Genomic DNA, 57,262 nt, shown 5'->3' on the forward strand with positions numbered 1-57,262 from the left:
GGTCCCTCTCGCGGAGAGGGACCGGGCCTTCGGGTCGTTCAGTACCGCTGTGCTGGACCGTCAGCCGGTCACGGGGACGAACGCCGAGAGGTCCGAGGCCAGTTGCGCATGCACCCGCGCCTTGAGCAGCGTGCCCTCCGGGGTGTGCTCCTCGGAAAGGACCTCACCCTCGGCGTGCACCCGGGACACAAGACCGCCCTGGGTGTAGGGCACGAGTGCCTCGATCTCGACGGACGGCCGCGGCAGTTCCGAATCGATCAGCGCGAGCAGTTCGTCAATACCGGCGCCGGTCCGCGCCGAGACGGCGATCGCGTGCTTCTCGATGCGCAGCAGCCGCTGCAGCACGACCGGGTCGGCCGCATCCGCCTTGTTGATCACCACGATCTCGGGTACGTCGAGCGCACCCACTTCGCGGATCACCTCACGCACCGCGGCGAGCTGCTCCTCCGGCACCGGGTGGGAGCCGTCCACCACATGCACGATCAGGTCGGATTCGCCGACCTCCTCCATGGTGGAGCGGAACGCCTCCACGAGGTGGTGCGGCAGATGCCGTACGAACCCGACGGTGTCGGCCAGGGTGTAGATCCGGCCGCTCGGCGTCTCGGCCCGGCGCACGGTCGGGTCGAGGGTGGCGAACAGCGAGTTCTCCACGAGGACGCCCGCACCGGTCAGCCGGTTGAGCAGGGAGGACTTGCCCGCGTTGGTGTATCCGGCGATGGCGACGGAGGGCACCTTGTTGCGCTTGCGTTCCTGCCGCTTGATCTCGCGGCCGGTCTTCATCTCCGCGATCTCCCGGCGCATCTTCGCCATCTTCTCGCGAATCCGGCGCCGGTCCGTCTCGATCTTGGTCTCACCGGGACCACGCGTGGCCATTCCGCCACCGCCGCTGGACCCGCCGCCACCCATCTGCCGGGAGAGCGACTGACCCCAGCCGCGCAGTCGCGGCAGCATGTACTGCATCTGTGCCAGCGACACCTGCGCCTTGCCCTCCCGGGACTTGGCGTGCTGGGCAAAGATGTCCAGGATCAGGGCGGTGCGGTCGACCACCTTGACCTTGACGACGTCTTCCAGGTGGATCAGCTGGCCGGGGCTGAGCTCACCGTCGCAGACGACGGTGTCGGCCCCTGTTTCGAGAACGATGTCGCGCAGCTCGAGCGCCTTGCCGGAACCGATGTAGGTCGCCGGGTCGGGCTTGTCGCGACGCTGGAACACGGCGTCGAGCACCTGGGCACCGGCCGTCTCGGCCAGCGCCGCAAGCTCCGCGAGTGAGATCTCCGCGTCGTGGACGGTGCCGGAAGTCCAGACACCGACCAGCACAACACGCTCAAGGCGCAGCTGGCGGTACTCGACCTCGGTGACGTCCTCCAGCTCGGTGGAGAGACCTGCCACACGCCGAAGCGCGGCGCGCTCCGAGCGGTCGAGCTGATCGCCGTCCCGCTCTCCGTCGATCTCGTGGCTCCAGGCGACGTCCTCTTCCATCAGGGCGTCGGCCCGAAGGCCCTCGGTGAGGCTTTCGGTGACATTCTCCGTAGCGCTCTGCGCGTCCTGCGCGTCCTGGGGAAAGGAAGAAGAGGAGGTCATTGGATCCTTACGTCGATGAAATTCGCTTACGTCAGTCACAACGCGTGACCTCGCCGGATGATTCCCTTACCGGAATTCCCGGACCGGCCGCCGCGCGACCCGTTGATAGTGGCATGGTGCTGCCTGGCCCGTCACCCGGGTTTACCGGTGTTCCCACCGTTCTCTCCCCGGCCCGTACGCGGCTCACGGAGCCTTGGGCTTCTCGCTGCGCCAGTCCGGGTGCCCGGGCATCGGCGGTGTCTTCTCCCCGTACAGCCATGCCTGGAAGAACGCCGTCAGGTCGCGTCCGGCAATCTGCGAGGCGAGCCCGGTGAAGTCCGCCGTGGTCGCGGATTCGTCCTTGTGGCGCCGCACCCAGGCCCGCTCCAGCCGGTCGAACGCGGCCATGCCGATCTCCTGCCGCAGGGCGAAGAGGACGAGCGCGCTTCCGTCGTACACCACCGGCCTGAAGAGGCTGATCTTCCGGCCCGGCTCCGGGTCGTCGGGGTGGGCCGGCGGGCCTCCGGCGGCCCGCCAGGCGTCGGACCGGGTGTATGCCTGGCGCATCCGGCGTTCGAGCGGCTGCTTGGCGTGCTCCTCGGCGTACCGGGCCTCGTACCAGCTGGCGTGTCCTTCGTTGAGCCACAGGTCGGACCACGACTTCGGGGAGACGCTGTTGCCGAACCACTGGTGGGCCAGCTCGTGCACCATGATCGAGTCGACGTACCACTCGGGATAGCCGGGCTCGGTGAACAAGGACCGTTCGAAGAGCGAGAGCGTCTGGGTCTCCAGCTCGAAGCCGGTCTCCGTGTCGGCCACCAGCAGTCCGTACGTCTCGAACGGATACCGGCCGACCTGCCGCTCCATCCAGGCCATCTGGTCCGGAGTCTTCTTCAGCCAGGGCTCCAGTCTCTCGCGGTCCGCGGCCGGCACCACATCGCGCAGGGGCAGTCCGTCGGGTCCGGCGCGGTGCAGGACCGCGGAGCTGCCGATGGACACCTGGGCGAGCTCGGTGGCCATCGGGTGCTCGGTGCGGTAGGTCCACGTGGTCGCGGCGCCCCGGCGCTCCGCGCCGATGGGCAGACCGTTGGCCACGGCTGTCAGCTTCTCGGGGGCGGTGATCCGGAAGGTGAAGTACGCCTTGTCCGCCGGGTGGTCGTTGCCCGGGAAGACGCGGTGCGCGGCGTCAGCCTGGTTGGCCATGGCCAGGCCGTCGGCGGTGCGCAGCCAACCACCGTCGGTGCGGCTGCCGTTCGGATCGCTGGTGTGCCGGACGGTGATGTTCAGGGGCACTCCGGCGGGGAGCGCGGCGGGTGCCTGGACGACCAGGTCCTCGCCCTTCGTTCCGAAGTCGGAGGCCAGACCGTTCACTTCGACGGCGCTGACCTTGCCTCGTGCGAAGTCGAGGTTGATGCGTTCCAGTGGCTCGGTGGTCCGGGCTTCGATTTTGGTGACGGCATCCAGGGGCTTGGTGTTGCTGCCGTGGTACGTAAACGCGATGTCGTACGAGAGGACGTCGTATCCGGGGTTGCCGAGCTGGGGGAAGAGTCGGTCTCCGATGCCGAGCGGCTCGGGGGCGGGGAGGGTGGCGGCGACGAGGGTGGCCGAGGCGGTGGCCAGCAGGGCGGCGCGCAGTCGACGGGAGGTGAGCGGCATGGACTACGGCTACCAGCGACTGTCCGCTCCGTCGGGGTGCCGCGCGCCGCACCACCCGAACGAGATCTTCCGGGGGTCGGAGGGCGTCAGGTGGTGGACGTCTGGTGCTGGGCGCGGCTCACGTCGTACACGCCGGGCACGTCCCGCATGGCCCGCATGAGTGCGGGCAGCCCGGCGGCGTCGGGGATGTGCAGGGTGTAGGTATGCCGGACCCGCTGCTCGCTGGGGGGTTCCACGGTGGCGGAGACGATCGCGGCGTCGGCCGTGGCGATGGCTTCGGTGAGGTCGGCGAGGAGCCTGGGCCGTCCGAAGGACTCGGCGACCAGGGTGACCCGGCACTCGCCCGCGTCCCGCCAGTCCCCGTCGTCGTTCCAGCGGGCCCCGACCGGTGGCCGTCCGGCGGCCTGCATACGGGCCACCGCCGGACACTCCTGGCGGTGCACGGTGACGGCACCGCCGCGCACGGTGAAGCCGGTGACCTCGTCGGGGGGTACGGGCGTGCAGCAGCCCGCGAGACGTACCGCTGTTCCCGGTCCGTCCACGGCGACACTCGCGACGCGCGCCCCCTGCTTGCTCCGGCCGCTCGACGCCTCGTCCGTGGGCTGCTGGGGCTGCGACTGCTGGGGCTGCGACTGCGGCCTGGGGGGATCAGGCTGGCCGACGAGCGCCTGCGCGTCCTCCGGATGGGCGTCGAGCCAGCCGGTGATGGCGATCCGGGCGGCGGCGGTGCGCGCGTGATCGAGCCAGTCGGGTGAGGGTCCGGATGCCGCGTCCTGGCTGAGCAGCGGCTGCACGGTGTCGCCGTCGCTCAGGACGGTGCTGAGCGTCGCGAGCCGGCCGTTGACCCGCGCCCCGATGCAGCCGTGCGCCTCGTCGCCGTACTGCGCGTACGCGGCATCGACGCAACTGGCGCCCGCGGGCAGGCCGAGCGTCCCGCCGTCGGTGGAGAAGACGGTGATCTCCCGGTCCTGGGCGAGGTCGGCGTGGAGTGTGGTCCAGAAGGTGTCCGGGTCGGGGGCGGACTCCTGCCAGTCGAGAAGCCGGGAGAGCCAGCCGGGCCGGGTCGGGTCGGCGCGTTCCCCGTCCGCCGGTTCGGACTGCTGGGCCGCGGTGCTGTCCAGGGTGTACGGATTCCCGAGTGCGACGACGCCCGCTTCGGCGACCTTGTGCATCTGGTGCGTACGGATGAGGACTTCGGCGACGGCGCCGTCCCGGCCGACGACTGCGGTGTGCAGCGACTGGTACAGGTTGAACTTGGGGGCCGCGATGAAGTCCTTGAACTCGGAGATCACGGGCGTGAAGCAGGTGTGCAGTTCACCGAGGACCGCGTAGCAGTCGGCGTCCTCGGAGACCAGGACCAGCAGGCGTCCGAAGTCGGTGCCGCGTAGTTCGCCGCGTTTGATTCTGACGCGGTGCACGGACACGAAGTGGCGGGGCCTGATCAGGACCTCGGCGGAGATGTCGGCGTCCCGGAGCGTGGTCCTGACTCGCTCGGCGATCTCGGTCAGGGGGTCCTCGGTGCCACCGGAGCCGGCGATCAGAGCGCGGGTGTGTTCGTACTCCTCCGGGCGCAGGATCGCGAAGGCGAGGTCTTCCAGCTCCGTCTTGAGCGCCTGCACGCCGAGGCGTTCGGCGAGGGGGATGAGGACGTCACGGGTGACCTTGGCGATCCTGGCCTGTTTCTCGGGGCGCATCACCCCGAGTGTGCGCATGTTGTGCAGCCGGTCGGCGAGTTTGATCGACATCACCCGGACGTCGTTCCCAGTGGCGACGAGCATCTTGCGGAAGGTCTCGGGCTCGGCCGCCGCTCCGTAGTCGACCTTTTCGAGTTTGGTGACGCCGTCGACGAGGTAGCAGACCTCTTCGCCGAACTGCTCCCGTACCTGATCGAGCGTCACCTCGGTGTCCTCCACCGTGTCGTGGAGGAGAGAGGCCGTCAATGTCGTGGTCTCGGCGCCCAGTTCGGCAAGGATCAGGGTCACGGCGAGAGGGTGCGTGATGTACGGCTCGCCGCTCTTGCGCATCTGGCCGCGGTGCGAGGACTCCGCCAGGACGTATGCCTTGCGCAGGATGACGAGGTCGGCGTCCGGATGGTGGGCGCGGTGGGCGTCCGCGACATGGCCGATGGCATCGGGCAGGCGGTCGCGGGAGACCGGGCCGAGCAGCGCCACGCGGCCGATCCTGCGGAGATCGATCCGGGGACGGCCCCGCTTGCGAAGGGGAGCACCTGGGTTGGTGGCCTCTGCACTCATGGGGCACCTCCGGCAACGTCGACCGGCGGTGAGGAGGCGCGGATGCGTCCCCGGGCCGGTGCTTGATGCTACCGACCCCACCACGTGGCGCAGTCCGGCTCTCGCTCAGCGTGAAACGGATCACCCATTCGAGCGAAGCTCTAGCCGATCACGGTTTCGAGCCAGGCCGGGTCGATGAATCCTTCGGCGACGATCACGGCGGGTCCCGTCATCTCGATCGCGCCGTCCGGATGCTCGGTGATCACCAGCGTGCCGCCGGGCAGGTCCACCGCGTACGTCACGGGGCTGCCGGTGAGCGCGGGGTCCGCGCCGTCCCTGCGGGCCGCCGCGACGGCCACAGCGCAGGCTCCTGTACCGCAAGAGCGTGTCTCGCCGGAGCCGCGCTCATGCACGCGCATCGCGACATGGCGGGGTCCGCGGTCCACGACGAACTCGATGTTGACACCGTCCGGGTAGACGGCCGTGGGGGTGAACTCCGGCGCGGAGTACAGGTCACCGGCGTGTGCGAGGTCGTCGACGAACGCGACGGCGTGCGGGTTGCCCATGTTCACGTTGCGGGCGGGCCAGCTGCGGCCGTCCACCGTGACCGTGACGTGCTCCTGCGGGAGCAGGCCCTGCCCCATGGAGACGGTGATATCGCCGTCCTTGGCGATGTGGACCTGCTTGACGCCGGCCCTGGTGGCGACGGCCAGGTCGCCCTCCTCGACGAGACCGGCCTGCCTCAGGTGGTGGGCGAAGACCCGGACGCCGTTGCCGCACATCTCGGCGATCGAGCCGTCCGCGTTGCGGTAGTCCATGAACCACTCGGCCGCTGCCGCCATGGCCTGCGCCTCCGGGTGCGCGGCGGACCGTACGACATGCAGCAGACCGTCGCCGCCGATGCCGGCCCGGCGGTCGCACAGCCGGGCGACGACGGATGCGGGCAGGTCGATGCCGTTGTCCGGATCGGGAACGATCACGAAGTCGTTCTCGGTGCCGTGGCCCTTGAGGAAGGCGATCTGAGAAGTGCTCACAGAGCAACTGTACGAGGCCGCACCGACAGCCCGCGAAGGCGGACCGTGCGGAAGGGGCGTCGCGTCAGCGGAGCCGGGCGACGCGCCAGACGGCGAGCGCGACCAGTCCGGTGCACACGGCGACGTACAGGGCGATCACACGCCAGTCGGGACGCTCGCCGGAACCTCTGGCGGGCAGGCCGGGCCAGGTGTGACCGACGCGGCGGGCGGCCATCATGCCCCAGCCGGCGGCGCAACAACTGATCAGCAGGCCCAGCATCGCGACGATGGCACCGCCGTCGCCGAACTCGAAGGCGAGTGGGAAGGCGAACATCAGGGACCCGACCGCGGCAAGCATGACGATCGGTGCGAGCTGCCAGATACGCAGTCGGCGCGCGGGGCGCAGCTCGACCTCGACCTCGGGGGTCACGTCGAGCTCGTCGGGCCCGTCGGGGCTCAGGCGTCCCGCCTCGTGCTGCGTATCCGGTGCGTCTTGGTCTGTGTCGCGAGGGCCGGCTTCCATCGCCACGCGCCCTCCCAACTCGGACTCCACTGGTCGATCGATGCTCGATGATGGCACGCTCCCGGGCACCGAAATGACGGGCAGAGCGTCCCGATGCCATCACGTGATCAGGCTGTAACCGCTCGTTCGATCAACGCCAGAGCCAGGTGCGGGAGTTCCGCACGCCGATCGGCGGCACCACTCAGCCAGTGGACGCGCGGGTCGCGGCGGAACCAGGAGTCCTGGCGGCGCGCGAATCGCTTGGTGGCGCGCACGGTCTCGGCGCGCGCCTCGTCCTCGGTGCACTCGCCCGCGAGGGCCGCGAGCACCTGCTGGTAGCCGAGCGCACGGGAGGCGGTACGTCCCTCACGCAGCCCCTGGGCCTCCAGGGCGCGCACCTCGTCGACGAGCCCGGCTTCCCACATCCGGTCGACGCGGACGGTGATCCGCTCGTCGAGCTCGGGGCGGCCGACGTCCACACCGATCTGCACGGCGTCGTAGACCGCTTCGCTACCGGGGAGGTTGGCCGTGAAGGGCTTGCCCGTGATCTCGATTACTTCCAGGGCACGCACGATGCGGCGTCCGTTGCTAGGCAGGATGACGCGGGCGGCCTCCGGGTCCGCGACGGCGAGCCGGGCGTGCAGGGCGCCGGAGCCGCCCCGGTCCAGCTCCTGTTCCAGCCGGGCGCGCACCTCGGGGTCCGTACCGGGGAATTCCAGGGCGTCGATGGCGCCCTTCACATAGAGCCCGGAACCGCCGACCAGGACGGGGGTACGGCCTTCGGCCAGCAGCCGGTCGATTTCCTTACGGGCCAGCCGCTGGTACTCGGCGACGCTGGCCGCCTCGGTGACATCCCAGATGTCGAGGAGGCGGTGCGGGATGTCGCCGCGCTCGGGGAGCGTCAGCTTCGCCGTGCCGATGTCCATCCCGCGATAGAGCTGCATGGAGTCCGCGTTGACCACTTCGCCACCGAGCTGCTGGGCGAGATATACGCCCAGATCGGACTTTCCGGCTGCGGTGGGGCCTACAACGGTGATGACGCGGGGGGTCGGAGCTGGTCTTCTCACCGCCCCAGTCTCCCAAACCCCGGGACACTTCCCGAACGAGCCGAGTGTGCGGAGCTCCGCGCAGGGAAGCCGTCGGGAAGGCACTACTGGGCTCCGGCCGTCCCGCCGAGTTCGGCCACGCACGCGTGAGTAAAATGTTGTACAAATATGTAGTACACGTATTGCATCGAAGCCCTCACCCCCATTGGCCCGTCGACGAACCGGCGGATAATGGCGGTGCAGAACACGCCCGAGCACAGCTCCCACTGCACGGAAGGTGACCCATGGGTTTCCTGGACAACCTGAAGGCCAAACTTGCTCCGGCCAAGGACAAGGTCGGTGACCTCGCGCACCAGCACGGGGGCAAGATCGAGCAAGGTCTCGACAAGGCCGCGCGAACCGTCGATCAGAAGACCAAGGGCAAGTACAGCGACAAGATCGTGTCCGGCACCCAGAAGGCCAAGGACGCCGTGGACCGGCTGGGCCACAAGGACGAGGGTGGCACCAAGCCGCCGACTGTCTGACCCCGATGGACCCGAGCACGAAGGAGGGCCCGGAGCGTATGCGCTCCGGGCCCTCCTTCGTATGCCGGGTCAGTACGTCAGGACCAGGCGGCGACGGTGTAGCCGACGCCGTACGGGGCGTCCGCGTACAGCAGCTGTCCCGCCAGGCCCGCACCCTCCGCGGCCCCTGCGAGCACCTGCCAGGACGCCCGGCCGGCCACCTTGAGTGCGTACGCCAGTGAGGCGTCGAGCGAGTTCAGAGCGGCAAGGTCCGCGTCACCCAGCGCGCGGGTCACAGTGGTGTCGAAGTCCACGGCCCGCTCGTCCAGGTAACCGGGTGCCTTCACCGTGCGGCAGGCGCTTCCGTCGCCCATCACCAGCAGGGCGACGCGGTCGGCCCTGGCCGCCAGCTCCTTGCCGGCGAGAGCGCAGCTGTCGGCCGGCAGCCGCTCCCCCACCGCCAGACCCTCGACCACGGCGTCGGACCACCGCGCCCGGTCCAGCAGCCACGCTCCGACGGTCAGGGAGGCCGGCAGCCTGCGCCCCACCGGAGCGGTGTCGCCGGGCGGGCTCCCGAGCCGTACGGAGAGGCCCACGCCGAACCCTTCGAAGGAACCGGTCGCTCCGGCGGGATACGGCCCCTCCGCCTCGGCTTCGGCGGGCCCGACGACGATCAGCAGATCGGGGCGGGCCGCGGCGAGCACGCCCAGGGCGTCCCTGCACGCGGTCCGCGCGTCGTCGAGCTCGGACGCCGCTCCGGCGGCGACCTCGGGAACCAGGAGCGGCGGACAGGGGCAGACGGCGGCAGCGACAAGCATGCCGGTCAGCGTACTGCGAAGATCCCCGGGTACTGCGAGGCCTCCCGGTAACGCCGAAGGTCCCCGAAGTCAGTCGCAGCCGCAGCCGGGAGCCGACGCGGCCGGCAGCGGGGCCGGGGCGCCGATGCCGGGCAGGCCCAGCATCACACCGGCGGGCTTGGCGGCGGCAGCGGCGGTGCGCGCCTCCCAGGCGTCACCGGAACGCGTCCGGCGTATGCCGAGGGGGGCGCCCTCGGCAAGCAGGTGGTGCGGAGCCGCGTACGTGATGTCGACCGTCACCACGTCGCCGGGACGCACCTCCTGCGCGGGCTTGGTGAAGTGGACCAGACGGTTGTCGGGTGCGCGTCCGGAGAGGCGGTGCGTGGCACCGTCCTTACGGCCCTCGCCCTCCGCCACCATGACGTCCAGGGTGCGGCCGACCTGCTTCCTGTTCTCCTCCCAGGAGATCTCCTCCTGGAGGACCGACAGGCGCATGTACCGCTCCTGGACGACCTCCTTGGGGATCTGGCCCTCCATGTCGGCGGCGGGCGTCCCGGGGCGCTTGGAGTACTGGAAGGTGAAGGCGTTCGCGAAGCGCGCCTCGCGGACCGCGTGCATGGTCTGCTCGAAGTCCTCCTCGGTCTCGCCGGGGAAGCCCACGATGATGTCGGTCGAGATGGCGGCGTCCGGCATCGCGGCGCGCACCTTCTCGATGATCCCGAGGAAACGCTCCTGCCGGTACGAGCGCCGCATCGCCTTGAGGATGGTGTCCGAGCCCGACTGCATCGGCATGTGGAGCTGCGGCATCACGTTCGGGGTCTCGGCCATCGCGGCGATCACGTCGTCGGTGAAGTCACGCGGGTGCGGGGACGTGAAGCGGACGCGCTCCAGACCCTCGATGGCGCCGCAGGCGCGCAGCAGCTTGGAGAACGCTTCCCGGTCGCCGATGTCGGAGCCGTACGCGTTCACGTTCTGGCCGAGCAGGGTCACCTCGGAGACGCCCTCGGAGACGAGCGCCTCGATCTCGGCGAGGATGTCGCCGGTACGGCGGTCCTTCTCCTTCCCGCGCAGCGCCGGGACGATGCAGAAGGTGCATGTGTTGTTGCAGCCGACGGAGATCGACACCCACGCGGCGTAGGCGGACTCACGGCGGGTGGGAAGCGTGGAGGGGAAGGCTTCCAGGGACTCGGCGATCTCGATCTGCGCCTCCTCCTGGACGCGGGCGCGCTCCAGGAGCACCGGGAGCTTGCCGATGTTGTGCGTACCGAAGACGACGTCCACCCAGGGGGCCCGCTTGACGATGGTGTCGCGGTCCTTCTGCGCGAGGCAGCCGCCGACCGCGATCTGCATCCCGGGGCGCTTGGTCTTCATCGGCGCGAGCCGGCCGAGGTTGCCGTAGAGCTTGTTGTCGGCGTTCTCCCGCACCGCACAGGTGTTGAAGACGACGACATCGGCGTCACCGTCGGCGTCCGCGGGCGCACGGACGTATCCGGCGTCCTCCAGGAGCCCCGACAGCCGTTCCGAGTCGTGGACGTTCATCTGGCACCCGTAAGTGCGTACCTCGTAGCTTTTCTTGACGTCCACTGCTTCGCTCCGGTTGCCGCTGCTCATGCGACAAGGGTAGGCGGTACCGGGAATGCCCCTTGCCGCCGGAGCCCCGGCGCAGGGTCCCGGAGCCGACCCCGAAGCCTGGGCCTGGCCATTACGGGGAGTGGCTGGCAGGATCGCGCCATGCCTTCCGTACTGTCCCGATTCGACCGACGACGCACCCTTCAGGGGGGTGCGGCCGTAACGGTCGTCCTGGGGCTGCTCCTGTGGTGGGTGCTCCCCCTGGGGGAGTCCTCGCCCACCGGCTCGCTGACCTTCTCCACAGGAGTACGCAACGGGGTCTACCAGCGCTACGGCGAGCGGCTCGAAGGAGCGCTGGCCAAGGACATGCCCGAGGTGTCCATCCAGCTGCAGACCAGTGAGGGCTCCCAGCAGAACATCGAGCGGGTGGCGACGGGGAAGGCGGACTTCACCATCGCCACCGCCGACGCCGTCGCGACCTTCATGCAGAACGGCAGACCCGGTGCTCAGCGCCTGCGCGCCTGTGCCCGGCTGTACGACGACTACGTACAGCTGGTCGTCCCTCGCGACTCGGACGTGCAGACGGTCGCCGACCTGCGGGGGAAGCGGGTGGGTGTGGGACAGCCCGGATCAGGCGTGCGGCTCGTCGCGGACCGGCTGATGAGCGCCGCGGACCTCGATCCGGCGAAGAGCATCACACCGGTGCCGGTCGGCATCGATACGATGCCGACCCGGCTGGCGAACGGCACGCTGGACGCCTTCTTCTGGTCCGGCGGCCTGCCGACGAATGCCGTGCAGGAGCTGTCGGAGCGGTTGCCCATCCGGCTGGTGCCGCTGGAGGACCCGCTGATCGCCCGGCTCCAGGCAGTCGGCGGATCGACCCGGTACTACCGCTCGGCCGTCATGCCGGCCGACGCCTATCTCAACGCGCAGCAGGGGCAGGCCGTGCCGACGGTGGCGGTCGCCAATCTGCTGGTCACCACGGACCGTACGGACCCGGCGATGACCGAGGCGTTCACCCGGACCGTGATCGACAGCCGCGACCGCATCGGACGTGAGGTGCACTCGGCGCAGGTGGTGGATCTGCGGACGGCCATCTACACCGATCCGCTGCCGCTGCACGAAGGGGCCGCGCGCTACTACCGGTCGGTCAAGCCGTAGCTCGGTCGCGCCGCAGCTTCTTTCACGCGCAGCAAAGGGCCCCGCTGTTCCGCTCAGGCGTCTGGACAGTGGCGCGGCACGGTCACCGTCACCCTCAGCCCGTGCGGCTCGTTCCGGGCGTACGCGATCGAACCGCGGCCCGCGGTGAGCAGCGCACGGGAGATGGAGAGCCCCAGCCCGGAGCCCTTGACGTTCTGATGCCGGTTGCTGCGCCAGAAACGGTCACCGATGCGCTCCAGCTCCTGACCGGTCAGTCCGGGCCCGCGGTCGGCGACCCGCACGGTGACGCTGTCACCCGTGGACGCGACGGTGACCCGTACCTCCTCGTCCGGCGGCGTGAATTTGAGGGCGTTGTCGATGACGGCGTCGAGCGCGCTGGAGAGCGCGATCGGGTCCGCCCAGCCGGTGGCTGCCGACACCCCGTCCAGCAGGAGCCGCACCCCCTTCTCGTCGGCGAGCGGGCGCCATGAGGCGACGCGCTCGGCCGTGAGGGCGCCGATGTCCGTGAGCTGAAGATCGGCCGCGGCATGCTCGGCCAGCGCCAGGTCGAGCAGGTCGTCCAGGACCTGGGCGAGGCGCTTGCCCTCCGTACGCACCGCGGCGATCTCCTCGTTCCCCTCGGGGAGTTCGAGCGCGAGGAGCTCGATCCGCAGCAGCAGGGCGGCCAGCGGGTTGCGCAACTGGTGCGAGGCGTCGGCGACGAAGGCGCGCTGCTGCTCCAGAACGTCTTCGACGTTGTCTGCCATCTCGTTGAACGAACGGGCCAGGCGCCGGAGTTCCGGAGGCCCGCCGGAAGCGGCGACCCGGGACCTCATCCGGCCGCTGGCGATGTCGTGCGTGGCCGCGTCCAGGATGCGCACGGGCAGCAGTACCCAGCCCGTGAGCCGGAACGCGGCGCCGACCGCGACAAGCAGGGCCAGGGCCTCGCCGAGACCGATCAGCAGCCAGCCCCGCAGCGTCCGGGACCGCATCTCGCCGGTGGGCGAGTCGATGACGACGACGGCGACGACATCGCCGTCCCGCACGACGGGCGAGGCCACGACGACCCGGCCGGTCTGCCACGGCCAGACCTGGCCCGGATCGTGGGAGCGTCGCCCCAGAAGCGCCTCCCGGAACGCCTCGCGGCCCTCGCCCTCGGTCGGCACCATCCAGGAGGACGGGGCCTTCGCCAGCGACTGGTCGTCGCGGTAGAAGACGCCGGCCCTGATCCCGTACACCGAGTCGTACGCGTCGAGCTCGGCCTGGAGGATGCGCTGCCGCTCCTCGTTGCCCGGAAGGGAGACGCTGACGAACTGGGCGAGCGCGCCGAAGCGCGCCGTGTCGTCGATCCGGTCCACCACAAGGCGCTGCTGCTCGGCGGCGGCCACCCGGCCGGCGAGCGGGACGCCCAGGGCGAGCAGTACGGCCGCCATGAGGATGATGAGCAGGGGAAGCAAACGGGCATGCACGGGGTACGTACGCCTTACGCGGACGGCGAGACGAGCCGGTAACCGACGCCCCGCACGGTCTCGATCAGTGTGGGCAGCCTCAGCTTGGAACGCAGCGACGCCACATGCACCTCAAGCGTGCGGCCCGTCCCCTCCCAGCTCGTGCGCCACACCTCGCTGATGATCTGCTCGCGCCGGAAGACCACTCCGGGCCGCTGGGCGAGCAGAGCCAGAAGATCGAACTCCTTGCGGGTCAGCTGGACCTCCTCACCGTCGACGCTGACCCGGCGGGTCGGCAGCTCGATCCGGACAGGGCCCAGGCGCAGACCGTCGGCCGGCGTCGTGGCGGGCTCCTCGCCGGCCGTCTTGCGCCGCGCGACCGCGTGGATGCGGGCGAGCAGTTCGCCGGTGTCGTACGGCTTGACGACGTAGTCGTCCGCCCCGAGGTTGAGCCCGTGAATCCGCGACCGGACGTCGGCGCGCGCGGTCACCATGATCACCGGGATCGAGGAGCGCTTGCGGATCTTGCCGCACACCTCGTAACCGTCCTGGTCGGGCAGTCCGAGGTCGAGCAGCACGACGCCGAAGGGTTCCTTGTCGGCGGGCAGGAGGGCCCGCAGGGCCTCCTCGCCGTTGCGGGCGTGCACGACCTGGAAACCGTGCCGGGCGAGCACGGCGGACAGGGCCGCCGCGACATGGTCGTCGTCCTCGACGAGCAGCAGTCTCATTGACCCTCCTTCCGGCGCCCGGCATTCCGGGACGGCTTATCTGGTTTCGTCGGCGACGCTCAATGTTCCGCCCGACGAGATTCTCCCGTCCGGCGACGTTTCACGTCATCCCCTACCAGGGCATCCACGCCGATGAGCGGTGCGTCAGTCAAGGCCTTGCCGGTAACAGCAGGGTTTCCGTTACCCACCCGGTACGCCCCGGCAGCGTCAAGGACGTCCCGTTCACGCGGTGTGTCCGGTTGCGGCCGGATCGTTATGCTCAATTTCCGCTCAGATGTAATGACGCTGGTCGCACTGCGTCATTAGTGTCCTTGCCAACCGAGGAGGACGGAGCATTAAGCCGATGAGCGGAGTTTCAGTGACCAAGGCCGCCGAGGATGCCGCGACTGCGGCGAACGACCTTGTCGTACTGAGCAACGTCAACAAGCACTTCGGCGCGCTGCATGTGCTCCAGGACATCGACCTGACCATCGCCCGTGGCGAGGTCGTGGTCGTGATCGGGCCTTCGGGGTCCGGAAAGTCCACGCTGTGCCGCACCATCAACCGCTTGGAGACGATCGACTCGGGCGCGATATCGATCGACGGCAAGCCGCTGCCGCAGGAGGGCAAGGAGCTCGCCCGCCTGCGCGCCGACGTGGGCATGGTCTTCCAGTCGTTCAATCTCTTCGCGCACAAGACGGTGCTCGAGAACGTGATGCTGGGCCAGCTCAAGGTCCGCAAGGCGGACAAGAAGGCCGCCACGGAGAAGGCCCGCTCGCTGCTCGACCGGGTGGGCGTCGCCTCGCAGGCGGACAAGTACCCCTCACAGCTCTCGGGTGGTCAGCAGCAACGTGTGGCCATCGCACGGGCGTTGGCGATGGACCCGAAGGTCATGCTCTTCGACGAGCCCACATCTGCGCTCGACCCGGAGATGATCAACGAGGTGCTGGAAGTCATGCAGCAGCTCGCCCGGGACGGCATGACCATGGTCGTCGTCACCCACGAGATGGGCTTCGCACGGTCGGCGGCCAATCGCGTCGTCTTCATGGCGGACGGAAAGATCGTCGAAGAGGCAGCGCCCGACCAGTTCTTCAGCAACCCGCGCAGTGACCGGGCCAAGGACTTCCTTTCGAAGATCCTTCACCACTGAGTCCCGGATCAGCTGATCACTCACCTCGCGCACATCGCGTCAACCTAGGGAATTTCACCATGCAGCTTCGTAAGGTCACCGCCGCCTCGGCCGCCGTGCTCGCGCTCGCCCTCACCGCCACCGCCTGCGGTTCGAACGAGAAGGACGACGCCGCGGGCTCCGGCGGCGGCAAGAAGATCACCATCGGTATCAAGATCGACCAGCCCGGTCTCGGTCTGCAGACCCCCAATGGCAAGTTCGTGGGCTTCGACGTCGACGTCGCCACGTACGTCGCGAAGGAACTCGGTTTCGACGCCGAGAACATCAACTTCGTCGAGACGAAGAGCGCGGACCGCGAGACCGCCATCGAGCGCGGCGACGTGAAGTTCATCGCCGCGACGTACTCCATCAACGACGAGCGCCTGCAGAAGGTCGACTTCGCGGGCCCGTACCTCCTGGCGCACCAGGATGTCCTCATCCGGGCCGACGACAACTCCATCAAGGCGCCCGAGGACCTCAACAAGAAGAACCTCTGCTCCGTCACCGGCTCGACCTCCGCGAAGAACGTCAAGGAGAAGCTGGCTCCCGAGGCTGAGCTGCAGAACTACGGCGGCTACTCCGAGTGCCTCACCGGCCTGGAGAGCAAGGCCATCGACGCGCTGACCACGGACGACTCCATCCTCGCCGGATACGCGGCGCAGGAGGCCCACAAGGGCAAGTTCAAGCTCGCCGGCTTCAAGATGACCAACGAGAACTACGGCATCGGTCTGAAGAAGGGCGACGCCGACCTCAAGAAGAAGATCGACGCCGCGCTCACCAAGATGGTCTCGGACGGCTCGTGGGACAAGGCGGTCGAGACCAACTTCGGCCCGGCCAACTACAAGAACGAGAAGGCGCCGGAGATCGGCAACGTCGTCAAGTAAGACCCCATTGCTGGCGGTCCGAAGCCGGGCTGATGAGGTGCGCCGCCGTCGAGGCGGCGCACCGAGCCCTCCCCACACCTGGAAGCACGGGAGATCGTGTTCGACTTTCTTGAAGGTTACGACCTACTGGGGGCCTTCTGGGTGACGGTGAAACTCACCGTCTACTCCGCCCTCGGTTCCCTCATATGGGGAACGCTGCTGGCCGGTATGCGGGTCGGCCCGGTCCCTCTGATGCGCGGGTTCGGTACCGCTTATGTGAACGTTGTCCGTAACATCCCGCTGACCGTGATCATCGTCTTCGCGTCGCTGGGCCTTTTCCAGACCTTGCGGGTCACCCTCGGCGGCGGAGGCGACTTCGAGGTCATCAACTTCCGGCTCGCGGTACTCGCGCTTGCCCTCTACACGGCTGCCTTCGTCTGCGAGGCGCTGCGCTCGGGCATCAACACGGTGCCGGCGGGCCAGGCCGAGGCGGCACGGGCACTCGGGCTGAGTTTCACCCAGGTCCTGCGGCTGATCATCCTCCCGCAGGCCTTCCGCTCGGTCGTGAACCCGCTGGCCAACGTGCTGATCGCGCTGACCAAGAACACCACCGTCGCTGCGGCGATCGGCGTGGTCGAAGCGGCGTACCTGATGAAGGACATGATCGAAGCAGAGGCTCAACTGATTCTGATCTCCGCCATCTTTGCGTTCGGATTCATCTGCCTCACCCTTCCGACCGGGCTCCTCCTCGGCTGGGTGAGCAAGAAGGTGGCGGTGAAGCGATGACGACGTCTGTCCTCTTCGACGCACAGGGGCCCCGCGCCAAGCGGCGCAATATCCTGTACACGGCCATCTTCGTAGTGGCTCTCGCCGCGGTGGTCTGGTGGGTCTACGGCGCCCTCAACGAGAAGCACCAGCTCGACTGGGTCAAGTGGGAGCCGTTCTTCACGAGCTCCCAGCCGTGGGAGACCTACCTCTGGCCGGGGCTCCAGAACACGCTCAAGGCCGCGTTCTTCGCCCTGCTGATCGCTCTGCCGCTCGGGGCACTGTTCGGTATCGGCCGGCTCTCCGAGCACCGCTCGGTACGGATGCCGTCCGGCATCGTCGTGGAGTTCTTCCGCGCCATCCCCGTGCTGATCCTGATGATCACGGCGAACGCCGCGTACTCCGAGTTCACCGACATCGCCAGCGATGTGCGTCCGCTGTACGCCGTCGTCACGGGTCTGGTGCTGTACAACGCCTCGGTACTGGCCGAGATCGTGCGGGCCGGGATCCTGTCCCTCCCGCAGGGTCAGACCGACGCCGCGAAGGCGATCGGCATGCGCAAGGGCCAGACCATGCGGTACGTGCTGCTGCCGCAGTCGGTCACCGCCATGCTGCCCGCGATCGTCAGCCAGATCGTGGTCATCGTGAAGGACACCGCTCTCGGCGGTGCGGTCCTCACCTTCCCCGAGCTGCTCGCGTCGGTACGTCCGATGAGCGCGAACTACGGTGCGAACACCATCGCGTGCTTCACCGTCATCGCGCTGATCTTCATCGCGGTGAACTTCGCGCTGACCTCGTTCGCGAGCTGGCTCGAGCGCAGGCTGCGGCGGGCGAAGAAGACGACGGGCGCGGTGGTCGGCGCCGCCCCCGGCGGCGGCCTCGAGATCATCGATGCTCCCCCGCTCAAGGTTGCTGACAAGTCGGACTCCTGACCCTTCCGGCAATAATCCGACCGCGGGGGGACCGGCGCATCTGCCGTGCCCCCCGCCACGGGTCTCTGTCACTTGACGCAAGCACTGGCAATAGGTTGCATACGTTCTGTGATCGCGCCCCGAGCCTCCGTCGCCACTTCCCCTACGACCGTACGGGCCGGAGGGTGTGCGCCGTGGACCCGGTGATCGTCGTCGGCGCCGGGCCCGTCGGTCTGGTGCTGTCGCTCGCCCTCGCCGCACAGGGCGTCCCCTCGGTTGTTCTCGACGAAGGTCCCGGGAAGGACGAGCAGCGGCCCGCCCGCACCGTCGTCCTGCGCGAGGACACCGCCGCTCTGGTGGAGCGGCTCGGCTGCACGACCCTGCGCGACGAGGGCCTCCGGTGGTCCGGGTGGCGTTCGATGCGGCGCAAGCAGCTGGTACGCGAGCTGCCGCTCGGCGCGGCGTCGCAGACCGGTCCCCTGCCCGCCCCGGTCCATCTGCCGCAGCACGCCCTGACCCGCGGTCTGCGCGCTGCGGTCGCCGCGCAGAGCCTGGTGCGGATGGCACCGCTCAGCCGCATCGACACCCTGGAACAGGACCCCGACGGGGTCACCGTGCACACCAGGGAGCCCGATTCCACCTGGTGGCGGGGGAGCTATCTGGTCGGCTGCGACGGCGCCCGATCCACCGTACGCAAGCTCCTGGACATCAGGTTTCCTGGGCGCACGGCCGTGGAACGGCACGCTGTCGCCGCGCTGCGTGCCGAACTGCCGTGGCCGGGCGAAGCCGTACTGCACCGGGCACCGCCGTGGCGCAGCGCCGGCCCCGAGGTGACCGCACGCCCCCTGCCCGACGGGGTCTGGCGGCTGGACTGGCTGCTTCCGCCGCGCGGTGAGCTGGTCACTCCCGACGCGTTGATCACCCGGGTCCGGGACACGCTGGCGGGCTGGTGCGGGGAGACTCCGGCGTACGAACTGCTGGACACCGGGGTATACACGCTGCACCACAGGCTGGCACGGCGCTGGCGGTCGAAACGGGCGTTCCTGGCCGGTGACGCCGCCCATCTTCTGGGAGCGCTCGGCACCCAGGGCCTGGACGAAGGGGTACGGGACGCCGAGAACCTGGCCTGGAAGCTGGCGCAGAGCTGGCACCACGGTGCCTCCGAGCTGCTGCTCGACAGTTACCAGGCCGAGCGCAGGGCCGCGGTCGCCGCACGGCTCCGCGCCGCCGACCAGTCGCTGCCGATACTGCGCGGGGGTGGCGGCCTTCGGACCCTGGTGCCGGGCAGCGCTCGCGGGCACGACACGTTGCTCACCGATGGTCATCTGGGGTGCGGGCCGCTGGGTGCGCCCCCGTCGTACACGCATTCGCCCCTTTCGCCTCCGCGCGCCGAGGCGCACACCTCCGTGGGTACGCCCCCCGGTGCGCCGGTCGCCGACGTACGGGTGACCGCGCCCGACGGCAAGAGCGTCCGCCTGCGCGACCGGCTGGGGATGGGGCATCTGCTGGTGGTCCTGGTCGCTCCGGGTACCGGAGTGTGGGACCGCCGGCACTGGCTCACGGCGGGCGTCATGCCGCGGCTCATCGAGGCCGTGGCCGCGCTCCCGGTGAAGGGTGAGCTCCTGGTGGCGGAGAGCTACCCGGGTGCGTCGGCGCACACCGTGCTACTGATCCGGCCCGACGGGCACCTGGTGGCGGCCTTCGGCGGGGTCCGGCCCGCGGAGCTCTTCGCCGCAGCCGACGCGGCGCGCGGAGGTGCCATTGAGCAGGCTCGCGGGGGCGGTACGGGTGCGGCGAGCGAGGAGTCGCTGCACGAGTCTCTGCGCTCCGAGCGCGCCGCGAACATCAATTGACCCCCGCAGGCGCACATGGTGTACTCCAGACCATGACCGACACCGATGTGCGCCTGTGGCGGAGGGTCCATATGGACCTCGTCCGCTATGCGGGCTGCGTGTGTCGACCGTCCTGCTGAATCGCCTCTCACTGCCGCGCCGTGCTGTCTTCGTACGGCGGTGGCTTCAGCGCGAACTCTCAGGACGGTTCCTGTGTCTGCACTCCCCGTTTCACTCCCCTCTTCGTTTTCTGATCCCGTACGCGCTTCGGCGTCCGTGTCCGCGCCGGATGCCGCGGAACTGCTCGCCTTCGTCCGCCGTATCGCGAACGACGCGGCGCTCGTGGCCTCGCTCCCTCTGGATGCCGAGGGCCGCACCTGGCTCCGGCTCGACGGGCCGGGCGGCAGTGAAGCCTGGCTGATCGGCTGGCCGCCCGGCACGGGAACCGGCTGGCACGACCACGCCGACTCGATCGGCGCCTTCACCACGGCCGCGGGCACCCTCAAGGAACACTCGCTGGCCGCCCGGCTGCCCACCGACGGCTGGAAGACTCTGGAACTGAGCGAAGGGGTCGACCGCACACGGCAGTTGACCGCAGGTCAAGGCAGGGCTTTCGGCCGGCACCATGTGCACGAGGTGCTGAACGAATCCGCCGATGAGCATGCCGTCTCGGTGCACGCCTACTACCCCCCGCTGCCGCGTATCCGCCGCTACAGCCGTACGGGCGCGGTGCTCCGCCTGGAGCAGATCGAACGTCCGGAGGACTGGCAGTGAACGACAACCGCAAGGCCACCGCCCCCGGTGTCGCTACGGAACCGATGGGCATCGACGAACTGCTGGAGCGGGTCCGGGCCGGAATCGACCGGGTCGGCCCGCGGCAGGCCGCCGCGGCGGCCGCGGACGGCGCGCTGCTGGTGGACATCCGCTATGCGGCTCTGCGGGAACGGGACGGGCTGATTCCGGGTGCGCTGGTCGTCGAGCGCAACGAGCTGGAGTGGCGGCTCGATCCGTGGGGAAGCCATCGTGCCGCCGAGGCGGTGAGCCACGATCTCCAGGTGATGGTGATCTGCAACGAGGGGTACGCGTCGAGCCTCGCGGTCGCGTCCTTGCACCAGTTGGGACTGCACCGCGCGACCGACCTGATCGGCGGATTCCAGGCATGGCGTGCGGCGGGGCTCCCGGTCGAGGTGTGACCGAGAGCCCCTGCCGCCCACCGGGGGTGGTCACTGCCTGGCTGTGGCCACCTCCACCGGGCGGGGCCTGAGCGCCAGTCGGCCCGGGAGGGCGGTGGCCACCAGGGTGAGCAGTGCGGCGGCGCCCAGCACCGCCGCGTACACCGCCGGCACGATCGCGGGCTCCGCGCTCCCGGTCATTCCGATACTGAAGGCGGTCAGGACGGCCAGGGAGATGCCGCTTCCCAGGACGGCGGCGATCAGCAGGACCGCCAGCGCCTCGATCCGGAGCATCCGCAGCACCTGGCGGCGGGTGGCGCCGGCGAGCCGGAGGATGGCGAACTCCCGGATCCGCTCGGATACGGACATGGCGAGGGTGTTGACGACGGCGATGGCGGTGAAGGCCAGCACGAGCCCCATGGCCAGGTAGTTGACCTCGGCGTTCTGCTGCTGCCGGTCGGCCTCAAGTCGGTCGACATCGGCGGGCGCGAGTACGGCGACTCCCGGGAAGTCCTTCACTCGCCCGGCGATGTCGGCCCGGTCCCGGTCCCCGGCGATCAGGACGGTGGCGGCCAGGGGATTGTCCATGTGGCGGGCGACCAGGTCGTGGGGCAGCGTCAGATCGCCGAAGCCCAGTCCCCGGGCGTACACGGCGGCGACGGTGAGGCTCGCCGGGGTGCCGTCGCCGAGGTGGAACTCCAGCCGGTCTCCGTGGCGCAGGTCCAGCCGGTCGGCGGCGAGTTCGCTGATCGCGGCGGTACGGGAGCCGGCCGTGAAGTCGGCCAGCGAGCCGCTCGTGACCTCGGGGTCCCAGGTGCGGGCGAGTCCGGCCCCGGTGACGCCCTGGACCGCGTACTTCTCGAGTCCGACCCGCACGGTGGTCCGTACGACCTCGGTGGTGGCGGCGACTCCGTGCATCGCGCGCACCGCTTCGACTGCGGCGGGCGGAACGCCCTGCCCGTCGGCGGCCAGGACCGAGGTGGCTCGGGTGCCCTCACGCGCCTGGGTACGGGCGACATCGGAGAGGGTCGGCTGAACAAAGAGAACGGTGCAGGTCATGCCGATGAGCAGGGTCAGCGGGGTGACGACCGCGGCCATCCGGGTGGCATTTCCACGGACGTTGGAGGCGGCGAGGGAACCGCCGTGACCGGCGAGGCGCATGGGGCCGCCGAGCATCGCGACCGCTCCCTTGACGAGGGCCGGCCCCAGCAGGGACACGGCCGTGGCCAGCACCACCACGGCCAGGAAGGTGACGGGCGTCGCGGCCGCCTCCGTGCGCAGGGCAGCGAGTACGGCGACGAGGACGACGCCGCCCGCGAGCAGGACCAGACCGGCGACGAGGCGTCCCCGGGCGGGGCGGTCACGCTCGACAGCGGCCTCGGCCATCGCCTCGGCCGGCCTGATGCGGGAGATACGGTTGCCCGAGATACGGGCAGCGGCCCACGCCCCGACGAGAGTGACGGCGACGGCGGCAAGCATGGGCAAGATGCCGGACGTCCGTTCCAGAGTGGCGGGAACAGCGCCCATGTCGATGAATCGACTGTGGAGCCAGGCGGCGAGCGGTAGCCCTGCGAGCGAGCCCAGGACGCCCGCGGCGGCTCCGACCAGCAGGGCTTCCCGGCAGAGCAGGCGGCGGACCTGACGGGAGGTGGCGGCGATGGCGCGCAGCAGGGCCAGCTCGCGGTGCCGCTGCTGGATGGAGAGCGCGAAGGTGCCGACGACGACGAGCACCGCGACGAGGAGTGAGGTGCCGCCCATCGCCCCGCCCATGGAGACGAGCTTGATACGGGCGCCTGCGGCGTCCAGGAACTCGACCGGCCCGCGGGCTTCGCCGGTGGAGACCTGTGCGGTGGTGCCCTTGAGAGCCTGCTTCACCTGCCGTTCCAGGTCCGTGAGATCCGTTCCGGGCGCGGGGATCACGCCGAGGGCGGTGACCCGGCCGGGGCGGGCCGCGAGCCGCTCGGCCTCGGCGGTGGAAAAGAAGAGGGAGGTCTGCCGACGGAGACCGTCGCGGGCATCGGGGGCGACGGGAGCGGTGGAGGCGGAAGCGGTGGAGGCGGAAGCGGTGGAGGCGGAAGCGGTGGAGGCGGGAGCGGTGGAGGCGGCGGGGGCCGCTATGCCGCTCACGCGGTAGGAGCGCGGGTTGCTGGTGGACTGCACAGGGAGCCGGTCTCCGGGCTTCAGACCGGCCCGCCGGGCGAGCTCGCGGTCGATCACCACCTCGTCGGCCGATGCAGGGGCGCGGCCTGCGGTGAGAGCGAAGGGGGTGAGCGGCGCGGAGGTCCAGGCGTGACCGTACGAGGGCCGGCCTGAGGGCCCGCCGGCGGGGTCGTGGACCAAGGGCCGTGCGGGGAAGGTGAGTTCGGGGAATACCTTGCTGACGCCTTCGACGGCGCGGACCCGGTCGACGACGGCGGCGGACAGCCAGGCCCGCTCGGCGACGGGCTTCGCCTTGTGCTTGACCTTTGTCTTGCCGTTGCCCTTGTGCTTGACGGTGGTCCGGTGGACATTTTGGTCGGCCGAGACGACGAGGGGCGTGGCGGCATAGCGTTCGGTGGCGATCTTTCCGCGCAGACCGGTCTCCAGAAGCGTGCCGCAGGCCGTGATGAGAGCGGCGGCACACATGAGGGCCAGCAACGCACCCAGGAACCCGCCCTTCCGGTCCCGGATGGTGTGCAGGGCGTAGCGCAGCATCATGATGCGTCCGTCTCTGTTCGGTGGCCTGCGGGGCTGGCGGGCTGGGTGTTGCTGGAGGGGCTCGCGGGGGCCGGGAAGGCGAGCAGGCGCGTGTGGACCGTGCGCGCGCCGGGCGGTGTTGCGGCGTCCGGGCGCTTGTACCGGTTCATCAACGCGATGTACTCCTCGAAGAACGCGCGCAGTTCGGGGAGCGTGAGCCGGATGGAGCCGCGCGAATACGGGAAGGCATCGACCCACTCGTCACCCTGGTCGAGCTGTCCGCTGCTCAACCGTCCGCTGTCACACTGGAGCTGCTCGAAGAGGGCTAGGTCCGCGGCGTACGCGTGCCTGTTGAGCTCGTCCATGACGAGCCGCGTCTCGGATGTCTGACGGGACCGGGGCGGGAAGCGCCGGTCACCCGGTACGGCCTTCCACCAGCGTCGCCTCCTGCTTCCCGGGCCCTCGACGTCCTCCGGCGTGGTGTCCTCCACGAAGCCGTACCTGGCCAGTTCGCGCAGGTGGTAGCTGGTGGCCCCGGTGTTCAGCCCGAGAGCACGGGCGAGGATCGCGGACGTCGCCGGTCCGTTCACGGTGAGGTGCTGAAGGATCTGCTGGCGCCGCGGCTGGGCGAGCGCTTTGAGGGCCGCCAGCTCTGTGATCTCGGTACCGCCGGGCTTCTCTGCCATGCCGCACACACTGCTCTGTGCACAGGTGCCTGTGCACTGGAGCATTCCTGCGTCTTCGTACGGGGGTTAGCCCCCTCGGCGACCTCCCCCGGACGGCCGCTCACGCGGCCCGGAATCCGCGGCGCCCCACCCGAACGCCACACACCGGTGGAGCAATCGCCGTGGGCCCGGCACATTCACCTCAAGACCGATGGCCGAAATGTACGGAGATGTCGCGCCGATGAAGACCGCTCACCTCACCCCCGATCAGCTCGACGCCCAGGTCTCCCACCTGCACGACACAGCGGTGTGGCAGGAAATCATCACGGGCTGGGAGCACACCGCCCCCGAACCTGTAGTTCCCCAAGGGTCGCGCTCGTGGCCGGGAGCGAAGTCCGAGCCGGCCGCCTGGCGGGACCTGCTGTCCGTACCCGTCGAGCAGCTCATCGACGAGTCAGTGCGGGCACTGCCCACGTCGCCGCCCCACGAGCGGCGGCTTCCCGGGCGACTGGGCGCGATCCTGCCCGAGCGTCTGCACAGCTGGCGGCGTATCGGTCAGCCCGATGTGCGCCCCTCCACCCATCTCGGATACGCCCGGCAGATCCTGGTCGAGTGGGGCTGGCAGAACACCCCGTACCGGCTGCGCAACGCCCGTGGCGCCCGCTGCATCTGCGGCGCCCTCCTCACCGCTCACCGTCTCGGGTACGGCTCCCTCGGCACGGTGGACCGGGCCGGTGCCTGGCTGATCACCGAACTCCGCTCACAGGGCTGGACCGACCTGATCGGCCCGTGGAACCGGCATCCCGACCGCACCGCCGCCGACGCACTGTCCCTGCTCGACGCCACCATCCGGCGAGCCGCACGCGCAGGCAACTGACCCGCCCCGGTCGCCGCCCGAGCGCCCGAGACCAGCCCGGCGCCCGAGACCAGGACGTCACCCATCGGCCCGCCGCCCCCAGTCCCTCCCCGCCCAGGGCGGACTCCCCCACCCGCCCACCACGCGCTCAGAAGGGCTCGTCCAGGCCCTCCGTGTCTTCGCCCTCTTCCGCCAGCGCCTGCCTCACCACGCGCAGGGCCACCCCCTCCCCGTACCCCTTGCGCGCGAGCATGCCCGCGAGGCGACGCAGGCGCTTGTCGCGGTCCAGGCCACGTGTGGAGCGGAGTTTGCGGGCCACCAGCTCGCGGGCCGTCTCCTCCTCCTGCTCCGGGTCGAGCTGTCCGACCGCCTCGTCGATCAGCGCGGAATCCACGCCCTTGGTGCGCAGCTCGCGGACGAGGGCACGGCGGGCCAACCCCCGGCTGTTATGTCGGGACTCGACCCACGCCTCCGCGAACGCCCCGTCGTCGATCAGCCCCACGTCCTCGAACCGCGACAGCACCTCTTCGGCGGCCTCGTCGGGGATCTCCCGCTTGCGCAGGGCATCCGCGAGCTGCTTGCGAGTGCGCGGGGTGCCGGTGAGCAGGCGCAGACAGATGTTGCGCGCCTGCTCGACCGGGTCCTGCGGTTCCCCCTTCTCGGCTCTCGACGAGGAGGAGGAACCGCCGCTTCTGGAGCCGGTGCGGGAACGACGGCCGGCACCCCCGCCCGGCCCCGAACCTTCGCCGAACCCCCCGCGACTCTCGCCGAACCCCCCGCCCGAGCCTCTCCCCCGACGGCCCCCGGCCCGCGCGGCGGACTCGGACCGGAAACCGGTCCCCGCCCCGGAACCGAATTCCGACTCGGACGCATGGGCGGACCCTGCGGCGAATGCAGCGCCGGCGCCCGCGCCGGGGTCGGCCTCGCCGCCCGACCACTCCGTACGACGCGTCACGGCCTAGCTCTTGGCCGCCGCAGCCTTGGTGGCCTTGGCCTTGGTGACCGGCGCGGTCACGGACTTCGCCGAAGCGTCGGCCGCACCATCGGCAGAGACCACCGCATCGGCGGCGGGCTCGATCGCCGGAGTCTCGGGCCGTACACCGATACCCAGCTTCTCCAGGATCTTCTTCTCGATCTCATTGGCGAGATCGGGATTGTCCTTGAGGAAGTTGCGGGCGTTCTCCTTGCCCTGGCCGAGCTGGTCGCCCTCGTACGTGTACCAGGCACCGGCCTTGCGGACGAAGCCGTGATCGACGCCCATGTCGATCAGACCGCCCTCGCGGCTGATGCCGTGGCCGTAGAGGATGTCGAACTCGGCCTGCTTGAACGGCGGCGCGACCTTGTTCTTGACGACCTTGACCCGGGTGCGGTTACCCACGGCGTCGGTGCCGTCCTTGAGCGTCTCGATCCGTCGGATGTCGAGACGCACCGAGGCATAGAACTTCAGCGCCCGGCCACCGGTCGTGGTCTCGGGGGAGCCGAACATCACACCGATCTTCTCGCGGAGCTGGTTGATGAAGATCGCGGTGGTCTTGGACTGGTTGAGCGCGCTGGTGATCTTGCGGAGCGCCTGGCTCATCAGACGGGCCTGCAGACCCACGTGCGAGTCACCCATCTCGCCCTCGATTTCGGCCCGCGGCACCAGGGCCGCGACGGAGTCGATGACGATCAGGTCGAGCGCGCCGGAGCGGATCAGCATGTCCACAATTTCCAGCGCCTGCTCACCGTTGTCCGGCTGGGACAGGATGAGGTTGTCGATGTCGACACCGAGCTTCTTCGCGTACTCGGGGTCGAGAGCGTGCTCGGCGTCGATGAAGGCCACCGTGCCGCCGAGCTTCTGCGCGTTCGCCACGGCGTGCAGCGTCAGCGTCGTCTTACCGGAGGACTCCGGCCCGTACACCTCCACCACACGGCCGCGCGGCAGACCGCCGACGCCAAGGGCGACGTCGAGCGCGGTCGAGCCGGTGGGGATCACCTCGATGGGCTCGTTCGGCCGCTCACCGAGGCGCATCACCGCGCCCTTGCCGAATTGCCGTTCAATCTGTGCGAGTGCGGCGTCCAACGCCTTCTCGCGGTCGGTTCCTGCCATGGGTTCCACCCGATTTGCTTGAGTCGATCGCTTCACGTCAATGACGCTAACCCCTGCCACTGACAATGGGCCTCGACGTCCTCCCGGCCTGTGGACAACTCCACGGTCGGGCCCGGGAAAACCCGACCGGAATCTCATGAGAATGGATGTTCGATTTCGGTGTCAAGCGCACCACGCCGAACCATCCGAACGAGAGCAGCGGCTTATAACAGCGTAGATCCGGCAAGTCAATGAAGAGTGTTCGGCATCATGCTAAATTCCGGGCACATGGGGACATCTCTCGTAGGAAAAGTCGCCCTTGTCGCGGGAGCCACACGCGGCGCGGGAAGAGGCATCGCGGTTGAGCTCGGTGCCGCCGGAGCGACCGTGTATGTGACGGGACGCACGAGCGGGTCCGAACGTTCCGAGATGAACCGGCCGGAGACGATCGAGGAGACCGCCGCTCTTGTGGACCGGGCGGGCGGCCACGGGATCGCCGTACAGGTGGACCACCTCGTCCCCTCCCAGGTCAGCAGGCTGGTGGCGCGCATCCGAAGCGAGCAGGGCGCTCTCCATCTGCTGGTGAACGACATCTGGGGCGCCCGCATCGAGTGGAACCGGTCCGTGTGGGAATCGTCCCTGGACAACGGGCTGCACACACTGCGGCTGGCCGTCGACACGCACGCCATCACCAGCCACTACGCGATCCCGCTGCTCATCGAGACGCCCGGCGGTCTGGTCGTCGAGGTGACCGACGGCACCACCGAGTACAACGCGGACAACTACCGGGTCTCGTTCTTCTACGACCTCGCGAAGACCTCGGTGAACCGGATGGCGTTCGCGCTCGCGCACGAGTTGGCACCCCACCACGCGACCGCCGTATCGCTCACCCCGGGCTGGCTCAGGTCCGAAGCCATGCTCCAGGCACACGGCGTCACCGAGGCCAACTGGCGTGACGCGATCGCGCACTCGCCCCACTTCGCCATTTCCGAGAGCCCCGCCTACGTCGGCCGCGCCGTGGCCGCACTGGCCCAGGACCCCGAGGTGGCTCGGTGGAACGGCAAGTCGCTGTCCAGTGGCCAACTGGCACAGGTGTACGACTTCACCGACGTCGACGGCAGCCGACCCGATGCCTGGCGCTACCTCACCGAGGTCCAGGACCCCGGACTTCCCGCGGACGTCACCGGGTACCGCTGAACTCGGCAGCCACGCGTCAGCCGTGTGCGTCCGTGCCGTCGCCCGGGCCGTCGCCCGGGCCGTCGGCCGGCAGCTTCCCTCCGGCAGGGCGTTTCCGCAGCAGCTGGCGCATCCGTGCCCGCACCGACCTGCCACGGCGCCCAAGACGGCCGCCGTGCATCCTCGGGTCGTCCGTCACCGCGTACCGCTTCACATACGCGCCGAGGAACGCCTGCAGCGTCGCGATCGCCGGGATCGCGATCAGCGCACCCACGGCGCCCATCAGCGCCGCACCGGCGACGACCGAGCCGAATGCGACCGCCGGATGGATGTCGACGGTCTTGGAGGTGAGCTTGGGCTGCAGCACATAGTTCTCGAACTGCTGGTAGATCACCACGAATCCGAGGACCCACAGCGCGTACCAGGGGTTGACAGTGAACGCGATCAGCATCGGCAGGGCGCCCGCCAGATACGTACCGATGGTGGGGATGAACTGGGAGACCAGGCCGACCCAGACCGCCAGCGCCGGGGCGTAGGGCACGCCCAGGATCACCAGCAGCACGTAGTGCGCGACGCCGGAGATCAGCGCCATCAGTCCGCGCGAGTAGAGATAGCCGCCGGTCTTGTCGACGGCGATCTCCCAGGCGCGCAGCACTTCGGCCTGATGCGCGGGCGGCAGTACGGAGCACAGCGCGCGGCGCAGCCGGGGGCCGTCGGCCGCGAAGTAGAAGGAGAACAGGAAGATCGTCAACAGCCGGAACAGTCCGCCGAGCACCGTCGTGGAGACGTCAAGGACGCCGGTCGCGCTGTTCTGGACGTACTTCTGCAACCAGTCGGAGTGCAGCAGGCTGTCCTGGACGTCGACTCTGGACAGCTCGGTGCGGAAGGTCTGGTTCACCCACTTGATCACCGAGTCGAGGTAATCCGGGAGATCCTCGACCATGTCGAGGATCTGGCCCGCGAGCATCGAGCCGAGCAGCACGACGAAACCGGCTGCGGCGATCAGGACGGCGATGAAGACCAGGAACGTGGCAAGACCGCGGCGCATGCCGCGCGACGCCATCCGGCTCACGGCCGGCTCGATCGCCAGCGCCAGGAAGAAGGCGAGCAGTACGTTGATCAGCAGGCCGACAAGCTGGTCGAACGCCCAGCTGCCGAGCTGGAAACAGGCGTAGAGCGCGAGCGCCAGCACCATCGCGCGCGGCAGCCAGCGGGGCATACGGACCGGGCCGGCACCGGCCGGCGGCGCGGGTGGCGCGGCCGGCGGGACGGGCGGTGAAGCGGGCGGCTGGGTCTGGGCGGTCTCGTCTGTCGGTGCCACGGGAGAAGTCTCGCCCATCCCCGTGCCATTCGGCCGCCCGCCCCGGGCGCCGTCGAGGGGAACGGCCGCGTGGCGTCAACGTCGCCCGGTACCTCCGCTCTTCCGGGGGATATCGCCGACGCTCGCCCGAGGGCCGTCCGTGCGTCCCGGAGGGGCCGTCAGCGCTTTTCGGCGGGGACGCCGACCGCTGCGCAGACCCCGCGCCAGACATCCTTCGCGTCCCATCCGGCAGCCAGCGCCTCGTGCACCGTACGGCCTCCGAGCTCGGACATCACATGATCGCGTGCGAAGGAGTCCGCGTACCCCTCACCGAAGTGGTCCGCCATCCGCTCCCAGAAAATCGTCAACCGCATGCATCCATTATCCCGCTCCTGAGAGTGCAGCCGGGCCGCCCGACCTTGTCGACAGCGCTTTCCGCTCTACGGTCGGTCCATGGCTGGAACCGGAGCACATCCACTCGCCCGCGCCGAGCAGTTCATCTGGCTCACGGCCCGCGTCCTCGAACAGCGGCGGTTCGCCCAGGAGTTCCTGGGCGGCAGCGCGGACGCGGTCGAGACCGCGCTCGCCGCCTATCTGAACGAGGACGGCGGCTACGGGCACGCACTGGAACCCGATCTTCGCGGCCCCGTGAGCCAACCGCTGCACACCGCTCACGCACTGAGCGTGCTCGACTCGATCGGCCGGTGCACCGGCATGCGGGTGGAGCGCATCTGCCGCTATCTGACCGACGTGTCGACCAAGGAGGGTGCGCTGCCTGCGATCCACCCCTCGCAGCGCGGCTACCCGGCCGCCCCGTTCATCCCCGTCGTCGACGACCCTCCCGCCGAGCTGCTCGCCACCGGCCCCGTCGTCGGGCTGCTCCACCGCAATCAGGTGTGGCACGCGTGGCTGTTCCGGGCCACCGACTTCTGCTGGGCCGCCGTCGACGCACTCGAGCAGTCCCATCCGTACGAGATCCAGGCGGCTGTCGCCTTCCTGGACGACGTCCCGGACCGGGCACGCGCCGAGGCCGCGACGGACCGCCTGGGGCGACTGGTACGCGACCAGCGGCTGGCGGTGCTGGACCCGGAGCGGCATGCGGAGTACCCGGTGGCCCCCGGATACGCACCGGGTGAACACCACTTCCCGTACGACTTCGCACGTACACCCGGATCGCTCGCCCGCGGCTGGTTCACCGACGAGGAGCTGGACCGCTCGCTCGACCACCTGGCGGCCGGGCAGCAGGAGGACGGCGGCTGGCCGGTCACCTGGCGGCAGTGGGCACCGGGGACGGCCCTGGAGGGTCGGCCGCTCGTGACGCTCCGGGCGCTCCAGACACTGCGGGCGTACGGCCGCAGCCTCAGCTGATCCGCCCCCGGGTACCGGCGCCCTTCGCCGCCGAGCCCCTTACCGTTTGCGGACACCTACCCCAGGGCGCGTACTCCTGCCGTCACCGCTACGGCGGCCCCGACGACGACCAGGAAGGGGGCGCGAAGGACCAGGGCGAGGGCCGCTGCCGCCAGACCCGCCCCCCGGGCGTCGAGGACGAGCTGCTGACCGTCTCCGAACGTCTGCTGCGCGGTGAGCGCCGCCAGCAGTGCTACGGGCAGGAGCGCGGCCAGACGTTGCACAAGGGGACGTTCCAGCGCTCCGGCGGGAACGAGCAGTCCCAGGAGCTTTGCGAGATAACAGCCGGCGGCGGTGAGCCCGATGGCGATCCAGACGTTCATCGGCTGCGCTCCTCGTCCTGCGTCACAACGGTCGTTCCGCTCTTGCGGCGCCCCATCAGAAAGAGGACGACGGGTGCGGCGAGCGCGGAGAGCAGCACCGGAAGTCCTGCGGGCAGCACCGGCAGCAGTCCCAGAACGAGCAGGACGGCAAGGCCTGCCGTGACGCGCTCCATGGTGCTCTTGAGCATCGGCGCGAGCAACGCCAGGAATACCGCGGGACTGGCCGCGTCCAGCCCCCATGCGTTCGTGTCACCGAGCGCCTCGGCGCCGAGTGCTCCCACCAGGGTGGTCAGGTTCCACAGGACGTACAGGGTGAGCCCGGTGACCGTGAAACCGATCCGGGCCGCACGCCTGGTGGGCTGGGGCAGGGTGACGGCCGTCGTCTCGTCGATGACCCACTGCGCGGCGAACGGACGTACGGCGCGAGGCAGCGCGAGCAGTTGCGAGAGCCGCAGCCCGTAGAACGCGTTCCGTACGCCGAGGAAGAAGGCTCCGGCCGCCGCGGTGTACGGGTTCCCTCCGGCTGCGAGCGCACCCACCAGAGCGAACTGCGAGGCGCCGGTGAAGACGAGGAGACTGAGCGCGCAGGTCTGGAGCAGAGTCAGTCCGGCGCCGGCCGAGGTGACCCCGAAGGCGAATCCGGAGAGCCCGACAGCGATACCGACGCCGAGCGCGTCCCGTACGACCTCCGCATCGCGCTTCGGGGCATCGGGCACCGCCGTACCGGACGTGTCCGTACCGGGCGTTCCGGTCGCTCGTGCGTCCGGGCCGTCGGGTGTGCTGTCGTCCACGCGGTCGCTTCCTGGGGGTGCTATCTGTTCTGCCACGTCCGGAACGCTACGTGGAGATGTCCGTACCGGTCTTGTACGTTCTTGCGCGGCCGCGCTGGTACGCCCCTGGTGGTACTCCCACGATCCGGGTGAAGTGACGGTTGAGGTGGGGCTGATCCGTGAAGCCGACGGCTGCGGCGGCCTCGGCGGGGGTGGTGCCCCCGTCCAGCATGCGGCGGGCCCGCCTCACCCGGGCGTCGGTGAGCCAGGTGTGCGGCGGCATCCCGTACTGCTTCTTGAACGCGCGGAGCAGCGCGAACGGACTGGTCCCGAGCTCGACCGCGAGCGTCTCCAGCGTCGGCGGATCGGCCATCCGCTCCTGGAGTGCCGCCTGGGCCCGTGCGGCATCACGGGCACCCGCCGAGTGCGGTACGAGGGTGGGCAGCACCCCACCGTGCCGACCGAGGAGCCTGGCGACCATGACGCGGAGCAGGCTGTCCGCCGCGAGGGCGTTGCCCTCCTCCGCGGCCCGGTGCACCTCGGTGATCAGCCGGGCCGCGTGCGGGTCGAGCACGCTGGTCTCGGCGAACCCGACGGTGCCGCGCAGATTCGTCATATCGGCCGCGATGTCGTTGATCACCTGCGCGGAGGGGTAGAGCGTGGCGTACACCCAGCCCTCCGGGACGCCGGCGCGGGCGGTGTGCGGCACCTCAGGATTGATCATGACCACGGCGCCGGGGCCCGCATGCACGGTGCCACCGGGCAGGCCGACGTCCTCAACCCCTCGTGTGATCGTGCCGAAGACATAGCCCTCGTGGCTGTGGCGCCGGAAGGTGTGGCGAACGTAGCGGGCCCGCAGCAGATCGAGTTCGGGCAGTTCCGCGTACTGCCAGTACCGTGCCCACTCCTTCTCCGTCCCCACTGCCGTCATACGCAAATTCTCGCAGCTCCGGGGCCCGGCCCGCGGATCCCGGTCACCGTCATGGCCGCCGTCACCGGCCGTTGTCAGTGGCGAGGTGCACGATGGGGGACATGGCCGGTACCGCACTCGATTCGTTCGCCCCCGCGACCCGCAGCTGGTTCAAGGGGGCCTTCAGCGCGCCCACAGCGGCGCAGGAGGGGGCGTGGCGGGCCATCGCCGAGGGTTCGGACGTGCTGGTGGTCGCGCCGACCGGATCGGGTAAGACCCTCGCCGCGTTCCTGGCCTCGCTGGACCGGCTGGCCGCCGTCCCACCGCCCGCCGAGGCGAAGAAGCGCTGCCGTGTGCTGTACGTGTCACCGCTCAAGGCCCTCGCCGTGGACGTGGAGCGCAACCTCCGTTCGCCTCTGACGGGTATCCGCCAGGAGTCCGTACGCCTGGGGCTCCCCGAGCCCGAGGTGCGCGTCGGAATCCGCTCGGGAGACACCCCGCCCGCAGAGCGCCGCTCCATGGCGACCAGGCCCCCCGACATCCTGATCACCACACCCGAATCGCTGTTCCTGATGCTCACCTCCTCGGCCCGGGAAGCCCTCGCGGGCGTCGAGACGGTGATCCTGGACGAGGTGCACGCCGTCGCTGGCACCAAGCGCGGCGCCCACCTCGCCGTATCGCTGGAGCGTCTCGACGAGCTGCTGCCCCGGCCCGCACGACGGATCGGCCTGTCGGCGACCGTCCGCCCGGTCGACGAGGTGGCGCGCTTCCTGTCGCCCCAGCGGAAGGTGGAGATCGTCCAGCCGCCCTCCGCCAAACAGTTCGACCTGTCGGTGGTCGTGCCCGTCGAGGATCTGGGAGAGCTCGGTGGCTCCCCCGCCACCGACAGCGGAGCCGACCAGGCCGAGAAGCCCTCGATCTGGCCCCATGTCGAGGAGCGGATCGCGGATCTCGTCCAGTCCCACCGCTCCACCATCGTCTTCGCCAACTCCCGCCGCCTCGCGGAGCGGCTCTGCAACAGGCTCAACGAGATCGCGTACGAGCGGGCGACCGGCACCGTGTTCGACGAACACGCCGCCCCCTTGCCCGGGGCCCACTCCCCGGCCGAGATCATGGCCCAGTCCGGCGCCGCCAAGGGCGCCCCCGCACTGCTCGCCCGCGCCCACCACGGATCGGTCTCCAAAGAACAGCGCGCCCAGGTCGAGGAGGACCTCAAGGCAGGGCGACTGCCCGCCGTCGTCGCCACGTCCAGCCTGGAGCTCGGCATCGACATGGGTGCGGTCGACCTGGTGATCCAGGTCGAGTCCCCGCCGTCCGTCGCCTCCGGACTGCAGCGGGTCGGCCGCGCCGGGCACCAGGTGGGGGCCATCTCCACCGGGGTGGTCTTCCCGAAGTACCGAGGCGACCTGGTCCAGGCGGCCGTCGTCACCGAGCGCATGCGCGAAGGCAGCATCGAGGCCCTGCGGGTCCCCTCCAACCCCCTGGACGTGCTCGCCCAGCAGCTGGTCGCCATCGTCGCCCTGGACACCTGGCAGGCCGACGACCTGCTCGCCCTGGCCCGCCGTGCCGCCCCCTTCGCCTCGCTCCCCGAATCCGCCTTCACGGCCGTGCTCGACATGCTCGCCGGCCGCTATCCGTCCGACGCCTTCGCGGAGCTGCGCCCCCGCGTGGTGTGGGACCGCGTCGCCGGTACGGTCACGGGCCGCCCCGGCGCCCAGAGGCTCGCCGTCACCTCCGGCGGGACCATCCCCGACCGCGGACTCTTCGGGGTCTTCCTCGCCGGGTCCGACCCGAAGAAGGGCGGTGGGCGCGTAGGCGAGCTGGACGAGGAAATGGTCTACGAGTCCCGGGTCGGCGATGTCTTCACGCTGGGCACCACGTCCTGGCGGATCGAGGACATCACCCGGGACCGGGTCCTGGTCTCCCCGGCACCCGGCGTCCCAGGCCGGCTGCCGTTCTGGAAGGGCGACCAGCTGGGCCGCCCGCTGGAGCTGGGCCGTGCGCTGGGCGCGTTCCTTCGGGAGATCGGGGGGCTGTCCCCGCAGGACGCCAGAGCAAGGCTGCTCGCCGCCGGTCTGGACGACTGGGCGGCCGACAACATCCTGTCGTATCTGGAGGAACAGGTCCGCGCCTGCGGCCACGTCCCGGACGACCGGACCATCCTGGTCGAGCGGTTCCGGGACGAGCTGGGCGACTGGCGGGTGGTCGTGCACTCCCCCTTCGGAGCCCAGGTGCACGCACCCTGGGCGCTGGCCCTCTCCGCCCGTCTCGGCGAGCGGTACGGGATGGACGCCCAGGTCATGCATGCCGACGACGGCATCGTGCTGCGCCTCCCCGACGCCGACCTGATGGGCCTCGATCTCCTGGACTTCGATCCGGTCGATCCAGCCAGGGACCCGGGCACCGGCAGTGGCGGCGAGCGGGGCCTCACCCTGCCGGACGCCGCGTTCGACAGCGACCAGGCTCCGGTCGGTGCGGCCGACGTCGTCTTCGACAAGGGCGAGATCAGTCAGATCGTCACCGACCAGGTGGGCGGCTCCGCGCTGTTCGCCTCCCGGTTCCGCGAGTGCGCCGCACGCGCCCTGCTGCTCCCCCGGCGCAGCCCCGGCAAGCGCACACCGCTCTGGCAGCAGCGCCAGCGTGCGTCCCAGCTGCTCCAGGTCGCTTCCGAGTTCGGTTCGTTCCCGATCGTCCTCGAAGCGGTCCGCGAATGCCTCCAGGACGTCTTCGACGTCCCGGGTCTCACGGAACTGATGGGTGATCTCGAAGCGCGGCGCATCCGCCTGGTCGAAGTGACCACACAGGAGCCCTCGCCTTTCGCCCGCTCCCTCCTCTTCGGCTATGTCGCGCAGTTCCTGTACGAGGGTGACTCACCCCTCGCCGAGCGGCGCGCAGCCGCCCTCTCGCTCGATTCGCATCTCCTCGCCGAACTGCTCGGCCAGGCCGAGCTGCGCGAGCTCCTGGACCCCGAAGTGCTCACCGATCTGGAGCAGGAGCTCCAGTGGCTGACCGAGGACCGGAAGATCAAGGACATCGAAGGAGTCGCCGACCTTCTCCGCGTCCTGGGCCCGCTGACCGATTCCGAGCTGGCCGAACGCGGCGCGCAGCCGCAGTGGGCGCCGGACCTGGCATCGGCCCGCCGGGCGATCCAGGTCCGCATCGCCGGAGCCCCGCACTGGGCGGCGATCGAGGACGCGGGCCGCTTGCGCGACGCACTGGGCACGGCGCTCCCCGTCGGGGTCCCCGAGGCCTTCACCGAACCGGTGAAGGACCCCCTTGGTGACCTCCTCGCCCGCCACGCCCGTACGCACGGCCCGTTCACCTCCACCCAGGCCGCCGACCGTTTCGGCCTGGGCACCGCCGTCACCGACGGAGCGCTGCAGCGGCTATCCGCTTCGGGCCGGATCGTCCAGGGCGAGTTCCACCCGGCCGGCATCGGCCAGGAGTGGTGCGACGCCACCGTCCTGCGCCGGCTCCGCCGCCGCTCGCTCGCCGCGCTCCGCCACGAACTGGAACCGGTACCCCCCGCCGCCCTGGCGACATTCCTTCCCCAGTGGCAGCACCTCGGCGACAACAGTCTGCGCGGAATCGACGGACTGGCCCGCGCCATCGAGCAGTTGCAGGGCGCCCCCGTTCCCGCATCCGCGCTGGAGAAACTGATCCTGCCGAGCCGCGTATCGGGCTATACCCCCGCGCTCCTCGACGAGCTGACGACGACCGGCGAGGTCATCTGGGCCGGTGCGGGCGCACTCCCCGGCAAGGACGGCTGGCTCTCCCTCTACCTCGCCGACAGCGCGCCGCTGCTGCTGCCCCCACCGCACCCGCTCGAGGAATCCGCACTGCACGAGTCGGTCCTGACCACGCTCTCCGGCGGATACGGCCTGTTCTTCCGCCAGATCGCCGACCAGGTCCGCGCGACCACCCACCCGGACTGCACCGACCCCCAAATGGCCGACGCCCTCTGGGACCTGGCTTGGTCGGGCCGTCTCACCAACGACACCCTCGCCCCGCTGCGCGCGCTCCTCGGCTCCGGGCGCACGGCGGGCTCCACAGCCCACCGCGCCAGACGCAGCGTCCCGCGCGGCCGTTACGGGTCACTGACCGCCGCCGCCCGTCCGGCCTCCCGCACCGGCCCGCCCACGGTCTCGGGCCGCTGGTCCCTGCTCCCCGCGACCGAGCCCGAACCAACACACCGAGCGCACGCGCTGGCCCGGACGCTCCTGGACCGCCACGGCGTGGTGACGCGCGGCGCGGTGCAGGCCGAAGGCGTCGAGGGCGGCTTCTCCGCGACGTACCGCATCCTCGCCGCCTTCGAGGACAACGGGCAGGCGCGTCGCGGCTACGTCGTCGAGGGGCTCGGAGCAGCCCAGTTCGCGATGGAGGGAGCCGTGGACCGGCTCAGAGCCGCGTCCACAGCTCGCGACCGTACGGACCCGGGCACCACCCCACGCGCAGTGGTGCTCGCCGCAGCCGACCCGGCCAATGCGTACGGGGCCGCCCTGTCCTGGCCCGAACCACCGGACGGCGCGGGACACAAACCCGGCCGCAAGGCGGGCGCGCTCGTGGTCCTCGTCGACGGCGAGCTGACGCTCTACATGGAGCGCGGCGGGAAGACCCTGCTGGCCTGGCCGACCGACCCCGACGACCCGGCACTCCGTGCAGCGGCCGAGGCCCTGGCCTCCGCTGCGCGGGCCGGAGCTCTCGGCACCGTCACGGTGGAACGCACCAACGGGGCCTCGTCCCTCACCTCACCCCTGGGCCGCACCCTGGAGGCGGCCGGCTTCCTCGCCACTCCCAGGGGCCTACGCCTCCGCGCCTGACCCGACCGCCTCGCCATCCGCGCCGCCCCGCACCCCGCACCCCGCACCCCGCACCCCGCAAAATGGAGGCATGCCCGAAGGAGACACCGTCCTGCAGACCGCCGAGCGTCTGCACACCGCGCTCGCAGGTCAGGTCCTGACGCACTCCGACCTCCGCGTCCCCCGCCTCGCCACCGTCGACCTGACCGGCCGGAAGGTCCTCGACGTCACCCCGCGTGGCAAGCACCTCCTCACCCGTATCGAGGGCGGTCTGACCCTCCACAGCCACCTGCGGATGGACGGAGTCTGGCGCGTCTACGCGGCGGGCGAGCGCTGGCGCGGCGGAGCCGCCCACCAGATCCGCGCCGTCCTCGGCAACGAAGTCCACACAGCCGTCGGCTACCGCCTCCCCGTCCTCGACCTTCTCCGCACCCGGGACGAGGACAAGATCGTCGGCCATCTCGGCCCCGATCTGCTGGGCCCCGACTGGGACGCCGACACCGCTCTGCGCAATCTGCTCGCCGACCCGGACCGCCCGCTCGGGGAAGCGCTCCTGGACCAACGCAATCTCGCGGGCATCGGCAACGTCTTCAAGTGCGAGCTCTGTTTCATGGCCCGTGCCACCCCCTGGCTCCCCGTCGGCGCACTCCCCGCCACCACCGCCGCCCGCCTGGTCACCACCGCCAAGCAGCTCCTCGAAGCCAACCGCGACCGCCCCACCCGCACCACCACAGGCCCGACACCCGCCGCAGGCGCCTCCCGCACCGGCACGCACACGCCCGCCCATACGCCCACCCGCGCACCCACCCGAGCCCGCCCTCAGGAACACCTTTACGTGTACGGCCGCGAACACCGCTCCTGTCTGCGCTGCGGCACACCCATCAGGAAGGCCGACGAAGCCGGCCGCCCCACCTACTGGTGTCCGCGCTGCCAAGCAGGCCCCACACCATAGTTGACGGTCCATCAGATTCGGTCGTACGGTCCCGTCATGCCCCTCTCCGCGTACGACCTCACCGGCCGGTCCGCGTTCGTCACCGGCGCAGCAAGCGGCATCGGCCGGGCCTGCGCCGTCCTCCTCGCCGAAGCGGGAGCCACAGTCCACTGCGCCGACCTCGACGAGAAGGGCCTGCGCGCGACCCATGAGCTGATCAGCGGCTCAGCTGGCACGGCCCACACCCATCTCCTGGATGTGACAGACCGTAGTCAGGTCCGGTCCGCGGTCGCCAAGGCCGGCGAGGTGGACATCCTGGCCGCCATCGCGGGGATCATGCATACGAGCAGCGTCCTCGAGACCGAGGACGAGGATCTCGACCGGGTCCTGGCGGTGAACTTCAAGGGCGTGCTGTACGCCTGCCAGGAAGTGGCCCACAGCCTCATCGCCCGCTCCGCCCCCGGATCACTGATCACCATGGCCTCGGGCGCCATCGACTCCGCGAGCCCCGGTCTCCTCTGCTACAGCACCGCGAAAGCGGCGGTCGTCCAGCTCACCAGGACGCTCGCCACCGAACTCGGCCCGCACTCCATCCGGGTGAACGCCGTCGCCCCCGGCTGGATCCGTACGCCGATGACCGACCGCCACGACACGGCGCAGCAGCACCGGGCGGAAGCCGCGATGGTCCGCATATCCCCACTCGGCCGGGTCGGTGTACCGATGGACGTCGCCCATACGGTCCTGCATCTCGCATCGGACGCTTCGGCCTTCATGACCGGACAGATCCTCCGGCCGAACGGTGGAGTCGCCATGCCCCGGTGAAGCATCACCGTCCCAGGACCCCGGCGCCACCCTCCCCAGGTTCCGCAGACGAAGACCCCGGCCCGGCAGACGGAGATCCCGGCCCCGCAGCCCCGGCCCCAGCCCCCGCAGGCCGGCGCCCCGTACCAGCCGGCCGAGCGGCCGCCGCCACATGGACCGGCAGCAGACTCAGCCCCCAACCGCCCGCCGCCACCGCGCCCTCGATCACCCCGGCGTGTTCCGGCTCCAGCACCAGCCGCAGCACTGCCCACCACCACAGCCCGCCGAGGACGAGCGCCGGCACCCATCGCCGCGTCATGGCTGCCTCCTCCGGCCGACGCTAGTCCGGTACGCCCTCCCGACGGGAGGGCGTACCGGTGTGACACCGGGGCGCACAGCAAGGGCGGACCCGATTCACGCGCCTCCTGGGCAGTTTCCCCCCAGACCGACAGAGCTGCATCCGAACAGCCCCCACACCCGACCACCCCTCCCGCACACCCGCTTACAACCCCTCATACGCAGAAGCCCCGATCCACCCACGAGGGGGCGGACCGGGGCTCCGGTTCACACATGCATGACCGCGCGGATCAGGCGGCGACGACATCCACCGCTTCCGCGGGCGCCTTGATGGTCACCCGGCCCGTCGGCACACCTGCCACCGACGAAACGGAGACGGAATTGAGCATCGGGCGTACCGGTACAGGTACCGGATCACTGGCTGCTGCCGACTCGGCCAGTTCAGCCAGCGACAGCTCATCGCTCACTTCACGCATGAGCTCGGACATCCGTACGTCAAGCGCGTCGCAAATCGCGGAGAGCAGCTCGGAGGATGCCTCCTTCTGCCCCCGCTCCACCTCGGACAGATAACCGAGCGAGACCCGGGCGGACGAGGAGACTTCGCGCAGAGTACGGCCTTGGCGCTGGCGCTGCCGACGCAGCACGTCACCAAGCAGGCGACGGAGCAGAATCATCGGTGGCTCCCTCCTCGGACCGCGTAGCCGCATCCTTCACGCCCCACCGTACCGCCTTGCGCTGCGGCCGTGCGGGGAGCGATGTCGTGTTCACTCAGGGCTGCAAACATCAAATCCCCCCGATCTGTTCCGTATCCTGTGCCCTCGCATTTTCACCGAGTTCTCCGGACAGCAGTTCGAGCACGCTCCGTACGCTCTCTCTACGGATGTCCGCCCGCCCGCCGTTCAACCGCAACGCGGCGACTTTCTCCACGCCCCCGGGCCCGGAAACCGCTACGAAGACCGTGCCGACCGGCCGGCCGTCCTGCTCCTGCGGACCCGCGACCCCGGTCGTCGAGATGCCCCAGTCCGCGCCCAGCACGCGCCGCACCCCGGCAGCCATGCCCAGGGCCACATCGGGATCAACCGCACCGCGCTCGGCCAGAAGGGGCCCGTCGACACCCAGCAGGTCCCTCTTGAGGGCGGTGGCGTACGCCGTGACGGCCCCGCGGAAGGACTGCGAGGCACCTGCCACGGAGGTGATCTCGGCCGCGACCAGACCGCCGGTCAGCGACTCGGCGACGGCAAGAGTCTCGCCGCGCTCCACGAGCCGCCCCAGCACCCGGGCCGCGGCGGTCACCGCTCGGCCTCCGCCGGGCCCCGTGCCTCGGCACCAGTACGGGAAGCGGCCGCGCCGGCGTCCACGCCCTCGGAGCTCCCGGCCCCCTGCACATCAGCCCCCGATACATCGGCCCCCTGCGCATCGGCCCCCGGCGTATCGGCGGCGGACGTGACGGCCTCCAGGGCCGCGACCCGCTCGGCCGCGAGCCCCTTGCGCCGCAGCACCACGGCCTGGCGCACATAGTCGAGACCGGTGAGCACCGTCAGCGCGACGGCGATCATCATCATCCAGAAGCGGAGCGTGGCCAGCGGCCCCGTCATCACCAGGACGTACATGCCCACGGCCGTGCCCTGGGCCAGCGTCTTCATCTTGCCGCCGCGGCTGGCCGGGATCACCGCGTGGCGGATCACCCAGAAGCGCATCAGCGTGATGCCCAGCTCACGGAAAAGGATCACTCCCGTGATCCACCAGGGCAGATCGCCGAGGACCGACAGACAGACCAGTGCCGCACCCATGATCGCCTTGTCGGCGATCGGATCGGCGATCTTCCCGAAGTCGGTGACCAGGTTGTACCGGCGCGCCAGATGACCGTCGAAGAGGTCGGTGATCATCGCGACGGCGAACGCGGCCCAGGCGAAGGAGCGCCAGACCGGGTCGTAGCCGCCGTCGTGGAGCAGCAGCATCACGAAGCCGGGCACGAGCAGCAGCCGCACCATCGTGAGGATGTTGGCGATGTTCCACAGGCTGGCCTGGTTGACGGCCGTAGTGCCCAGCTTGCCGCCGCGGACCGGCTTCGCGCCGGACCCGCCTGCCGCGGATGCCGGGACTCCCGTCATCTGGCCACCTCCGCGAGCTCGTGGTGTTCGGCCACGAGGTCCACTCCCTCGGTGCCTACGACCTTTGCCTCGACCATAAGGCCCGGCACGAGACCCTCGCGTGTGGTGAAGACGACCTGCCCGTCCGTTTCGGGCGCCTGGTGTGCCGCACGGCCCACCGCGACCGGGCCGTCCTCGTCGTCCTCCACGGATTCGACGAGCACCTGAAGGGTCTCACCGATCCGCTCCTCGGCACGCTGCGAGGTCAGCTCCTCGGCCAGCTGCGAGATGTGGGCGAGCCGCTCGGCGATCACGTCGGCGTCCAGCTTGTTCTCGTAGCCGACCGCTTCGGTGCCCTCCTCGTCGGAGTACCCGAAGACGCCGATGGCATCCAGCCGGGCTCCGGTGAGGAAGCGTTCCAGCTCGGCGAGGTCGGCCTCGGTCTCGCCGGGGAAGCCCACGATGAAGTTCGACCGGGCACCCGCCTGCGGCGCCTTGCCGCGGATCGTGTCCAGGAGCTCCAGGAAACGGTCCGTGTCGCCGAAGCGGCGCATGGCCCTCAGCACCTCGGGAGCGGAGTGCTGGAAGGAGAGATCGAAGTACGGGGCGACCTTGGGCGTCGACGTCAGGACGTCGATCAGGCCGGGCCGCATCTCGGCGGGCTGGAGGTAGCTGACCCTGATCCGCTCGATCCCCTCGACCTCCGCGAGCTCCGGCAGGAGGGTCTCCAGGAGCCGGATGTCACCAAGGTCCTTGCCGTACGAGGTGTTGTTCTCGGAGACGAGCATGACCTCCTTGACGCCCTGCTCGGCCAGCCAGCGGGTCTCGCCAAGGACGTCGGAGGGACGCCGGGAGATGAAGGAGCCGCGGAAGGACGGGATGGCGCAGAAGGAACAGCGACGGTCACAGCCGGAGGCGAGCTTCACCGAGGCGACAGGGCTGGTGCCGAGCCGGCGGCGCAGCGGGGCCCGCGGGCCGGAGACCGGAGCGACACCCTCCGGCAGGTCCTCGGGGGCCGCGGCGACCTCCTGCGCGTGACCGGGGAGGGCTACGGAGGCGTCCTGGCGGTCGGCCGGGCTGATCGGCAGCAGCTTGCGCCGGTCACGAGGCGTGTGCGAGGCGTGGATGCCGCCGTTGAGGATGGTCTGGAGCCGGTCGGAGATATCGGCGTAGTCGTCGAATCCCAGCACTCCGTCCGCCTCCGGCAGGGCCTCGGCAAGGTCCTTGCCGTAACGCTCGGCCATACAGCCGACGGCGACCACGGCCTGGGTTCTGCCGTGGTCCTTCAGATCATTGGCTTCGAGGAGGGCATCGACGGAGTCCTTCTTGGCGGCCTCGACGAATCCACAGGTGTTGACGACGGCGACATCCGCGTCGGAGGCGTTCTCGACGAGCTCCCAGCCGTCCGCTGCCAAGCGGCCTGCAAGCTCCTCCGAGTCCACCTCGTTACGGGCGCAGCCGAGAGTGACAAGGGCGACGGTACGGCGTTCGGGCATGGACTCAAGACTACTTTGTCCCGGCACTGGCCCCGCCGTGCAGGGTTACCCCCTTACAGGCAGTAACAAAGACGGTGAGCGCCCGGCAGAACTTGCCGGGCGCTCACCGAGGTGGAACGGGGGGTCGGGGTCAGCCCGCTTCGGGGTCGCCCTTGGTGTACGAGAGCCGCTCGACCTGTCCGGGCTCGAACTGGTCCTGGACCTTCTTGCCGTTCACGAAGAGCTCGATCGCCCCGGCGTCGCCGAGGACGAGGTCGATGCGCTCCTTGTCCTGGAAGGTCTTGGACTGACCCTCGAGCAGCAGCCCGTCGAAGAGCTGCCGCCCGTTGTGGTCCTTGGCGGAGATCCAGCTCTTGCCCTGTACGGCGCTGAGCTTGACCGTCACCTTGTCCCGCGGAGCTGCGGCGATAGCGCTCTCCGAGGGCACGGGCTTGGGATCGGATGGCTTGGTGGTGGTCGGCTTGGGAGTGGTCTTGTCGGCGGTCGAGCCCTCGGCGACCTGAGCCGTTTTCGGGCTTTCGTCCTCGCCGCTGAACAGCGTGAAGCCGACGAAGCCGACCACGACGACGATCGCCGCGACCATGGCCGCGGTCCAATTGGGCCGTCGGGGTTCCGAACGGATGCGTTCGGCCTCGAACAGCGGCGCCGCGGGGGTGGGAACAGGACGGCCGCCGTGCTCGTCGTCGTACTGAGCGACAAGCGGGTCCGGATCGAGACCGACGGCACGGGCGAGCGTACGGATGTGACCGCGCGCGTAGACGTCGCCGCCGCAGCGCGAGAAGTCGTCCTCCTCGATCGCGTGCACGATGGGGATGCGCACCCGGGTGGAGCTGCTGACTTCCTCGACCGTCAGACCTGCGGCGATACGAGTCTGCTGGAGCACGCGACCGATCGAAGGCCGGTCGTCTTCGGGGGAGTTGCCGATGGACACGGGGGCGCCTTTCGAGCGTGAGCCACCTGCTGGATGTTCAGTCTAGGGGGGGTACGAAAGGGTGGGGCAACCGGGAGGGACGACTTTGTACGCCATCGGGTTTGCCGGACAGCCCTGCCGACAGGGCGGGGAGCGGAACATCCTTCCGTCCTTCCCCTCGACTTGACATACGACCGGGCGAAACGGTTGCCCACAAAGCCTCTACGAAGCGGTTTCCCCCCGAATGATGGCCAACACCCCGTCGAGCTCGTCCGGTTTCACGAGCACGTCTCGGGCCTTCGAACCTTCGCTCGGCCCGACGATGCTGCGCGACTCCATCAGGTCCATCAGCCGGCCCGCCTTGGCGAAGCCGACCCGCAGCTTGCGCTGGAGCATCGAGGTCGACCCGAACTGAGTGGAGACGACGAGCTCGGCGGCCTGGCAGAGCAGATCCAGGTCGTCGCCGATGTCCTCGTCGATCTCCTTCTTCTGCTTGGTGCCGACGACCACGTCCTCACGGAAGACCGGTGCCATCTGGTCCTTGCAGTGCTGGACGACTGCGGCGACCTCGGCCTCGGTGACGAACGCTCCCTGCATACGGGTGGGCTTGTTCGCCCCCATCGGCAGGAACAGTCCGTCACCCTTTCCGATGAGCTTTTCGGCGCCGGGCTGATCGAGGATGACGCGGCTGTCGGCGAGCGAGGAGGTCGCGAAGGCCAGGCGGGACGGCACATTGGCCTTGATCAGACCGGTCACGACATCGACCGAGGGGCGCTGCGTGGCGAGCACCAGGTGGATTCCGGCGGCGCGGGCGAGCTGGGTGATGCGGACGATGGAATCCTCCACGTCACGCGGCGCGACCATCATCAGGTCGGCGAGCTCGTCGACGATGACCAGCAGATACGGGTACGGCGACAGCTCACGCTCACTGCCTTCGGGCGCCTTCGCCTTACCGTTGCGCACGGCGTGGTTGAAGTCGTCGATGTGCCGGTATCCGTACGCCGCGAGGTCGTCGTAGCGCAGATCCATCTCCCGTACGACCCACTGAAGCGCCTCGGCGGCCTTCTTCGGGTTGGTGATGATGGGGGTGATCAGATGAGGAATGCCCTCGTACGCGGTCAGCTCGACCCGCTTCGGGTCGACCAGCACCATGCGGACGTCGTCCGGGGTCGCCCGCACCATGACCGAGGTGATCAGACAGTTGATGCAGGACGACTTGCCCGATCCGGTCGCGCCCGCGACCAGGACGTGCGGCATCTTCGCGAGGTTGGCCATCTCGTAGCCGCCCTCGACGTTCTTGCCGAGTGCGACCAGCATCGGGTGGTCGTCCTCCGCCGCGTCCGCGAGACGCAGGACGTCGCCGAGGTTGACCATCTCGCGGTCGGTGTTGGGAATCTCGATGCCGACGGCGGACTTGCCCGGGATCGGCGAGATGATCCGGACGTCCGGGCTGGCCACGGCGTACGCGATGTTCTTGGTGAGGGCGGTGATCCGCTCGACCTTGACGGCCGGGCCGAGCTCCACCTCGTACCGCGTGACCGTCGGGCCACGGGTGAACCCCGTGACGGCCGCGTCGACCTTGAACTCCGTGAACACATTCGTCAGCGAGGCCACGACCACGTCGTTGGCGGCGCTGCGCGTCTTGCCGGGCCCACCGCGCTCCAGCAGGTCGAGCGAGGGCAGCGAGTACGTGATGTCGCCGGACAGCTGAAGCTGCTCGGCACGGGCGGGCAGCGGCTGGGAATGCTCGGGGGCCGGCTTCGTCAGATCGGGTACGCCGCCGGACGGCGATGCCACCTTCTCGCCGGCCCTGGGCCTCTCCGCCTCGCGGGCCCCGGGCACCGGCGTACCGGACGACCGCTCGCGGCCGCGTTCACGGTCGACGGAGACGCCCTGCGTCAGGTCGGCGACGATCGGCGAGGGCGGCATGCCGTTGAGGACCGCACCGTCGAGCGCCGCCGCGGCGGCTGCCGCGACGTCCACGGCGTCCAGGGTGCGGTTCATGGCGGGCTGCACGGACGGCCTGCGCGGCCTGCGTCGCCTGGAGAGCGCCGCCGACTCGGCGTGATCGGGGTCGTAGTCGGCATCCGCCTCGGAGCGGCGTGCGGTACGGCGCGACCGCTCGGGCAGCGCTTCGCGCCACTGCTCGTCGTACCGGTCGTCGTCGCTCTCGCCCTCCGCGCCCGGCTCGTACGCCGGTTCGACGATACCGAGCTTCACGCCGAGCAGACGCAGCCGCTGCGGAATGGCGTTGACCGGGGTCGCGGTGACGACCAGCAGCCCGAAGACGGTCAGGAGCAGGAGCAGCGGTACGGCGAGCACGTCGCCCATGGTGAAGATGAGCGGCTTGGACGCGGCCCAGCCGATCAGCCCGCCCGCGTCCTGCATCGCTTCCGTACCGTCCTCGCGGCCGGGTGACCCGCACGCGATGTGGACCTGTCCGAGCACCCCGAGCACGAGGGCGGACAGACCGATGACGATGCGGCCGTTGGCCTCGGGCTTCTCGGGATGGAGGATCAGCCGTACCGCGACGGCGCCCAGCAGTATCGGTACGAGCAGATCGAGTCGGCCGAACGCCCCGGTCACCAGCATCTCGACGAGATCGCCGACGGGCCCGCGCAGATTCGACCAGGTGCCGGCGGCCACGATCAGCGCGAGGCCGAGCAGCAGCAGGGCAAGCCCGTCCTTGCGGTGGGCGGGGTCGAGTCCCTTCGCACCACGCCCTATGGACCGGAACATCGCTCCGACGCCGTGCGCAAGCCCGAGCCAGATCGCGCGAACGAGCCGGTAGATGCCCCCTGTCGGGGACGGCGCGGGCTTGGGCGCGGCCTTTTTGGCAGGCGCTTTCCTGGGCGGCGCGGTCTTCTTCGCGCCGGACTTCTTGACGGGCGCGGCTTTTTTCGCCGGCCCCTGGGTACGGCCGACGCGCTTCGCGGTGCCCGCCGTGCCCTGGGAACCCTTGCCGGACGTACGTGAGGCCATGGGCCCGAGGTTACCGGTGCCGACGCAAGTGGATACGTGTGCCTACTGCTTCACCCGACCGTGTCGCCGTACAGGGGACGGAAACTGACGTGTGTTCATGCCGTACGGGAGCCGGGCGGCCCCGTACCGCACGGATGGGACCCGGGAGGCCGCGGTGTCAGCCCTGCGAGGGCAGTACGGCCGTGGAGCCGCCGGTGCCCGGTTCCAGCGCGTCCAGCGCACGGCGGAGCCCGGTGAGCTTGCGTTCGAGATGGGCCGCGGTCGCCACGGCCGCCGCGTCCGCCGACTCGTCGTCGAGCTGCTTGGAGAGCGCTTCCGCCTGCTCCTCGACCGCCGCGAGCCGCGCCGAGAGTTCGGCCAGCAGACCGGTCGGCTCCTTCTCGTGATCCGCGCCCACGCGACCGCTGCCCTCGAGCTGGAGCCGCAGGAGCGCGGCCTGCTCGCGCAGCTGGCAGTTCTTCATGTACAGCTCGACGAAGACCGAGACCTTGGCGCGCAGCACCCAGGGGTCGAACGGCTTCGAGATGTAGTCCACCGCACCCGCCGCATAACCCCTGAAGGTGTGATGCGGCCCGTGGTTGATCGCGGTGAGGAAGATGATCGGGATGTCGCGGGTCCGCTCCCGCCGCTTGATGTGCGCGGCGGTTTCGAAGCCGTCCATGCCCGGCATCTGGACGTCCAGCAGAATGACCGCGAAGTCGTCCGTGAGCAGCGCTTTGAGCGCTTCCTCCCCTGACGATGCCCGTACCAGTGTCTGATCGAGCGCAGAGAGGATGGCCTCCAGCGCCAGCAGATTCTCCGGCCGGTCATCGACCAGGAGGATCTTGGCCTTCTGCACCATGGCCCGTCCTCCTCGCCCCGGAATCGCACCGGGTGCCGCCCCAGGGGACGACTCCCTTACGCCGTCCGACCTTGTGCCGGTCATGGTAGCCGCACCCCGCCCGTCACCACACCCTGTCACCGCGATGTCACTGTGCACGAACCGAAAACGCGGTGGGAGACCAGAAGGTTCCCCGGATACCCCGTACTCACACCCGTTCAGACAGAGTCGATCAGCAACTCATCGTGATTCTTTCATTGGCCATCACTCTCCGCGCATCCACTGCTCCATGACAGACAACAAGTGATCAGGATCGACCGGCTTGGTGACATAGTCGGAAGCACCGCAGTCGATCGCCTTCTCCCTGTCACCCTTCATCGCCTTCGCGGTGAGCGCGACAATCGGCAGCCCGGCGAACTGCGGCATCCTGCGGATCGCCGTCGTCGTCGCGTAACCGTCCATCTCGGGCATCATGATGTCCATCAGTACGACCGTCACATCGTCGTGCTGCTCCAGGACTTCGATGCCCTCCCGGCCGTTCTCCGCGTACAGCACCGACAGACCATGCTGTTCCAGCACGCTGGTGAGCGCGAAGACGTTACGGATGTCGTCGTCGACGATCAGTACCTTCTCGCCATGGAACCGGAACGTCCGTCGCGACTCCTGCTCCTCCTGCCCCGCCGGCGCTTCCTGCACCCACTCCTCGTGCGCGGCGCTCTGCCGGCCGGCCGGCAGAGCGGTCTGCCGAGCAGAACCGCCCAGGGCCTTGCGCCGACGCCGGAACATCCCGGCGGTACCGGCCGGATCACCCAGCGGCAGTTCCGCCCCGATCGTGTGGCCGGCCGGAGCCTCCGGACGCAGACCGCTCTCGACCGCGTTGCCGTGCGCCTCGATGGGGCCGGGCCCCATCTGCGGGTAACCCTGCGGTGGCAGTTCGCTCGCGTGCAGCGGCAGATAGAGCGTGAAGGTCGAACCACGACCCGGCTCGCTCGCCGCATGGATCTCACCGCCCAGCAGCCGGGCGATCTCCCGGCTGATGGACAGGCCGAGGCCCGTACCGCCGTACTTGCGGCTGGTCGTCCCGTCCGCCTGCTTGAACGCCTCGAAGATCACCAGCATCTTGCTGGACGCGATCCCGATACCGGTGTCGGTGACCGAGAACGCGATGAGATCGGCGTCCGCGTCCCGCAGCGAACCCGCCTCCAGCAGATGCTCCCGGATGGAGTTGGGCACATCGGCGCCGGCCGGCCTGATCACCAGCTCGACGGCCCCGCTGTCGGTGAACTTCACCGCGTTGGACAGGAGATTGCGCAGCACCTGGAGAAGCCGCTGCTCGTCCGTGTGCAGCGTGGCCGGAAGCTCCGGCGACACCCGTACGGAGAAGTCGAGCCCCTTCTCCGCGGTGAGCGGCCGGAACGTCGCCTCGACGTAGTCGACCAGCTGGACCAGGGCGATCCGGGTCGGACTGACATCCATCTTGCCCGCCTCGACCTTCGAGAGATCGAGGATGTCGTTGATCAGCTGGAGCAGATCGGAACCGGCCCCGTGAATCGTCTCGGCGAACTCGACCTGCTTCGGCGAGAGGTTGCCCTCGGCGTTGTCCGCGAGCAGTTTGGCCAGGATGAGCAGCGAGTTGAGGGGCGTGCGCAGCTCGTGCGACATGTTCGCCAGGAACTCGGATTTGTAGCGCATGGAGACCGCGAGCTGTTCCGCGCGCTCCTCCAGCACCTGCCGGGCCTCCTCGATCTCGGTGTTCTTCACCTCGATGTCACGATTCTGCTGGGCCAGCAGCTCGGCCTTCTCCTCCAGTTCGGCGTTGGACGCCTGGAGAGCCTTCTGCCGGTTCTCCAACTCCTGCGACCGGTCCCGGAGTTGCTCGGTCAGCTCCTGAGACTGCTCAAGAAGCTTCTCCGTCTTGGTGTTGACGCTGATGGTGTTGACGCTCGTCGCGATCATCTCGGCGAGCTGATTGAGGAAGTCCCGCTGAATGTGCGTGAACGGCTGGAACGAGGCCAGCTCGATCACACCGAGGACCTTCCCCTCGAAGAGCACCGGCAGCACGATCACATGCGCGGGCGGCGCCTCACCGAGACCGGAGGAGATCTTCAGATAACCCGGCGGCACGTTGTCCACCTGGATCGTCCGCTTCTCCTCAGCCGCCGTCCCGATGAGCGTCTCGCCGGGCCGGAACGACGTCGGCATCGAACCCGCCGAGTAGCCGTAACTGCCGCGCATGCGCAGCACGTACAAGCTCTCCCTGCCGCCGTCCGCACCCACCTCATCGGTGTCACCGGGCGTCATGGCCAGGAAGAACGCACCGTGCTGGGCCGAGACCACCGGAGTCAGCTCGCTCATGATCAGCGACGCCACGTCGTCCAGATCGCGGCGGCCCTGCATCAGACCGGAGATCCGGGCGAGGTTGCCCTTGAGCCAGTCCTGCTCCTTATTGGCCAGCGTGGTGTCGCGCAGGTTCGCGATCATGGTGTTGATGTTGTCCTGCAGCACCTGGATCTCGCCGGCCGCGTCCACGTCGATCTTGAGATTGAGATCGCCACGGGTCACCGCGGTGGCGACGGCCGCGATGGCCCGCACCTGCCGGGTGAGGTTCCCTGCCATCTCGTTCACCGACTCGGTGAGGTCGCGCCAGGTGCCGTCCACGTCCCGGACCCGGGCCTGGCCGCCCAACTGCCCCTCGGTACCCACTTCGCGGGCCACCCGGGTCACCTGCTCGGCGAACGACGACAGCTGGTCCACCATCGTGTTGATGGTGTTCTTCAGTTCCTGGATCTCACCACGCGCATCGATGTCGATCTTCTTGGTGAGATCACCCTTGGCGATGGCCGTGGTGACGGTCGCGATCTGCCGCACCTGACCGGTCAGGTTGGACGCCATCGAGTTCACCGACTCGGTGAGGTCCTTCCACGTACCGGAGACGCCCGGGACGCGTGCCTGGCCGCCCAGCTCGCCCTCCGTACCCACCTCACGCGCCACACGCGTCACCTCGTCGGCGAACGAGGACAGCGTCGTCACCATCGTATTGACGGTGTCCGCGAGCTCGGCGACCTCGCCGCGCGCCTCGACCGTCACCTTCTTCGTCAGATCGCCGTTGGCGACGGCGGACGAGACCCGCGAGATGTTGCGCACCTGGCTGGTCAGATTGTTGGCCATCAGGTTGACGTTGTCGCTGAGGTCCTTCCAGATGCCCGTCGCGCCACGCACCCGGGCCTGACCGCCGAGAATGCCCTCGGTACCCACCTCACGGGCGACCCTGGTCACCTCGTCCGCGAAGTTCAGCAGCTGGTCGACCATCGTGTTGACGGTCGTCACCAGTTCGAGGATCTCGCCCTTGGCATCGACGGTGATCTTCTTGGAGAGATCGCCCTTGGCGACCGCCGTGGTCACCTCGGCGATGTTGCGGACCTGCATGGTCAGGTTGTTCGCCATGCCGTTGACGGACTGGGTGAGGTCCTTCCACGTACCGGACACACCCTGCACCTCGGCCTGACCGCCCAGGATGCCTTCCGTACCCACCTCACGGGCGACCCGGGTCACCTGCTCGGCGAAGTTGGACAGCTGGTCCACCATCGTGTTGAGGGTGTTCTTCAGCTCCAGGATCTCGCCCCGGGCATCCACATCGATCTTCTGCGACAGATCACCCCGAGCCACCGCCGTGGCGACCTGGGCGATGTTACGGACCTGAGCGGTGAGGTTCCCCGCCATGCCGTTCACCGAATCGGTCAGATCACGCCACACGCCTGCCACACCGGGCACCTGCGCCTGCCCGCCGAGCCGCCCGTCCGTGCCCACCTCACGGGCCACCCGGGTCACCTGCTCCGCGAAGGCGGAGAGCTGGTCCACCATCGTGTTGATGGTGTTCTTCAGCTCCAGGATCTCGCCCCGGGCATCCACATCGATCTTCTGCGACAGATCACCCCGAGCCACCGCCGTGGTCACCTGCGCGATCTGACGCACCTGGGAGGTCAGGTTCCCCGCCATGAAGTTGACGGAGTCGGTGAGCTCCTTCCACGTACCGGAGACACCGTCGACCCGCGCCTGCCCGCCGAGGCGGCCCTCCGTACCCACGTCCCGCGCCATCCGGGTCACCTGGTCGGCGAAGGACGACAGCTGCGCCACCATCGTGTTGACGGTGTTCTTCAGCTCCAGCATCTCGCCGGCCACATCGACCGTGACCTTCTGCGACAGATCACCGTTGGCGACCGCTGTGGTCACCTGCGCGATGTCCCGCACCTGACCCGTCAGGTTCCGGAACGCCGTGTTCACCGAGTCCGTGAGGTCCTTCCACGTCCCCGCCGCACCCGGCACCTCGGCCTGCCCGCCGAGGCGGCCCTCGACGCCGACCTCCCGGGCCACCCGGGTCACCTCAGAACCGAAGGACTGGAGCTGGTCCACCATCGTGTTGACGGTGTTCTTCAGCTCCAGCATCTCGCCGGCCACATCGACCGTGACCTTCTGCGTCATATCACCGCTGGCCACCGCTGTGGTCACCTGCGCGATGTCCCGCACCTGGGTCGTCAGATTCCGGAAGACCGTGTTCACCGAGTCGGTGAGGTCCTTCCAGGTCCCCGCCGCACCCGGCACCTGGGCCTGCCCACCGAGCAGACCCTCGCCACCGACCTCACTCGCGACCCGTGTGACCTCGTCCGCGAAGGTCCGCAGCGTCTCGGTCATCTGGTTGATGGTCTCGGCCAGCTGCGCGACCTCGCCGCGCGCGCTCACCGTGACCTTCTGGGACAGGTCACCATTGGCGACCGCCGTCGTCACCTCGGCGATACCACGCACCTGGGAGGTCAGGTTCCCGGCCATCGTGTTGACGGAGTCGGTGAGGTCCTTCCACACCCCGGCCACACCCGGCACCGTGGCCTGACCGCCCAGCTCGCCCTCCGTACCCACCTCACGCGCGACCCGGGTCACCTCGGAGGAGAACGACGACAGCTGGTCCACCATCGTGTTGACGGTGTTCTTCAGCTGAAGCATCTCGCCGGCCACATGAACGGTGACCTTGCGCGACAGATCGCCCTTGGCCACCGCCGTCGTCACGAGAGCGATGTCACGCACCTGCGCGGTCAGCCGGTACGCCATGGTGTTCACGGAATCCGTGAGGTCTTTCCATGAACCGGACATACCGCGCACCTGGGCCTGTCCGCCCAGCTTGCCCTCGGTACCCACCTCGACCGCGACCCGCGTCACCTGCTCGGTGAACGCCGACAGCTGGTCGACCAGGTTGTTGACCGTGCGCGCGACCTTCAGGAACTCACCGCGCAGCGGCCGTACCGTCTCGTCGGCCGTGTGCGACCGCAGCTCCATACGCTGCTCGAGATCACCGTCGGCGACCGCCGACAGCACCCGCCCGACCTCCGAGACCGGCCGTGCCAGATCGTCCACGAGCTCGTTGGACGCATCGATGGCAGCCGCCCAGGACCCCTCGCAGGCCCCGGTCTCCAGACGCTCGGTGAGCTTTCCTTCACGTCCCACCACACGACGTACACGTGCCAGCTCGCCGGTGAGATGAAGATTCCGGTCCGCGACCTCGTTGAAGACCGCCGCGATCTCGGTCAGCACACCGTCGCCGGAGACGGTCAGCCGCCTGCGGAAGTTGCCGTCCCGCATCGCCACGAGGGCCGCGAGCAGTCTGTTCAGAGCTGCCGCGTCCACATCGATGGTGCCATTGCGCTGTTTTTTCACGGACTGTCCGCCTTTTGTGCGCGTGCCTGAACCCCGCGCCGCCACGCCAGACTCCACCGTGTCCCTCCCGCAGGGGTTGACCGTATCGCTCGGGCCTATCCGGAAGCTTGCCCAGTTCTTCTTTGGCTCACCGCCACAGGACACCGTCGACGGGTGACCATGCGGACGTCAAATCGTTGAAACGTACCAGGCCACAGCCGGCCGGGGTGGAAGCTCCGGCGGTTACCCCCCATCCTCCCTCCTGAAGGCCACAGTTGTGCGCCCGCGCACGACTACCAGACCTCCTCCGTACCGAAGTCGGCCCTCGTGTACCCGGGACGGTGAACGAGCGTCTAGCCTGGCTAGGCGAATCGAAGCGGCAAGAATCGGGCACAGGACTCGGGGAAGCGACGAGACACCATATGGGGAGTGCTGTGATCACCGCGCGCGCGGCCGCCACCTTCGAGCCGGTCGGGCGCTCGGTCGCGACCGCCCGCGCCTTTGTCCGTGACACGCTCCAGGGGTGGGGATACACCGACGTCGTCGACGACGCCGTCGTCCTCACCAGCGAACTTGTCACCAACGCCGTCGTACACGCGGGGACCGCGGCGGACGTCCTGTGTCTGCGCACGGAGGACGGCGTACGTATCGAGGTCTCCGACCACTACCCCGAGCGGGAGATCCCGCTCCAGGGCTCCGGCATGGACACCAGCCCGGAGCGCGAGAGCGGTCGCGGCCTGCTGCTCTGCGCCGCACTGGCTTCCCGCTGGGGCGTCGAGTACACGCCCACGCACAAACACGCCTGGTTCCAACTCGATCTGCCCGAACGCCCCGTCGGCATCCGCTCCGCGGGCCCCCTCCTGCCCACGGCCCTGCTTCCCGTCACCGATGAACGGGTACGCGTGGCCGTCGTCCAGATCGACAGCACCGGCGCCGTCACCGCGTGGAACGACGACGCCGCCTTCCTCTTCGGATACCCCGCCGACCAGGTCACCGGCAAGCAGCTCACCGACTTCGCGGCCTGGCCGCAGACCCCCGGCACCAGCACCGGCATCGCCGACGCACTCCAGCTGTCCCGCTGGGAGGGCAGCTACGGATTCCGCGGCGCCGACGGCCGCGTCATCCCTGTCTACGCCTCGCACCTGCGGGTCCGCGACACCCAGGGCGAACCGTCGACGGTCTGCCTCCTCGTCCGCGACTACGAGCGTGCCGTGCTCCAGTCCCCCGTACGCACACCGGTGACCGACACGGGCACGGAGAACCGGGCCACGGACCCGTTCGAGGTCTTCATCGGCTCCCCCGCCCCCGACGACCTCGACGGGCTGCTCCAGCGCACGGTGGAGCGGGCGCGCGACATGCTCGACGCCGACTCGGCGTTCCTGCTGCTCGCCACCGACGACGAGACCGAACTCGAGGTACGGGCCACGACCGGCCTCCCCTCGGCCCGCCAGCGCTTCGCCCGGGTTCCCGTCGAGGCCGGCACCGGACGGTACGGCTCCGCCAGAATGCCCGCGGTCCACGAAGACCTCAACGCAGTGCCCGGCGCCGTCCCGCTGCTCAGCGACACAGGCATGCGGTCCGTCGTCACGGTGCCGCTCAAGGTCGAGGGACGCCTCACCGGCTCCCTCGGCGTCGCCGCCGAGGCGCCCGGCCGCTACTCCAACGAGGAGGCCCTGCGCCTCCAGTTCGCCGCCGACCGCATCGCCCTGGCCGTCGAGTCCGCCCGCCTCGGCGAGCTGGAACGGCTGCGCCGCGGTTCCCTGTCCTTCCTCGTCGAGGCGTCCGACCTGCTCGCAGGCACCCTCGACCGGGACCAGACGCTGGCACTGATGGCCCAGATGACGGTCCCCACCCTGGCCACCTGGTGCGCCGTCTACACGATCGCGGACCAGTCCTCGGAGCCGTACCTCTCGTACGTCCTCCACGAGGACGAGGAGCGCATCGACGGCCTCAAGGCCCTGCTCTCCAAGATCGCCCCTCCGGACCCGGTACCGGCCCCCGGAGCACGCGTCTGGACCGCCCCGTCGGAGGCCGCTCACCAGGCGGCCCTCCACACATCCATGCGCAGCCTGGACCGCGACGCCCCCCTGAGCATGGGAATGGCGACGCGCACCATCCTGGCAACGGCCTCCGCGGTGGGTGGCGAGACGGTGGTACTCCCCCTGGTCGCCCGCAACCGCGTCATCGGCATGCTCACGCTGGGCAAGCCCTCGGACGACCATTTCCGCCAGGAGATCCTGGAACTGGCCGAGGACCTCTCCCGCCGGGCCGCACTGGCCCTCGACAACGCCCGCCTCTACTCGGAGCGCATGGCGATCAGTCAGTCGCTCCAGCGCAGCCTGCTGCCCCCGGGCCTGCCCGATGTACCGAACGTCGAGATCGAGGTCATCTACCGCGCCGCCGGCGAGGGCAACGAGGTCGGGGGCGACTTCTACGACGTCTTCCCGATCCATGACGGCGCCTACGGCTTCGCCATCGGTGACGTCTGCGGTACGGGCCCCGAGGCCGCAGCGGTCACGGGCCTCGCCCGGCACGCCCTGCGCCTGCTGGCACGTGAGGGCTTCACCGGCCCCGCGGTCCTGGAGCGCCTGAACGCGGCCATCCTGGACGAGGGCACCCGCAGCCGCTTCCTGACCCTCCTGTACGGGGAGCTGTGGCCCCAGGAGGACGGCAGCGCGCTCCTGAAGGTGGTGTGCGCGGGTCACCCCCTGCCGCTGCGTCTGCGGCAGGACGGTTCGGTCGTCGCAGCCGCGGAACCTCAGCCCCTGCTCGGCGTCATCGAGGACCTGGAGCTGTACGAGCAGGAGATCACCCTCGACCCGGGCGACGTCCTGCTGTGCGTCACCGACGGCGTGACCGAACGCCGCGAGGGCGCGCGCATGCTCGGTGACGACGGCCTGGCCGACGTCCTGGCCACGTGTACGGGCCTCACGGCCGGCGCGGTGGCCGCACGCATTCTGCGGGCGGTCGAGCGCTTCGCCGCCGAGCCGGCATCCGACGACATGGCCATCCTCGCCATGAGGGTGCCCGAGCCACACACCGTATAGATATCAAAAAAGGCCCCCGCCAATGGCGGGGGCCTTTTTCATTACTGAGCCCCAATGCGGAATCGAACCGCAGACCTTCTCCTTACCATGGAGACGCTCTACCGACTGAGCTATTGGGGCCTTGCTGCCCTGCGGCAACGAGCTAAAGCATACCCTGAGTTCGAGGGTACGCAAAACCCGTCGATCACCGTGCCGGAGCGCCGGCCGCGGCACAGGGCACAGGACGCGGGACCGTCGGTCAACAGCCCCGCAGGACATCCACACGCATAGTGTCCGTAAACGCAGAAAAGCCCCGTACCTTGCGGTACGGGGCTTTCCCGGAATAATTGTTCGGCGGCGTCCTACTCTCCCACAGGGTCCCCCCTGCAGTACC

The 57,262-nt window shown here is 69.6% G+C and carries 45 protein-coding genes and 1 tRNA gene; 17 read left to right on the forward strand and 29 right to left on the reverse strand.

Features of this window, described 5'->3' with window-relative positions:
• Positions 1-60: 60 nt before the first annotated feature.
• The 6 genes from hflX to miaA form a co-directional block, all read right to left on the reverse strand.
• Positions 61-1,581: a GTPase HflX gene (gene hflX, locus ACFT7S_RS32595; protein ID WP_382738062.1), complete on the reverse strand. Its 1,521-nt coding sequence runs from the start codon at positions 1,579-1,581 to the stop codon at positions 61-63.
• Positions 1,582-1,764: 183 nt separating this feature from the next.
• A complete protein-coding gene (locus tag ACFT7S_RS32600; protein WP_382738065.1) occupies positions 1,765-3,216 on the reverse strand; it encodes a M1 family metallopeptidase in 1,452 nt (483 codons plus the stop codon).
• Between the two features lie 86 nt (positions 3,217-3,302).
• Entirely contained in the window at positions 3,303-5,468 is a 2,166-nt protein-coding gene (locus tag ACFT7S_RS32605; protein ID WP_382738068.1) for a RelA/SpoT family protein, read from the reverse strand.
• A 140-nt stretch (positions 5,469-5,608) separates the two neighbouring features.
• Positions 5,609-6,481, reverse strand: coding sequence for a diaminopimelate epimerase (gene dapF, locus ACFT7S_RS32610; protein ID WP_382738071.1), 873 nt, complete (start codon positions 6,479-6,481; stop codon positions 5,609-5,611).
• Positions 6,482-6,545: 64 nt separating this feature from the next.
• Entirely contained in the window at positions 6,546-6,983 is a 438-nt protein-coding gene (locus ACFT7S_RS32615; RefSeq protein ID WP_382738182.1) for a hypothetical protein, read from the reverse strand.
• Between the two features lie 107 nt (positions 6,984-7,090).
• On the reverse strand, positions 7,091-8,029 hold the full coding sequence (gene miaA / locus ACFT7S_RS32620; RefSeq protein ID WP_382738074.1) for a tRNA (adenosine(37)-N6)-dimethylallyltransferase MiaA: 939 nt from the start codon (positions 8,027-8,029) through the stop codon (positions 7,091-7,093).
• 263 nt (positions 8,030-8,292) lie between these two features.
• On the opposite strand from miaA, the gene ACFT7S_RS32625 reads away from it, so the two are divergent.
• The gene (locus tag ACFT7S_RS32625) at positions 8,293-8,532 is read left to right on the forward strand and encodes an antitoxin (RefSeq protein WP_382738077.1); all 240 of its coding nucleotides are present in this window, start codon (positions 8,293-8,295) and stop codon (positions 8,530-8,532) included.
• A gap of 77 nt (positions 8,533-8,609) precedes the next feature.
• On the opposite strand, the gene ACFT7S_RS32630 is transcribed toward ACFT7S_RS32625, so the two are convergent.
• Together ACFT7S_RS32630 and miaB are read right to left on the reverse strand one after the other, a co-directional pair.
• Entirely contained in the window at positions 8,610-9,329 is a 720-nt protein-coding gene (locus ACFT7S_RS32630; protein ID WP_382738080.1) for a class III extradiol dioxygenase subunit B-like domain-containing protein, read from the reverse strand.
• A 69-nt stretch (positions 9,330-9,398) separates the two neighbouring features.
• Positions 9,399-10,919, reverse strand: a complete 1,521-nt coding sequence (miaB, locus tag ACFT7S_RS32635; RefSeq protein WP_382738084.1) for a tRNA (N6-isopentenyl adenosine(37)-C2)-methylthiotransferase MiaB — start codon at positions 10,917-10,919, stop codon at positions 9,399-9,401.
• Between the two features lie 120 nt (positions 10,920-11,039).
• Between miaB and ACFT7S_RS32640 the strand changes: the two genes are divergently transcribed.
• The gene (locus tag ACFT7S_RS32640; protein WP_382738087.1) at positions 11,040-12,038 is read left to right on the forward strand and encodes a TAXI family TRAP transporter solute-binding subunit; all 999 of its coding nucleotides are present in this window, start codon (positions 11,040-11,042) and stop codon (positions 12,036-12,038) included.
• Between the two features lie 53 nt (positions 12,039-12,091).
• Here the strand turns inward: ACFT7S_RS32640 and ACFT7S_RS32645 are convergent, their stop codons facing one another.
• Entirely contained in the window at positions 12,092-13,486 is a 1,395-nt protein-coding gene (locus tag ACFT7S_RS32645; protein WP_382738090.1) for an ATP-binding protein, read from the reverse strand.
• A 14-nt stretch (positions 13,487-13,500) separates the two neighbouring features.
• On the reverse strand, positions 13,501-14,193 hold the full coding sequence (locus ACFT7S_RS32650; RefSeq protein WP_382738093.1) for a response regulator transcription factor: 693 nt from the start codon (positions 14,191-14,193) through the stop codon (positions 13,501-13,503).
• Positions 14,194-14,536: 343 nt separating this feature from the next.
• Here ACFT7S_RS32650 and ACFT7S_RS32655 point away from each other — a divergent pair, with 343 nt between their 5' ends.
• From ACFT7S_RS32655 to ACFT7S_RS32690, 8 genes are all read left to right on the forward strand, one after another.
• Positions 14,537-15,322, forward strand: coding sequence for an amino acid ABC transporter ATP-binding protein (locus tag ACFT7S_RS32655; RefSeq protein ID WP_382738096.1), 786 nt, complete (start codon positions 14,537-14,539; stop codon positions 15,320-15,322).
• A gap of 59 nt (positions 15,323-15,381) precedes the next feature.
• Complete coding sequence (locus ACFT7S_RS32660; RefSeq protein ID WP_382738099.1) at positions 15,382-16,224, forward strand: glutamate ABC transporter substrate-binding protein; 843 nt, start codon at positions 15,382-15,384, stop codon at positions 16,222-16,224.
• A gap of 96 nt (positions 16,225-16,320) precedes the next feature.
• Positions 16,321-16,989 (forward strand): amino acid ABC transporter permease, encoded by a 669-nt coding sequence (locus ACFT7S_RS32665; RefSeq protein ID WP_382738102.1) that lies wholly within the window; start codon positions 16,321-16,323, stop codon positions 16,987-16,989.
• A complete protein-coding gene (locus ACFT7S_RS32670; RefSeq protein WP_382738105.1) occupies positions 16,986-17,900 on the forward strand; it encodes an amino acid ABC transporter permease in 915 nt (304 codons plus the stop codon). The genes ACFT7S_RS32665 and ACFT7S_RS32670 overlap by 4 nt, the downstream gene beginning before the upstream one ends.
• Before the next feature lie 173 nt (positions 17,901-18,073).
• The gene (locus ACFT7S_RS32675) at positions 18,074-19,732 is read left to right on the forward strand and encodes an FAD-dependent monooxygenase (RefSeq protein ID WP_382738108.1); all 1,659 of its coding nucleotides are present in this window, start codon (positions 18,074-18,076) and stop codon (positions 19,730-19,732) included.
• A gap of 32 nt (positions 19,733-19,764) precedes the next feature.
• A complete protein-coding gene (locus ACFT7S_RS32680; RefSeq protein ID WP_311605579.1) occupies positions 19,765-19,851 on the forward strand; it encodes a putative leader peptide in 87 nt (28 codons plus the stop codon).
• Positions 19,820-20,485, forward strand: coding sequence for a cysteine dioxygenase (locus tag ACFT7S_RS32685; protein WP_382738111.1), 666 nt, complete (start codon positions 19,820-19,822; stop codon positions 20,483-20,485). The genes ACFT7S_RS32680 and ACFT7S_RS32685 overlap by 32 nt, the downstream gene beginning before the upstream one ends.
• Before the next feature lie 44 nt (positions 20,486-20,529).
• On the forward strand, positions 20,530-20,904 hold the full coding sequence (locus tag ACFT7S_RS32690; protein WP_382738185.1) for a rhodanese-like domain-containing protein: 375 nt from the start codon (positions 20,530-20,532) through the stop codon (positions 20,902-20,904).
• 30 nt (positions 20,905-20,934) lie between these two features.
• On the opposite strand, the gene ACFT7S_RS32695 is transcribed toward ACFT7S_RS32690, so the two are convergent.
• Positions 20,935-23,580 carry an FtsX-like permease family protein gene (locus ACFT7S_RS32695; RefSeq protein WP_382738114.1) on the reverse strand — a complete coding sequence of 882 codons (2,646 nt, stop codon included), beginning with the start codon at positions 23,578-23,580 and terminating at the stop codon, positions 20,935-20,937.
• Positions 23,577-24,245, reverse strand: a complete 669-nt coding sequence (locus ACFT7S_RS32700) for an ArsR/SmtB family transcription factor (protein WP_382738117.1) — start codon at positions 24,243-24,245, stop codon at positions 23,577-23,579. The genes ACFT7S_RS32695 and ACFT7S_RS32700 overlap by 4 nt, the downstream gene beginning before the upstream one ends.
• Positions 24,246-24,465: 220 nt before the next feature.
• On the opposite strand from ACFT7S_RS32700, the gene ACFT7S_RS32705 reads away from it, so the two are divergent.
• Positions 24,466-25,101, forward strand: a complete 636-nt coding sequence (locus tag ACFT7S_RS32705; protein ID WP_382738120.1) for a hypothetical protein — start codon at positions 24,466-24,468, stop codon at positions 25,099-25,101.
• 127 nt (positions 25,102-25,228) lie between these two features.
• Here ACFT7S_RS32705 and recX read toward each other — a convergent pair whose 3' ends face one another.
• A complete protein-coding gene (recX, locus tag ACFT7S_RS32710) occupies positions 25,229-26,035 on the reverse strand; it encodes a recombination regulator RecX (RefSeq protein ID WP_382738122.1) in 807 nt (268 codons plus the stop codon).
• Between the two features lie 3 nt (positions 26,036-26,038).
• A complete protein-coding gene (gene recA, locus ACFT7S_RS32715) occupies positions 26,039-27,169 on the reverse strand; it encodes a recombinase RecA (protein WP_382738125.1) in 1,131 nt (376 codons plus the stop codon).
• A 267-nt stretch (positions 27,170-27,436) separates the two neighbouring features.
• Between recA and ACFT7S_RS32720 the strand changes: the two genes are divergently transcribed.
• The gene (locus tag ACFT7S_RS32720; RefSeq protein WP_382738128.1) at positions 27,437-28,345 is read left to right on the forward strand and encodes an SDR family oxidoreductase; all 909 of its coding nucleotides are present in this window, start codon (positions 27,437-27,439) and stop codon (positions 28,343-28,345) included.
• A gap of 16 nt (positions 28,346-28,361) precedes the next feature.
• Here ACFT7S_RS32720 and ACFT7S_RS32725 read toward each other — a convergent pair whose 3' ends face one another.
• Together ACFT7S_RS32725 and ACFT7S_RS32730 are read right to left on the reverse strand one after the other, a co-directional pair.
• Positions 28,362-29,543 (reverse strand): AI-2E family transporter, encoded by a 1,182-nt coding sequence (locus ACFT7S_RS32725; RefSeq protein ID WP_382738188.1) that lies wholly within the window; start codon positions 29,541-29,543, stop codon positions 28,362-28,364.
• A 260-nt stretch (positions 29,544-29,803) separates the two neighbouring features.
• Positions 29,804-29,998 carry a DUF3046 domain-containing protein gene (locus tag ACFT7S_RS32730; protein ID WP_382738131.1) on the reverse strand — a complete coding sequence of 65 codons (195 nt, stop codon included), beginning with the start codon at positions 29,996-29,998 and terminating at the stop codon, positions 29,804-29,806.
• Positions 29,999-30,077: 79 nt separating this feature from the next.
• Here ACFT7S_RS32730 and ACFT7S_RS32735 point away from each other — a divergent pair, with 79 nt between their 5' ends.
• Positions 30,078-30,992 carry a hypothetical protein gene (locus tag ACFT7S_RS32735; RefSeq protein WP_382738134.1) on the forward strand — a complete coding sequence of 305 codons (915 nt, stop codon included), beginning with the start codon at positions 30,078-30,080 and terminating at the stop codon, positions 30,990-30,992.
• A 56-nt stretch (positions 30,993-31,048) separates the two neighbouring features.
• Here the strand turns inward: ACFT7S_RS32735 and ACFT7S_RS32740 are convergent, their stop codons facing one another.
• Genes ACFT7S_RS32740 through ACFT7S_RS32750 form a run of 3 tightly spaced genes read right to left on the reverse strand, consistent with a single transcriptional unit; the run spans position 31,049 to position 33,055 of the window.
• Positions 31,049-31,354 (reverse strand): AzlD domain-containing protein, encoded by a 306-nt coding sequence (locus ACFT7S_RS32740; protein WP_382738137.1) that lies wholly within the window; start codon positions 31,352-31,354, stop codon positions 31,049-31,051.
• A complete protein-coding gene (locus ACFT7S_RS32745) occupies positions 31,351-32,181 on the reverse strand; it encodes an AzlC family ABC transporter permease (protein WP_382738140.1) in 831 nt (276 codons plus the stop codon). The genes ACFT7S_RS32740 and ACFT7S_RS32745 overlap by 4 nt, the downstream gene beginning before the upstream one ends.
• Positions 32,182-32,191: 10 nt before the next feature.
• Entirely contained in the window at positions 32,192-33,055 is an 864-nt protein-coding gene (locus tag ACFT7S_RS32750; protein WP_382738143.1) for an AraC family transcriptional regulator, read from the reverse strand.
• A 101-nt stretch (positions 33,056-33,156) separates the two neighbouring features.
• On the opposite strand from ACFT7S_RS32750, the gene ACFT7S_RS32755 reads away from it, so the two are divergent.
• The 3 genes from ACFT7S_RS32755 to ACFT7S_RS32765 all read left to right on the forward strand — a co-directional run bounded on the left by ACFT7S_RS32755 (position 33,157) and on the right by ACFT7S_RS32765 (position 39,586).
• Positions 33,157-37,854, forward strand: a complete 4,698-nt coding sequence (locus ACFT7S_RS32755; RefSeq protein ID WP_382738146.1) for a DEAD/DEAH box helicase — start codon at positions 33,157-33,159, stop codon at positions 37,852-37,854.
• A gap of 70 nt (positions 37,855-37,924) precedes the next feature.
• Positions 37,925-38,785, forward strand: a complete 861-nt coding sequence (locus ACFT7S_RS32760; protein WP_382738149.1) for an Fpg/Nei family DNA glycosylase — start codon at positions 37,925-37,927, stop codon at positions 38,783-38,785.
• 36 nt (positions 38,786-38,821) lie between these two features.
• Positions 38,822-39,586, forward strand: coding sequence for an SDR family NAD(P)-dependent oxidoreductase (locus ACFT7S_RS32765; protein WP_382738152.1), 765 nt, complete (start codon positions 38,822-38,824; stop codon positions 39,584-39,586).
• Between the two features lie 4 nt (positions 39,587-39,590).
• Here ACFT7S_RS32765 and ACFT7S_RS32770 read toward each other — a convergent pair whose 3' ends face one another.
• The 9 genes from ACFT7S_RS32770 to ACFT7S_RS32810 form a co-directional block, all read right to left on the reverse strand.
• The gene (locus ACFT7S_RS32770) at positions 39,591-39,884 is read right to left on the reverse strand and encodes a hypothetical protein (protein WP_382738155.1); all 294 of its coding nucleotides are present in this window, start codon (positions 39,882-39,884) and stop codon (positions 39,591-39,593) included.
• Between the two features lie 268 nt (positions 39,885-40,152).
• Positions 40,153-40,536, reverse strand: a complete 384-nt coding sequence (locus tag ACFT7S_RS32775) for a helix-turn-helix domain-containing protein (protein ID WP_069169097.1) — start codon at positions 40,534-40,536, stop codon at positions 40,153-40,155.
• 109 nt (positions 40,537-40,645) lie between these two features.
• On the reverse strand, positions 40,646-41,155 hold the full coding sequence (locus tag ACFT7S_RS32780) for a CinA family protein (RefSeq protein ID WP_382738159.1): 510 nt from the start codon (positions 41,153-41,155) through the stop codon (positions 40,646-40,648).
• Positions 41,152-41,973, reverse strand: a complete 822-nt coding sequence (gene pgsA, locus ACFT7S_RS32785; RefSeq protein WP_382738162.1) for a CDP-diacylglycerol--glycerol-3-phosphate 3-phosphatidyltransferase — start codon at positions 41,971-41,973, stop codon at positions 41,152-41,154. The genes ACFT7S_RS32780 and pgsA overlap by 4 nt, the downstream gene beginning before the upstream one ends.
• The gene (gene rimO, locus ACFT7S_RS32790) at positions 41,970-43,448 is read right to left on the reverse strand and encodes a 30S ribosomal protein S12 methylthiotransferase RimO (protein WP_382738165.1); all 1,479 of its coding nucleotides are present in this window, start codon (positions 43,446-43,448) and stop codon (positions 41,970-41,972) included. Before rimO ends, pgsA begins: the two co-directional genes overlap by 4 nt.
• A gap of 130 nt (positions 43,449-43,578) precedes the next feature.
• The gene (locus ACFT7S_RS32795; protein ID WP_382738168.1) at positions 43,579-44,379 is read right to left on the reverse strand and encodes a helix-turn-helix domain-containing protein; all 801 of its coding nucleotides are present in this window, start codon (positions 44,377-44,379) and stop codon (positions 43,579-43,581) included.
• 201 nt (positions 44,380-44,580) lie between these two features.
• Positions 44,581-47,340 carry a DNA translocase FtsK gene (locus ACFT7S_RS32800; protein ID WP_382738171.1) on the reverse strand — a complete coding sequence of 920 codons (2,760 nt, stop codon included), beginning with the start codon at positions 47,338-47,340 and terminating at the stop codon, positions 44,581-44,583.
• Between the two features lie 157 nt (positions 47,341-47,497).
• The gene (locus ACFT7S_RS32805; RefSeq protein WP_382738174.1) at positions 47,498-48,181 is read right to left on the reverse strand and encodes a two-component system response regulator; all 684 of its coding nucleotides are present in this window, start codon (positions 48,179-48,181) and stop codon (positions 47,498-47,500) included.
• Between the two features lie 243 nt (positions 48,182-48,424).
• A complete protein-coding gene (locus ACFT7S_RS32810; RefSeq protein ID WP_382738177.1) occupies positions 48,425-53,863 on the reverse strand; it encodes a HAMP domain-containing protein in 5,439 nt (1,812 codons plus the stop codon).
• A 401-nt stretch (positions 53,864-54,264) separates the two neighbouring features.
• Here ACFT7S_RS32810 and ACFT7S_RS32815 point away from each other — a divergent pair, with 401 nt between their 5' ends.
• The gene (locus ACFT7S_RS32815) at positions 54,265-56,889 is read left to right on the forward strand and encodes a SpoIIE family protein phosphatase (protein ID WP_382738180.1); all 2,625 of its coding nucleotides are present in this window, start codon (positions 54,265-54,267) and stop codon (positions 56,887-56,889) included.
• Positions 56,890-56,936: 47 nt separating this feature from the next.
• Here ACFT7S_RS32815 and ACFT7S_RS32820 read toward each other — a convergent pair.
• A tRNA-Thr gene (locus tag ACFT7S_RS32820) sits at positions 56,937-57,009 on the reverse strand.
• Positions 57,010-57,262: the final 253 nt, after the last annotated feature.

The sequence above is a fragment of the Streptomyces sp. NPDC057136 genome (genome assembly GCF_042670885.1).
In the GTDB taxonomy this organism is placed as follows: Bacteria; Actinomycetota; Actinomycetes; order Streptomycetales; family Streptomycetaceae; genus Streptomyces.

What these genes read in the sequence shown, in the direction of transcription:
- hflX (WP_382738062.1), bottom strand. Translation starts at nt 1,581, where the DNA reads ATGACCTCCTCTTCTTCCTTTCCCCAGGACGCGCAGGACGCGCAGAGC.
- ACFT7S_RS32600 (WP_382738065.1), bottom strand. Translation starts at nt 3,216, where the DNA reads ATGCCGCTCACCTCCCGTCGACTGCGCGCCGCCCTGCTGGCCACCGCC.
- ACFT7S_RS32605 (WP_382738068.1), bottom strand. Translation starts at nt 5,468, where the DNA reads ATGAGTGCAGAGGCCACCAACCCAGGTGCTCCCCTTCGCAAGCGGGGC.
- ACFT7S_RS32615 (WP_382738182.1), bottom strand. Translation starts at nt 6,983, where the DNA reads ATGGAAGCCGGCCCTCGCGACACAGACCAAGACGCACCGGATACGCAG.
- ACFT7S_RS32625 (WP_382738077.1), top strand. Translation starts at nt 8,293, where the DNA reads ATGGGTTTCCTGGACAACCTGAAGGCCAAACTTGCTCCGGCCAAGGAC.
- ACFT7S_RS32630 (WP_382738080.1), bottom strand. Translation starts at nt 9,329, where the DNA reads ATGCTTGTCGCTGCCGCCGTCTGCCCCTGTCCGCCGCTCCTGGTTCCC.
- miaB (WP_382738084.1), bottom strand. Translation starts at nt 10,919, where the DNA reads ATGAGCAGCGGCAACCGGAGCGAAGCAGTGGACGTCAAGAAAAGCTAC.
- ACFT7S_RS32640 (WP_382738087.1), top strand. Translation starts at nt 11,040, where the DNA reads ATGCCTTCCGTACTGTCCCGATTCGACCGACGACGCACCCTTCAGGGG.
- ACFT7S_RS32650 (WP_382738093.1), bottom strand. Translation starts at nt 14,193, where the DNA reads ATGAGACTGCTGCTCGTCGAGGACGACGACCATGTCGCGGCGGCCCTG.
- ACFT7S_RS32655 (WP_382738096.1), top strand. Translation starts at nt 14,537, where the DNA reads ATGAGCGGAGTTTCAGTGACCAAGGCCGCCGAGGATGCCGCGACTGCG.
- ACFT7S_RS32660 (WP_382738099.1), top strand. Translation starts at nt 15,382, where the DNA reads ATGCAGCTTCGTAAGGTCACCGCCGCCTCGGCCGCCGTGCTCGCGCTC.
- ACFT7S_RS32670 (WP_382738105.1), top strand. Translation starts at nt 16,986, where the DNA reads ATGACGACGTCTGTCCTCTTCGACGCACAGGGGCCCCGCGCCAAGCGG.
- ACFT7S_RS32680 (WP_311605579.1), top strand. Translation starts at nt 19,765, where the DNA reads ATGACCGACACCGATGTGCGCCTGTGGCGGAGGGTCCATATGGACCTC.
- ACFT7S_RS32685 (WP_382738111.1), top strand. Translation starts at nt 19,820, where the DNA reads ATGCGGGCTGCGTGTGTCGACCGTCCTGCTGAATCGCCTCTCACTGCC.
- ACFT7S_RS32690 (WP_382738185.1), top strand. Translation starts at nt 20,530, where the DNA reads ATGGGCATCGACGAACTGCTGGAGCGGGTCCGGGCCGGAATCGACCGG.
- ACFT7S_RS32695 (WP_382738114.1), bottom strand. Translation starts at nt 23,580, where the DNA reads ATGATGCTGCGCTACGCCCTGCACACCATCCGGGACCGGAAGGGCGGG.
- ACFT7S_RS32700 (WP_382738117.1), bottom strand. Translation starts at nt 24,245, where the DNA reads ATGGCAGAGAAGCCCGGCGGTACCGAGATCACAGAGCTGGCGGCCCTC.
- ACFT7S_RS32705 (WP_382738120.1), top strand. Translation starts at nt 24,466, where the DNA reads ATGAAGACCGCTCACCTCACCCCCGATCAGCTCGACGCCCAGGTCTCC.
- recA (WP_382738125.1), bottom strand. Translation starts at nt 27,169, where the DNA reads ATGGCAGGAACCGACCGCGAGAAGGCGTTGGACGCCGCACTCGCACAG.
- ACFT7S_RS32720 (WP_382738128.1), top strand. Translation starts at nt 27,437, where the DNA reads ATGGGGACATCTCTCGTAGGAAAAGTCGCCCTTGTCGCGGGAGCCACA.
- ACFT7S_RS32725 (WP_382738188.1), bottom strand. Translation starts at nt 29,543, where the DNA reads ATGCCCCGCTGGCTGCCGCGCGCGATGGTGCTGGCGCTCGCGCTCTAC.
- ACFT7S_RS32730 (WP_382738131.1), bottom strand. Translation starts at nt 29,998, where the DNA reads ATGCGGTTGACGATTTTCTGGGAGCGGATGGCGGACCACTTCGGTGAG.
- ACFT7S_RS32735 (WP_382738134.1), top strand. Translation starts at nt 30,078, where the DNA reads ATGGCTGGAACCGGAGCACATCCACTCGCCCGCGCCGAGCAGTTCATC.
- ACFT7S_RS32740 (WP_382738137.1), bottom strand. Translation starts at nt 31,354, where the DNA reads ATGAACGTCTGGATCGCCATCGGGCTCACCGCCGCCGGCTGTTATCTC.
- ACFT7S_RS32750 (WP_382738143.1), bottom strand. Translation starts at nt 33,055, where the DNA reads ATGACGGCAGTGGGGACGGAGAAGGAGTGGGCACGGTACTGGCAGTAC.
- ACFT7S_RS32755 (WP_382738146.1), top strand. Translation starts at nt 33,157, where the DNA reads ATGGCCGGTACCGCACTCGATTCGTTCGCCCCCGCGACCCGCAGCTGG.
- ACFT7S_RS32760 (WP_382738149.1), top strand. Translation starts at nt 37,925, where the DNA reads ATGCCCGAAGGAGACACCGTCCTGCAGACCGCCGAGCGTCTGCACACC.
- ACFT7S_RS32765 (WP_382738152.1), top strand. Translation starts at nt 38,822, where the DNA reads ATGCCCCTCTCCGCGTACGACCTCACCGGCCGGTCCGCGTTCGTCACC.
- ACFT7S_RS32770 (WP_382738155.1), bottom strand. Translation starts at nt 39,884, where the DNA reads ATGACGCGGCGATGGGTGCCGGCGCTCGTCCTCGGCGGGCTGTGGTGG.
- ACFT7S_RS32775 (WP_069169097.1), bottom strand. Translation starts at nt 40,536, where the DNA reads ATGATTCTGCTCCGTCGCCTGCTTGGTGACGTGCTGCGTCGGCAGCGC.
- pgsA (WP_382738162.1), bottom strand. Translation starts at nt 41,973, where the DNA reads ATGACGGGAGTCCCGGCATCCGCGGCAGGCGGGTCCGGCGCGAAGCCG.
- rimO (WP_382738165.1), bottom strand. Translation starts at nt 43,448, where the DNA reads ATGCCCGAACGCCGTACCGTCGCCCTTGTCACTCTCGGCTGCGCCCGT.
- ACFT7S_RS32800 (WP_382738171.1), bottom strand. Translation starts at nt 47,340, where the DNA reads ATGGCCTCACGTACGTCCGGCAAGGGTTCCCAGGGCACGGCGGGCACC.
- ACFT7S_RS32805 (WP_382738174.1), bottom strand. Translation starts at nt 48,181, where the DNA reads ATGGTGCAGAAGGCCAAGATCCTCCTGGTCGATGACCGGCCGGAGAAT.
- ACFT7S_RS32815 (WP_382738180.1), top strand. Translation starts at nt 54,265, where the DNA reads ATGGGGAGTGCTGTGATCACCGCGCGCGCGGCCGCCACCTTCGAGCCG.